Origin of the sequence: Sphingomonas sp. Leaf67 (assembly GCF_001421965.1) — a bacterium.
GTDB lineage: Bacteria > Pseudomonadota > Alphaproteobacteria > Sphingomonadales > Sphingomonadaceae > Sphingomonas.
Genome location: NZ_LMLP01000003.1, coordinates 1 through 57,671, shown reverse-complemented (window position 1 = coordinate 57,671; position 57,671 = coordinate 1). Strand labels below are relative to the sequence as shown.

The following is a 57,671-nucleotide window of genomic DNA, read 5'->3' as shown; positions in this document are numbered from 1 at the left end:
GCCGGACCGCTGAACAAGGGGCCGCACGGCTTTTCGGAGATCCTCTACGCCTTTACCTCCGCCGTCGCGAACAACGGTTCGGCCTTTGCCGGACTGACCGCCAATACGCCCTGGTACAACGGGCTGCTGGGGGTCGCGATGTGGGTCGGCCGCTTCTTCGTCATCGTGCCGATGCTGGCGATCGCCGGCAGCCTCGCGGCGAAGAAATACACGCCGGAAAGCGCGGGATCGTTCCCGACGACGGGCGGCCTGTGGGTCGGCCTGCTGGTGGGCATCATCCTCGTTCTGGGTGGCCTCACCTTCCTGCCGAGCCTCGCGCTCGGTCCGATCGCCGATCATCTCGCGATGATCCGCGGCCAGTTGTTCTGACACGGGGGCCATCATGGCGAAGACCCAATCCAAGAGCCTGTTCACAGCCGACCTTGTCGGGCCCGCGATCAAGGCGTCGTTCCTGAAGCTCAACCCTAGGGAGCTTGTCCGTAACCCGGTCATGTTCGTCACCGCCGTCGTCGCGGCGCTGATGACCGTCCTGCTCGTCGTCGTGCAGGACGGCCTGACGATCGGATTCAAGCTCCAGCTGGTCGTCTGGCTGTGGCTGACGGTGTTGTTCGGCACCTTTGCCGAGGCGCTGGCCGAGGGGCGCGGCAAGGCGCAGGCGGCGAGCCTGCGCGCCACCAAGGCCGAACTGACGGCCAAGCGGCTGAAGGGCGACGGGCGCGCATATGACGCGGTGCCCGCCAGCCAGCTGAGGGTCGGCGACGTCGTGCTGGTCGAGACGAACGACCTGATCCCGTCGGACGGCGACGTCGTATCGGGCGTCGCGTCGGTCAACGAAGCGGCGATCACCGGTGAAAGCGCACCGGTGATCCGCGAGGCGGGCGGCGATCGCTCGGCCGTGACCGCGGGCACGCGCGTCATTTCCGACGAGATCCGCGTCAAGGTGACGGTCGAGCCGGGCAAGGGCTTTCTCGACCGCATGATCGCGCTGGTCGAGGGGGCCGAACGGCAGAAGACGCCCAACGAGATCGCGCTGACGCTGTTGCTCGTCGGTCTGACCATCATCTTCCTGATCGCGGTCGCCACCATTCCGGGCTTCGCCGCCTATGCGGGCGGCAGCATCCCCGTCGCCATCCTCGCCGCATTGCTCATCACGCTGATCCCGACGACGATCGCGGCGCTGCTGTCGGCGATCGGCATTGCGGGCATGGACCGGCTCGTCCGCTTCAACGTGCTTGCGAAGTCGGGCCGTGCGGTCGAGGCGGCGGGGGATATCGACGTCCTGCTGCTCGACAAGACCGGCACGATCACGATCGGCGACCGGCAGGCAAGCGAGTTCCGGGCGGTCGGCGGCACCAGCGATGCCGAACTGGCCGAAGCCGCCCTGTTCGCCAGCCTTGCGGACGAAACGCCCGAAGGCCGTTCGATCGTGGTGCTGGCGCGCGAAGCGTTCAATCTGCAACGGCTGATGCCCGCCGGGGCGGAGGTCATCCCGTTCACCGCCCAGACCCGCGTATCGGGCGTCCGCTTCGACGGCACGCTGATCCAGAAGGGCGCCGTCGTCTCGATCCTGAAGGCGAACCCCGGTTCGGGCGAGACGGCGGCGGCAACCGAACTGCGCCGCATCACCGACGAGATCGCACGCGCCGGCGGTACCCCGCTGGCGGTGGCCAAGGATGGCCGCCTGCTCGGCGCGATCTTCCTGAAGGACGTGGTGAAGGCGGGTATCCGCGAACGCTTCGGCGAGCTGCGCACGATGGGCATCCGCACGGTGATGATCACCGGCGACAACCCGCTGACCGCCGCTGCCATCGCCGCCGAGGCGGGGGTGGACGACTTCCTCGCGCAGGCGACGCCCGAGGACAAGCTGGCGCTGATCCGCACGGAACAGCAGGGCGGCAAGCTGGTGGCGATGTGCGGCGACGGCACCAACGACGCGCCCGCCCTTGCGCAGGCCGATGTCGGCGTGGCGATGAACACCGGCACGCAGGCCGCGCGCGAGGCGGGCAACATGGTCGACCTCGACAGCGATCCGACCAAGCTGATCGAGGTCGTCGGCCTCGGCAAGCAGTTGCTGATGACGCGCGGTGCGCTGACGACCTTCTCGGTCGCCAACGACGTGGCGAAATATTTCGCGATCATTCCCGCGATGTTCGTCGCGCTCTATCCGGGCCTCGGCGTGCTGAACGTCATGGGCCTCGGCTCGCCGCAGTCGGCGATCCTGAGCGCGATCATCTTCAATGCGGTCATCATCCCGCTGCTGGTGCCGCTGGCGCTGAAGGGCGTGGCATACAAGCCGATGGCGGCGGGACCATTATTGGCACGCAACCTCGCCATCTACGGTTTGGGGGGGCTTCTCGCCCCGTTCGTCGGCATCAAGATCATCGACCTTGTGGTCGGTGGCCTCGGCCTCGCGTAAGGATCGATATCATGGGCAAAGATTTTTCTACCGCGCTGCGTCCGGCGATCGTCATGACGATCCTGTTCGCGCTGCTGCTCGGGCTGGCATACCCTCTCGCGATGACCGGTATCGGCCAGGCGATCTTCCCGAGCCAGGCCAATGGCAGTCTCGTTCGCGACACGACCGGCCGGGTCATCGGATCGACCGTCGTCGGACAGGCCTTCACCGCCGACCGCTATTTCCAGACGCGGCCGTCGGCGGCCGGCAAGGGCTATGACGGGCTCGCCTCGTCCGGTTCGAACCTCGGCCCGACGAGCCGGGCGCTGGTCGACCGGGTAACGCCGGATGTCGCGAAACGCCGGGGTGAGGGGCTGACCGGCGCGGTGCCCGCCGATCTGGTCACCGCCAGCGGATCGGGGCTGGACCCCGATCTGTCGCCGGCGGCGGCGATGGTACAGGTGCCGCGCATCGCGCGCGTGCGCGGCATCTCGCCCGATCGCGTTCGGAATATCGTGACCGGAAACACCGAAACCGCGCTGCTGGGGGATCCCCGCGTCAACGTCCTCGCGCTCAATCAGGCGCTCGATGCGGCCCCCGGCGCGCCGGTCCGGTCGCCCGCGCGCTGATGCCGGTGGTGGGATCAGGACCGGACATGGCGCGTCCCGATCCCGACGCCCTCCTGCGCGCGGCCGAGCAGGAGGGCAGGGGGCGGCTGAAGATCTTTCTCGGCGCGGCCCCCGGCGTCGGCAAGACCTATGAAATGCTGTCCGAAGGGGCAGCGCGGCAGCGCGACGGGGTCGATGTCGTCATCGGCGTCGTCGAAACCCATGGCCGCGCCGAAACCGGGGCGCTGCTGCGGGGCCATGAGATCGTCGCCCGGCGCGACGTGGCCTATGAAGGGCGTACGCTGCGCGAGATGGATATCGACGCCATCCTGCACCGTGCGCCGCGTCTGGCGCTGGTCGATGAACTGGCGCACACCAATGCGCCGGGCAGCCGTCATCCCAAACGCTATCAGGATGTCGAGGAGCTGCTGGCGGCGGGCATCGACGTCTATTCGACCGTCAACATCCAGCACGTCGAAAGCCTGAACGATATCGTCGCCAGCTTCACCCGGGTGCGGGTGCGCGAGACGGTGCCCGACCGCATCCTCGAAATCGCCGAGATCGAGGTGGTCGACATTCCGCCCGACGAGCTGATCGAGCGGTTGAAAGCAGGGAAAGTCTATCTCCCCGCCGAAGCGAGCCGCGCGCTCGGGCACTTCTTTTCCAAATCGAACCTGTCCGCGTTGCGCGAACTGGCGCTTCGCCGGGCGGCGCAGGCCGTCGATGCCCGGATGCTGGACGATGTCCGTTCCCTCGGGCTCGGCGGTACTTGGGCCGGGGGCGACCGTATCGTCGTCGCGATCAGCGAGCTGCCGGGGTGCGACGCGCTGGTGCGTGCCGCCAAGCGGGTCGCCGATGGGTTGCGTGGACCATGGACCGCGGTGTTCATCGAAACGCCGCGCGCCGCGCACTTCACCGACGAACAGCACGCCCGGATCGCGGCGACGATGACGCTGGCGACGCAACTCGGCGGCGCGGTCGCGACCGTGCCCGCCGAGAATGTCGTGGCCGGCATCCAGTCCGTGCTGCTCGACCTGCGCGCCACCCAGCTGGTGCTGGGCAAGGCGGACCGCTCGCGCTGGTTCGAGCTTCGCCATGGGTCGGTCGTCGACCGGCTGGTGCGCGATACCCCCGGCGTCACCGTTCACGTGCTGCCGATGCCGACCGCGCCGTCGGGCCGGCAGCGCATCCAGCGACGTCCGGGACAATGGGGTACGCCCGCCGGCTATGCGATCACCAGCGTGATGGTCGCGGCGATCACCGGCCTTGCCAGCGCGCTGTTCCAGATCCTCGACCTCGGCAACGTGGCGCTGCTTTATTTGCTGCCTGTGATGGCGGCGGCGAGCCTCTATGGCCTGCGGACCGGGCTGTACGCGGGCATCGCCTCCAGCCTCGCCTATAACTTCTTCTTCCTGCCGCCGACCGGGACGCTGACGGTCAGCAATCCCGAAAACCTGATTTCGATAATCGTGCTGCTCGGCATCGCCATCGCGACCAGCCAGCTGACCGCGCGGGTGCGCGCGCAGGCCGATCTGGCCACCGCCAGCGCGCGGACCAACGCGACGCTGGCCGGCTTCCTGCGCCAGATCGCCGGGGTCAACGACCGCGATGTCGCCGCCCAGATGATCTGTGACGATGTCCGCCGGCTGCTCGACGTACAGGTGGTGCTGCTCGGCCGTGGGCATGGCGCGGCGCTCGACATCATCGCGGCCAGCGACCCGGCCTATCGCCTCGACACGATGGACAATGCCGCGGCCAGCTGGGCCTTCGACACCGGCAGCCCGGCGGGCAAGGGATCGGGGACGCTTGCCGCCTCGGAATGGCTGTTCCAGCCGATGAAGGCGGGCGACCGGGTCCTCGGTGTGCTGGGCGTCGCCAGCGACAAGGCCGGCAGCCCGGTGCGCGCCGATCAGTTGCCGCTGCTCGGCAGCCTGATCGACCAGTCCGCGCTGGTGCTCGAACGGCTGCGGCTTCAGGCCGAGATGCGCGACGTCGATGTGGTCCGCACCCGTGACCGGCTTCGCGCCGCGCTGCTATCCTCGGTCAGCCACGATCTGCGCACGCCGCTGACCGCGGTGATCGCCGCCGCGGCCGAACTGCATCACGGGGTCACGCCCGAACTGATCGGTACGATCGAGAGCGAGGCGCAGCGGCTCAACCGCTTCGTCGCCAACCTGCTCGACATGGCCCGGGTCGAGGCGGGGGCGCTGAAACTGAATATCGAGGCGACCGACCTGAGCGATGCGGTCACCGGGGCTGCGCACGATGCGCGACGCGCGCTGGAGGGACATGCGGTGCGTCTGGACGTTCCGCCCGACCTGCCGCTGGTGCGTGCCGATCCGCAGCTGCTCCATCACTGCCTGCTGAACCTGCTCGACAATGCCGGCCGATATGGCGAACCGGGGACGGACATCGTGATCGAGGGTCGAAACCGGTATGGCGAGCTGCGGCTCGCGGTTCTTGATCACGGGCCGGGATTGCCGCCGGGTCGTGAGCGCGAGGTGTTCGAAATGTTCAAACGTCTGGAGGGGTCCGATCGCGCGATCGGCGGGACCGGCCTCGGGCTCGCCATCGTCAAGGCGTTCGCGGAGGCGATGGGCATGACCGTCGAAGCCTCAAACCGCCCCGACGGCACCGGTGCCGCCTTCGCACTGGTGTTTCCGCCCGCCCTGATCGTCCAACCGCACGCGACCGAAGGCGCCCCTCGCCATGCCGGCTAAGATTCTCGTCGTGGACGACGACGCGGCGATCCGCCGGTTGCTCCGCAACACGCTGTTGCGGGCCGAATATGCGGTGGTCGAGGCGGAAGATGCCAGGGGTGCGCTGCGGCAGGCGGCGGTCGAGCATCCCAGCGCCGTCCTGCTCGATCTCGGCCTTCCCGATCGCGACGGGCTGAGCATCATCCCGCAGCTGCGCGCGCAGGGCGATATCGTGATCCTCGTCGTGTCGGCGCGCGACGCGACCGACGAGAAGGTGACCGCGCTCGATCTCGGCGCGGACGATTTCGTGACGAAGCCGTTCGATACCGACGAACTGCTCGCCCGGCTGCGGGTCGCACTGCGTCATCAGGGGGTGTCGCCCGCCACGCAGAAGATCGTCCGCCGCGGCGACCTCAGCATCGATCTCGATCGGCGGATCGTTCGTCGGGGCGAGGAGGAGCTGCACCTCACCCGGAAGGAGCATGACGTGCTCGGCATGCTGGCGCGGCATATCGGCCGCGTCGTGACGCATGAGCGGGTGCTGGCGGCATGCTGGGGCGCGGAGGAGGAACCGCGCGTCGAATATTTGCGCATCGTCATCCGCAACCTGCGCCAAAAACTCGAAGCCCCGGGACCGGTGGGCAGTGTCATCGCCAACGAGCTCGGCGTCGGATATCGGCTACGCGCCGACCATTGACGCCGGCCTGTCGGTGAATCTTCTCAAGTTGCGGCGGTAGACGCGCGCGGGCGTAACAGCAGCAATGTCAGGACACATCCGGCCACCGGAAACAGCAGCGCTCCGAAGGTAAAGGTCGACCAGCTGTCCGACGATTGCGGAGGCGCCATGGCGACCAGCGCGCCGGACGCCAGATTCCCGAGCGCGGCAGCCGATTTCAGGGCGGTCAGGAACAGGCCGACCGGGGTCGCCTCGTTGGTCTCCGACCGTTGCGCCGCAAGCGCGAGCATCGCCCATATCGCCAGATTCATCGCGGCAAGCGCGCTGCCGAGCAACAGGAGCATGGCGGTGCCGATCGGCCCACGCGACCCGATCGCCAGCCCTGCCATCGCAACGATGGTCGTGCCATGCCCGATCCGCGAGATCGCGATCGGCGACACGCGGCGGGACAGCGCCATCCAGCCCGGCAGCGACAGCGCCTGACCCAGCGTGATCGTCGCCAGCGCGGGTCCGGCCCAGCCCGCATCGTGATGCACAGCCTGTCCGAAAAAGGGCAGCGTCCGCAGGAACAGCGGCACGATCCCCGCCTGGATCGCCGCGACCAGCAGCGTTCGGCGGAACGCTTCGTGCCGCCACAATCCGCGCAACCGGTCGCGCGGCGACAGTGGCTGGCGCTGCCCGGTTGGTCCTCCCAGATGCCGGGTCGCAATGACGGCGATGGCGAGTGTCGCCGCGTACAACAGCCCGCCCATCAGCGCGCTGGTGGCGAACGCATCCTGCCGCGCCGCCGCGTCGGACGGGGCAAGGCTCCAGGTCGACGCAAGCGCCACCAGCCCGGCACCGCATGCACTGAAGATCAGTCGATAGCCCGATACCGACGACGCATCGCCCGGTGTCCGGGCGACGCGCACCAGCAGCGTGTTATGGCCGACATCGCATAGTGAATAGCCGACCCGGCACAGAAAGATTGCCGCCGCGATCGCCCCCGGCCGGTCGAGCGTGAACAACAGGTAGAAACCGGTCGCGCACATCGGCACGCCGATCACGATTAGCCGCCCCAGCCGGTCGCCGCTACCATGGGCATCGGCCCACAAGGCGATACCGAGATCGAACAGCCCGTCCCACAGCATCGCCGCCGCCAGCAATCCGCCCGCCAGCATCGGCGGCAATCCGGCGATCGTCACCAGATAGAACAACATGAAGTTTTCGAAACTGGTCCAGACGACGCTCTTGCCCAGATTGCCGATGCTGTAGCCGATCCGGGTCGGCAGTGAAGTCGGGACGGGATCGGCAGGGGAGGGCATGGTGGCTGCGCATAGGCGGCGGCGATTTCATTTATTTGACACGTCGCAACTATATCATCCGCATCATGTCGCGTCCGCACCGCCCGCCCATCCCGCTCAGCGAACCGCAACGCCGGGTCCTGATCCAGCTGCGGATCGAGGGGAACGCCCCGCGGACGCGACTGGCGGAGGTGCTGGGGATGAACGGCGCGACGGTGACCCGGCTGACCCAATCGCTGCTGGCGCTCGGCTTGATCGAGGAACGCGAATCCCCCGAAGCGGTGGCGCGGGGGCGGCCGTTGGTGCCGCTGACCGTATCGGGAGGCGGCGGCTGGGCGATCGGTGCGACACCGCATCCCGGTTGGCTGGAGCTGGTGCTGGTCGATTTTCGCGGCTGGCCGCTGGTACACGATACGACGCCATTCGACAGTCCCGACCCCCGCGTGTTCGCCCGCGCCGTCGAGGCGCGGTTGCAGGCGCTGGCGGCGGCGCACGGTTTCATGCGCGGCCAGTTTCTGGGCATGGGGGTCGCCGTTCCGGGCTATGCCCTGTCGGGCGACCGCAATCGTCGCGCCGTCGTCGACCGCGTCGCGGGATGGGACGACGTGCCGCTGGCCGAGATCATCGGCGACGTGCTGGGCATGCCGGTGTGGATCGAGAACGACGCCAGCGTCGCCGGGCTGGCCGAATATTATCAGGACGGTATCATCGGTCGCTATCGATCGGTCCTGACCCTGTTTCTGGGGCATGGCGTCGGCGGCGGATTGATCGCCGAGCGCGACCTGTTCCTCGGCGAACATGGCAATGCCGGTGAGGTCGGGCGGCTGTTTCCCGGTCATGGCGACCGGCCATCGGGCATCGACCTGCTGCGGACCCTGCGCGCCGAGGGGGTCGAGGTCGATTCGCTGGCCGACATCGACGGATTGATGGCGACGCATCGTGCGATCATCGACCGCTGGACCGACCGGGTGATCGAGCAGCTGGACCTGGCCGTGCTGAGCGGCATCGTCTGGCTCGATCCCGGCGCGATCATCGTGTCGGGCGCATTGCCGCTGCCGCTACTGCGGCGCATCGCCGACGGGCTGGACGCGATCGGCCGCCGTCGCGGCGACAAGTATCGGGCGACCTTGCCGCCCGTGCTCGCGTCCACCATCGGCAGCAAGGCGGTGGTCATCGGCGCGGCGATGATTCCGATCCACTCGATCACGTCCCACCAGGCTGTGATTTAATTGCGTGTAAGCAAATAAAACTGTCACGCAGTGCCGCCAAGGGCTCCTCAACGAAACCACAGGGGGCTTCCATCCATGCACACCAAATTCCTGGGCGGCGTCGCGTACGTCGCGCTGCTTGCCATCGCCAGTCCGGCCATCGCCCAAACCACGCAGACCGCGCGCGATACGACGCCGACTGCCGAAACCGTGGAATCCACGGACGCACCGGCATCGGACATCATCGTTACCGGATCGGCGCGGCAGCAGCGCCGCTTCGACGTATCCTATGCGGTCAATTCGCTAAGCCAGACCGATATCCAGAAGATCGCGCCCAAGAGCACGACCGACCTGATCGGGACGTTGCCGGGCATCCATGCCGAGGCGACCGGCGGCGAGGTGCAGAACATCACCCGCGTGCGCGGCATCCCGACCGATCGCGGTTTCCTCTATTATCAGCAGGACGGGTTGCCGCTGTTCCAGGAACTGGACGGCTTTTTCTTCAATCAGGGTGACGGCATGAACCGGCTCGACCTGATGACCGACCGGATCGAGGTCGTTCGTGGCGGTCCGGCACCGATTTATGCCAGCACCGCCGCCGCGATCGCCAACGTCATCACCGTGACAGGCAGCGCGACGACGCGCGGCAAGGCGCAGCTGACGCTGGGCGATACCGGGTTGTACCGGCTCGATGCCTATCAGGCGGGACCGATCTCGAAGGACATCTATTACGCCATCGGCGGCTTCCTGCGCCATCATGACGGCTATCGCGACTCCGGCTTTCCGTCCGATCGCGGCGGGCAGATCCGCGCCAATATCCGCCATGATCTGGCCAACGGGTTCGTGAAGCTGTCGGGGCAGTACACCAACGACCACAACCTGTTTTATCTGTCGATCCCGACCGCCGATCCGCGCGATCCGTCGGTCAGCCTCAACAAGTATATCGACTATTTCACCGGCACGCTGAACAGCCCGTCGCTGCGGCAGGTGAACATCAAATATCGCGATGGCGCCGGCGTGTTGCAGAACCAGCGCGGCGATCTGGCCAATGGGCGGCATCTGCAATTCGGGAACGTCGCGCTGAATTACGAAGGCGATTTCGGCGACTGGCACGTGTCGGCCAAGGGTGGCGTCACGCAGGGCAAGTTGCATTTCGACGCCTTCTATTCGACGTCGAACCCGGTCGATGCGACGACGTTCGCCAATAATTTCCGCGCAGCGGCGACCACCGCATTCGGTGCGAACGTCAGCCGCCTCGGCTACAGCGTCGCCGGTACGGGCGGGCAGACCGCCTATAACCCCGCCGCGGATTCCGGGCTGGTAATGCAGGCGCAATATCGTTCGGTCGAAACGGATTTCCATTCGACGCAGGGCGACCTGTCGGTCACGCGCAAGCTGGAAACCGCGATCGGCGCGCATGATCTGCGCGCCGGAGTCTATACCTCTTTCTGGGGTCAGAAGACGTTCAACGCGTACCAGAATCTGCTGGTCGAGGTGAAGTCGCGGCCGCGCACGCTGGACCTTGCCGCCTATAGCGCGACGGGCGCGGTGCTGGGCTATGTCACCGACAATGGCGCGCTGGCCAATGCCGCGACGCTGGGCGGCGGTGCGACCGACGGACAGCTGGTCGCGCTGTACGGCACCGACACGTGGGACGTGACCGACCGGCTGCGGATCGATGCCGGCCTGCGCCACGAATGGTATAGCTATGACGGGTTCGGCCGGCTGACGTCGAGCTATAATCTGGGCGACACCACCACGCTGGCCGACAATGCCACGCGCGGGTTCACCGGCGCGATCGGTACGTTGCGGCTGAAGCAGCAGGCGACCAACTGGACAGTCGGGGCCAATTACGACGCGACCGGCAATATCGGCGCGTATCTCCGCGCATCGCAGCTGGAGGTGCCGCCCAACACCACCATCGCGCTGAACTATCCGGTGGCGGCGATCGTCGCGACCAAGGCCAAGCTGTACGAGGCGGGCGTGAAGTTCGCCGCCGGGCGCTCCTACCTCTACGTCACCGGCTTCTACACCCGGTTCGATCCGCTGAACGCCAGCTTCGCCGCGTTCAACCCGGCGACGGGCCGCGCGGACCAAGTGACGAACTTCATCGGCACCGCCGAGACCAAGGGGCTGGAGGCCGATGGGCAGCTGCGCCTGACCGGCTCCTTCTCGCTCGCCGGGTCGGTGACGTTCCAGGACCCGCGCTATCTGAACTTCAGCAGCAATACCGGCGCCGATGGCAGCCGGGCGAGCGGCAAGCAGATCATCCGCGAACCGAAGTTGTTCCTGAACGTACGGCCGACCGTCGATCTCGACCTCGGCGGCGCGGCGGTCAGCGTCTATGGACGCTATGACTATGTCGGCCGGCGCTATACCGACTTCTTCAACAGCACCGCGCTGCCCGCTTATGGCGCGTTCGGGTTGGGCGGGACGGTCAGCAACGGCGACTGGCAGGTCCAGATCGTGGGCGACAACATCACCAACGCGCATGGCTTTACCGAAGGCAATACCGCAGGCGACCGGTTCGGGCAGGGCGTACCGACCGCGATCTTCGGTCGGCCGCTGTTCGGGCGCAACTTCCGCCTGATCGTGAGCCGCAAATGGTGATCCGTCCGCTGCTCGCCACCGTCCTTGCCTGTGTCGTCGCTTCGGCGGCACAGGCGGGGCCGGTCGATACGATGCGTCGGATCGCCGATCCCAAGGGTGGCATCATCGCCATCGCCCATCGTGGCTGTCATGCCGCCGCGCCGACGCGCGGGATGGACGGGACCCTTCCCGAAAATTCGCGCGCCGGGCTGCTACGCTGTGCGGCGCTGGGCGTCGAGGTGATGGAAACCGACGTGCGCCGCACCCGCGATGGCTATCTGGTCATGGTCCATGACGACAGCGTCGACCGGACGACCGATGGCACGGGAAAGGTCGCCGACCTGACCCTTGCGCAGATCCGCGCGTTGCGCCTGCGCGACGACGAAGGCGGGGCGGGAACGGCGCTCACCGACGAACGGGTGCCGACCCTCGACGAACTGCTGGCGTTGGCCAAGGGGCGGATCGTCCTGAACCTCGACGTGAAGGACGCGATCTATGGCGAGGTTGTCGACGCGGTCGTGCGTGCGGGTGCGGCCGACCGGGTGATCGTCAAGACCTTTGCCGGGATCGGTTCGCCGCCACTGGCCGCCATGCCGCCCTATGACCGGGTGCCGTTCGCGCCGATCCCGATCACCGGCGATCCGGCCGCCGCCGATGTGCCGGCGATCATCCGGCAGCAGGTGGGGGCGCGGCGCCGTCCGATCGCGGTCGAACTGCCGCGGATGCCGCTCGCGACCTTGCCGGCCAGCGTCGCCGCTGCCCGGCAAGCGGGCATGGCCGTCTGGGTCAACACCCTGTTCGAAGGGTTCGTGACCGGGCTGGGCGGCGATGCGGTCGCGGCGCGCGATCCCGAAGCGGTCTGGGGACGACTGGCGGATAGCGGCGTCCGCCTGATCCAGACCGATGCGGTCGACGCGCTGCTGGTCTGGCGGCAGTCGCGCGCCCGACGGTAAGGAACCGGGGGATCGGCGGCGCGTGCTTCCGATACCCGGCGATGCGTCAGGCGGTCAGGTCGAGGGTGCCGACCCCGGCGGCGGACCCGACCAGGCTATAGACATACTGGTCGATGCCGGTCGCTTCGTCGCGCCAGATGCCGTCGAACTCGAGCGCGAGGATGCGCTTGCCGTTGTCGCCGATGATGTTGACCTGGCCGCCGCCGGTCAGGTCGAGCACCTTGTTGCGGCCGAAGGTGACGATGCCGTTGTCGTCGCTATCGAACAGCGCGACGTCGGTGACCAGCACGTCCTGCGCCGAGAAGTCGAGGATGCGGTCGAGCGTCTGTGCCCGGGCCCGCGTCAGACTGTTGTCGCCGATCGCGAAGAAGAACGCATCGGCCCCCGCGCCGCCGCGCATCGTGTCCGATCCGGCCCCGCCGATCAGACGGTCGTTGCCGGCAATGCCCGACAGCGTGTCGTTGCCCCCGCCGCCCATCATCCGGTCGGCAAGGACGGTGCCGTTCAGCACGTCGTTACCGGCCCCGCCGACGATCTGCGATGGCGCGATGTAACCCGGCGATCCGGTTTCGCTGTTTCCGGTGCTGCCGGGAACGGTGAACGCGCCGTCGATGCCGGCGGTGGCGATCGTCGTCAGTCGTGCGTTGTTCAGTCCCGCCGCATTGTCGAACGTCGCCAGCGCGGGCACACCGGTCGACGCGCCGAAGGTGACGTTGGCCGCGACCCGCCCGGCGGCGTCGAACAGGACGACCGCATCGCCCCCTCCGCTCAATCCGATACCCGATCCGGTATAGCTGCCAAAGGTCAGCCCGGCCGGTGCCTGTCCGCCGAACCACGTATCGACGAAGGTCTTTACCGTCGCGGCAAGGTCGGTGGTCTGGAGGAAGATCACCGACTGGCCGGCGGCGATGCCGGTCACGCCGCCCAGTGCGACCGACGCGGCGAAGCTGTTCGAATCATCGTCGACGCGCCACCCGGCGATATCGACCGCGGCATCCGAAAAGTTCGTAAGTTCGAACCAGTCGGCGCGTACCGGGCTGTCGCCGCTGGCCCATGGGGCGACTTCGGTGATGCGGATCGCCGGGCCGGTGCCTTCGTTGGCGATGTCGCGGACGTTCAGGACATACTCGGTGGTGGCGTCGGGCGTCGCACCGACGGTCGGATCGTCGACGGTGACGGTTACCACGTAGCTGGTCTTGGCTTCGTAATCGAGACTGGTGCCAGCCTTCAGGTACAGGCCATTGGCGTCGACTTCGAAAAAGGCCGCGTCGCTGCCGGTCAGCCCCAGCGCATTGGTGCCGCGTCCATCGTCGGTGATGGCGATGTCGGCGACCTTGATCCGGGTCAGCGTGCCGGTGTTTTCGTCGATGCCGCCCAGCGCGTTGGCGAGCGCGATGGCGGTCGGCGCGGCGTTGCCGTCGTCGATCACCGTGCGGATCGATCCGGGCGATCCGGTTTCGGTGCCGTTGACGGTCGTCACCTGATAGGCACCGTTGGTGCCGATGGTGCTGGTCTGCGCGATCGGGCCGGTCAGGCCGGCGGCGTTGTCGAACGTCGCGAGCGACGGACGGCCGGTCGACTGGCCGAAGCTGACGCTGGCGCGCAGCATATTGCCGGCGTCGTAGAGATTGACCTGATCGCCGCCGGTGCTCAGCCCGATGCCCGATCCGGTAAAGGTCCCGATCCGGACGCCGCCGGGCAGCGTGCCGCCGAACCACGTCGTGACGAACGCCTGAACCTCGATCGCGCCGCCATTAACGAAGAGGACCGATTCCCCGGCCGCGATCTGATCGATGCCGGTCAGGGCGACGGCGGCGATCGGCGATTGCGAATTGTCGTCGACCTTCCACCCGGTCAGGTCGATGGCGAGACCGGTCGAATTGGTGACTTCGAACCAGTCGGCCCCGACCGGGCTGTCGCCGCTGGCCCATGGCGCGACTTCCGATACGAACAGCTTGCCGACCGTGCCGGGCGAACCGATCGCGGCGGTGGTCCCGCTGCCGACCGCGACCGCGCCATTTTGGCCGGTCTCGCTCAGCCTGGTGACGTCGCCATTGTTGATCGCGGCGGCGTTGTTGAAGGTCGCGAACGGGCTGGCGGCGGGCGATGCGCCGAAGCTGACGCTGGCGCGCACTTCGCCGCTCGTGTCGTAGAGATTGACCTGATCGCCGTTGCTGCTCAGGCCGACGCCCGACCCGGTATAGGCACCGAATTGCAGTCCTGCCGGGGCCTTGCCCCCGAACCATGCATCGACGAACGCCGCCTGCGTCGCGGCCAGATCGGCGGTTTCGAAGAAGATGACCGATTCGCCGGCGCCGATTCGGGCGATGCCGGTCAGTGCGCGGGCGTTGCTGAACTGCGCCGAATTATCGTCGACCTTCCACCCGGTGAGGTCGATCGCGACGTCGCCGTTATTGGTGACCTCGAACCAGTCGGCGGTGACCGGGCTGTTGCTGCTCGACCATGGCGCGATTTCGGAGATGAACAGCGTCGGTTTGACGACTTCGTTGGCGATGTCGGTGACGTTCAGCACATGATCGACGCTGGCATCGACCGCGCCGCCGACATTGGGATCATCGACGGTGACGGTGACCGCGTAGCTGGTTTTGGTCTCGTAATCGAGTTTCGTGCCGGTCTTCAGATACAGGCCGGTCGAATCGACTTCGAAGAAGGCGGCGTCGGCCCCGGTGACGGCGAGCTGGTTCACGCCGATGCCGTCGTCGGTGACCAGCACGTCGGCGACTTTCACCCGGCGGGCGGTGCCGCTGTTTTCCTCGATCGCGGGCAGGGCGTTGCCGAGGGTGATCGCGCTCGGCGCGGCATTGGGGAAGTCGGCCGGGGCATAGACCCAGAGTTGCGGATGATCGGCATCGCCGCCGCCATTTTCGTTGACGACGTAGAGGAAGCCGTTGCGGTCGACGGTGATCCCCTCATGCTGCTGATCGGCGACGCCCAGCGGATTGCCGGCATCGGTCTGGATGACCAGTTCGCTCAGGATGTTGCCGGCGCGATCGACCTTCACGATCTTGCCCTCTTCCTGGCTGATGATGAGGAGGTTGTCCGCTTCGGCGGTGCCGGCCAGCGATGGAATGTTCGACAGCGCGAACACATCGGCGACGTCGGACAGGCCGAGCAGCGCCGGATCGAACAGGTTCGTCGAATTTTCGGTCTTTGCCGACCCGTTGCTGGCGGTATTGTCGGCGAAGTCGAGCGTCGTCTGGAACACGCCGATCGGTCCGGCTTCCTTGACGAAGATGAAGCCCTTGGTCAGCGGGTCGTAGCTTAGACCCTCCAGACCGATATTGTTGACGAAGGTGCCGAGGTTGACGACCTGCGCATCGGCGCGCGCCTTGGTCGCGCCCGCTTCATAGGTGATGAGCACGGCGTTGCGATCGCGTTCCTCGGTGAACACGAACTGGCCGTTGCCGATATAGGTGATGCCTTCGGGATCGTAGAAGGCAGTCCCCTGCGGACTGTTGCCGGCACCCAGCGTCATCGTGCTGACCAGCTTGCCCGACTTGCTCACCTCGGTGATCGAACGCCCGCCGTCGCCGATGATGAACAACGTATCGGTGTCCCAGTTATAGGCGACGCCCGAGGCTTCCTGTCCCAGCACGTTGCCGGCGGGGGCGGTGGTGCGGGTGGGTTCGGGCAGGTCATAGCGTCCGATCCGGACATATTTTGACAGATCCATACCCGATAGTCCCCGCATGCGATGGTGCGACCCCGGCCGCCTTCGCGCAGCAGGTTGCCCGGTGCGCATGGCAGATGGATTACGGCTTCGTTGCGGCTGCGTGACAGATGGTTAATAATCGCTTGCACCGGTCGAGTTCTCGCAAGTCGGCGGGTTTGGAGCCCGAACGTACCCTGCCGCCATTGGCGGCACATTGTCATCGATCGGTCGCCGAACCGTCGCACGTACTTCACGATACCGCCGCAAGCGCCCCCCGACAGGACGGCAGTTCAGAACGTCGCAGGGGGTTATCATGACGGTACGCATCTGGTTGGTTGGCGCAGCGCCGCTCGCACTCATGACTGGCGCGGCGTACGGCCAGGAACGCGTGGTCGTAGCACCCGTCGCCGCCCCGGAGGTTGACGAAGCGGCGCCGGCGGAAGGCGAGGAAATCGTCGTGCTCGGCTTTGGCCAGACGCGGCAGGTGCAGACGATTTCGGCGATCGACATGGAACGGCTGACGCCGGGGACGTCGCCGCTGAAGGCGGCCGCCAAGCTGCCGGGCGTCAATTTCCAGTCGGCCGACGCGTTCGGTGCCTATGAATGGTCGACGCGCATCTCGCTGCGCGGGTTCAATCAGAACCAGCTGGGGTTCACGCTGGACGGCGTGCCGCTGGGCGACATGAGCTATGGCAACGTCAACGGCCTGCACATCAGCCGGGCGATCCTGTCCGAAAACATCGCGACGACCACGGTCGCACAGGGGGCGGGTGCGCTGGGCACCGCATCGACCAGCAATCTGGGTGGTACGCTGGAATTCGTCAGCCGCAAACCGTCCGACACCGCCGATATCGTCGCGTCGGGGACCTATGGCAGCAACGATACGATCCGCGCCTTTGCCCGGATCGACACCGGCGACCTCGGCGGCGGGCTGACGGGCTATCTGTCCTATGGCTATCTGACCAGCGACAAGTGGAAGGGCGTCGGCGTCCAGCGTCAGCATCAGGCCAATGCCAAGCTGGTGAAGGAGATCGACACCCGCGGCAGCATCACCGCGTTCCTCAACTTCTCCGACCGGCGCGAAAACGACTATCAGGATCTGAGCTACGACATCATCGCCCGGCGCGGCCTGCGCGCCGACAATATCTCGGACGACTATCCGCTCGCGCTGCAGATCGGCCGAGTGTACCAGAATCAGGCGGCGCGCAGTGCCTATTCCGCCGCCAACAACGGATCGACGACAGGCTTCACCGCGCCTTGGACCGGGGCCGGCTTCGCCTTTCCGACCGGGTTCGGCACCGTCGACGACGCCTATTACGACGCCGCGGGGTTGCGGCGCGACTGGCTGGGCGGATTGACCTTCGATGCGCGATTGACGCCCGAATTGTCGCTGGTGTCGACCAGCTATTATCATCACAACAAGGGGCAGGGATCGTGGATCACGCCCTATTCGCCGACCCCGGCGGGGGCTGCGGGGCCGGATGGGTCGGCATTGCCGGCATCGTCAACCTCGACCGCCGGCCTTGCCTCGCCGCTCGGTTTCCGCACCACCGAATATGGCATCGATCGCGCCGGCAATCAGACCCGCATGGCGCTGACCACCGGTGCGAACCGGATCGAAGTCGGACTGTGGTATGAAACGAATACGTTCGAGCAGGCGCGTCGCTTCTACGGCATGAACGACGCCGCCACGCCGAACCGCACGGCGCGCCAGTTCCAGAGCAACCCGTACCGCACGCAGTGGGACGGCAAATACGATACCAAAACGCTGCAATATCATGTCGCCGATACGCTCGACCTTGGCGCATTGACGCTCAACGGCGGATGGAAGGGGTTGCGCGTGCGCAATTCGGCGAACCTGCGCACCGGGTCGCTGGTCGTCGGCGACATCCAGGCGCGGGACTGGTTCCTGCCGCAGGTCTCGGCCCTGTTCCGCGTGGGCGGCGGGGCGGAACTGTTCGCGAGCTACACCGAAAATCTGCGGGCGTTCGTGTCGTCGGCGACGACCGGTCCGTTCGCGACGACCCAGAACGGGTTCAACGCGATCCGTTCGACCCTGAAGCCCGAAACGTCGAAGACGGTCGAGGGCGGGGCGCGGCTGCGTTCGGGCGGGTTGCAGCTGTCGGCGGTCGGCTATTATGTCGATTTTTCGAACCGGCTGCTGACCTTCGCGAACGGGGCTGGGATCATCGGCAACCCGCCGACGCTGAACAACGCCGGCAGCGTCGAAAGCTATGGTGCCGAGCTTGCCGCGACCTATCGCATCGCACCGCCGCTGACGCTGTTCGCCAGCTATTCCTACAACAAGGCGACGTATCAGAACGATGTCCGCAACGCGGCGGGTACGGTGGTACAGCCGATCGCGGGCCGGACCGTGGTCGACACGCCCGAACATATGGCCAAGGGCGAGATCGCCTATGACGACGACCGCTTCTTCGCGCGGGTCGGCGGCGATTACATGTCGAAGCGCTACTTCACCTATCTGAACGACCAGTCGGTCGGCGCGTGGGTGTTGCTCGATGCCAGTATCGGATACCGGCTGACCGGGCTGGGCGGCGTGTTGGAAGGCGTCGCGATCGAAGGAAGCGTCACCAACCTGACCGATCGCGCCTATATCTCGACGGTCGGTACCAACGGCTACACCGCCTCGGGAGACAACCAGACGCTGCTGGCCGGTGCGCCGCGCCAGTGGTTCGTGACGCTGCGCCGGGGTTTCTGATCGCTTGCCATCGGCCGTCGCTCGGCGAGCGGCGGCCGATGGCGGATCCTCGCGAACCGCACCGGCGGGCAGGGGTCGCCCCCGACAGCGATGCCGCCGCGGTGGTCGGCATCAGACTGCGAGGGCCAGTAACCCGGAAATTATCGTTTCACTGCGGCACCTTCGTTTCCGCGACGTTCCACCCGCGCAAGGTCACGACCGGCTGCGCGGCCAGTGCCGCGGGGTAGCGGATGGTGATGGTGCGGGTTTCTTTGGGAAGAAGGGAAACGTAGTTGTCGTCGTAGAAGGCGGGTAAGATACGCTGCCCGTTGCGGTCGAGGAGCGTCAATTTGGCGTTCAGCGCGGCGACCGGGCCGTCGTTCGACAGCGTCACCGCGACCACCCGGTCGCCGCCGTCGACCACCGGGGCCGCCATCCGTGCCGTCAGCGTCGCCGGGGCGAGCGCGTTCAGCGCCTGATAGGAAGCGGTATCGCGCCCGCGCCAGTAGAAATTGTCCGAAACGGCCTTGCCGGCCGCATCGGACAGGGTCAGCCGCACCAGCACCACCGGATGCGCCGCATAGAGCGTGTCGAGCGGCACGGCGGCCAGCGACGTCGCGCGATTGGCCAGTGCATCGACCCGTTCGGACCGCGCGAACAGTTCGGCGTTGTCCAGTCCGACGACCCGTACGCTGGCGGTCAGTCCCTTCGCATCGGCCTGGGTCGTGTTGAGTACGACCAGTTCGTTACCCGGCAGGTTCAGCTGGACGTGCAGCGGTTCGACGGCTTTCTTCGCGCCGTAATAGGCGGCGTGGGTGTCATAATCCCACGAATAGATCTGCCACGCGTTCGACGGCCATGCCGGATGCGTCATCCACAGCAACCGGCCGCTGTTCTTCGTCCACAGGTGGCCGAGGAACCCTTCGTACATCGCCTTGTGCGTTTCGAGGTTCATCATCTGCGCCTTGCGTTCGAAATCGGCAAAATCCTTGCCGGGGCCGAACATCGTGGCCAGCGTCTGCATGAACGTCTTGGTGTCGCCATTCCCGCCGAAATGCCAGTCGTGATAGGCGAGCACGTCGCCCAGCGGCCAGCGATCGGCGGCGGGGACATAGGACGCGACCGATTCCGCCGTCGACAGCGACGGGGTGCCGGTCTCCACCGAGAAACCGGTGGCGAGGTCGGTGAAATAGCCGTCCGGCGCACGGTAATTATACGGCCCCGAGCCTTGCAGGTTCACGACGTTCGACGACCCGGTGAACCAGCGGGTGCCGTCGAGCTGGAACACGGCATCGTCCAGCCCCTCGTTCAGCGTCGGAGTGGGCACGCCTTCGTTGCGGCCGAACCACAGGATGATGCTGGGATGGTTGCGATAGCGGGCGATGGTGTCGCGGGCGTTGGCGAGGAACAGCGCCGCATCGTCCGGCTCGATCTGGAAATTCTGGGTCGATTGCCAGAAATCGTTCAGGACCATCATGCCGTTCTCGTCGGCCAGATCGTAGAACTCGTCCTCGGTATTATTGCCCATCCAGTTGCGGATGACGTTCATGTGCGCCTCGCGCTGGAGGCGGAAGAACGGGCTGAGCCATTCGTAGCTGACGCGCTTCATCGCGTCGTCCATGCCCCAGTTGCCGCCGCGCGCGGCGATCCGCACCCCGTTCACGCGGATCGTCAGATGCGGTTCGGGCAGCGTGTCGGCGATCGTCGTCACCGCCTTCGACACCTCACCCGCCGGGGTCAGCGATTCCGCCCAGCCGGTCGGCGACTGCTTGATCGCAGCGTGGCGGACGTCGATCAGCTTGTGCCCGGCAAGCCCGCCATCGGTGGTCTGGACATTGACCCGGCGCAGCGCGCCCGCTGCATCGAACAGCGACAGGTCGTAGCTGACCTCGCGGATGCCGAAGCGCTGCGCCTTGCTGTCCGACACGCCGTTCGCGTCACTGACCTGATAGGTCGCGTGGTAGAGATGCGGTTCACCATAGCCGTTGGGCCACCACAATTTGGGGTTGGCGACGGTGAGCGCCGGGAAGTCGGCGGGGGTGAAGCGCACTTCGCTGCGCCCGGTCGGCGCGGTCACGGTCCGTTCGACCGACACCCCCTCGAACGCAACCTTGACCATGACCTGTCCGGCGGGGCCGCTATTGTCGATCGGTACGGTCACATCCACGTCGGCGCGGTCGGTGCGCGGCAGCGGCAGGTCGGTGACGACCTGCGGGTCGAGGATGCGGACCGCGCCATGGGCGACCAGCTCGACCGGCCGCCACAGCCCGGTATTGCGATCGCGGACGCCGGGAATCCAGTCCCATCCCTCGGTCGCGACGAAGGTCGGGCCGTCGATCGCCAGCTGCCCGCCATTTTCGCCGACGCCGGCGCTGACCGATTGTTCGTGCGGAATGCCGGGGTGCGGTGGCGGCGAGACCTTTACCGCGAGGACGTTCTCACCCGCCTGAGGCACGAAATCGAACTGGCCGCGAATGAACGCGCCGCGCGTGGCGCCGAGCTTCACGCCATTGGCCCAGATGTCGGCGGCATAGTTGATGCCGCCGAACACGATCGTCAGCTTCTTGCCGGCAGCCTCGGCCGGTACGGTGAAGCGGGTGCGGTACCAATAGTCCTGCCGTGCCAGTTTTTCAGGGATTTTGAGGTTGTTGAGGCCGTAATAGGGGTCGGGATAGACGCCGCGATCGACCAGCGTCTGGAGTACGGTGCCCGGCACCGTCGCCGCGCGCCACGCGCCCCTGGGATTGCCCGGCCGCGACAGCGCCGCGCCGTCGCCGGTGACATCGGGGGCGGCGGCGAGTTGCCAGCCATTGATCTGCCACCGCCCCGGTGCCGTCACCTGCATGGCGGGCGCGCTCGGCACCGGTTTGGCGACGGCCACGCTGTACGCATCGCCCTTCGACTGCGGCAGGGTCCATGCGTCCTGCTGCTGGGTCTGGCCGATATTGGCCGTCTTCTGGAACGGCCATGTGACGCCGACCTCCCATAGCTGGACATTGGCGAAGTCGGGGCGCGGCATCGCGGCGATGGCGGCGGGCGACAGCGCACGGTCAGCCAGCGTAACGCCGACCAGCGTACCGCCGAAATGCGGACGGCCGGGCACCGCGCGTGCGACGTGGAGCACGCCGTCGGTCGCGGCGGACCGGGCCGCGCCGGTCGCGACCCGGCGACCGTCGACATACAGGGTCGCGCGCGTGCCATCGGATACGGCCGCGACTTGCGTCCAGCGGCCGGGCGCGATCGCCGGGCCGGTCAGCGTCGTCCCCCCGTCGTTCAGCGTCAGCCGCCCGTCGGTCAGCGCCACGACCCGCGCATCGCCCAGCGCGACCAGCGGCACCACGCCAACCTGTCGCGCGTCGGAGTTGACCCACAACGTCACGCTGTACGGTGCACCGGCCTGTGTCACCGGTCCGGTGACCAGGCGTTCGATCCCGATCCCGCCGGTCAGGAAGCTGGCATTATACGGCCCCCCGTTGACCGGAACCTGTGCGCCCGCGACCCCCGCCATGGCGACGCCGCCCAGCAGCGCGGCGATCATGCCCAGTTTCATGCGGAAGTCCTTTTCGTCAGGTCGGCGCTGATCGCTTCGAGATCGCGGCCACGGGTTTCGGGAAAGAAGCGCCAGACCAGCAGCGCCTGCACCAGCATCGCGGCGGCAAAGCCCCAGAAGGGCAGCGCCCGATCCCAATGCGCCACCAGCGGGAAGGCGAAGGACAGCACGGCATTGGCGACCCAGTGGGTCGCGCTGCCGATCGCCTGCCCACGGGCGCGGACGTCGGTCGGGAAGATTTCGCTGAGATAGACCCAGATCACCGCGCCCTGCGACATGGCGAAGGCGGCGATGAACAGGATCAGCAGCGGCAGCAGCAGGGCGGGCGATGCCTGTCCCATATAGACCAGTGCGACGCCGCCCAGCGCGACGGCGGTGACGATGCCGCCACCGATCAGCAACGGCTTGCGTCCGACCCGGTCGATCACGCCCATGCCGATGACGGTCGCGATCAGATTGGCGGCACCGATGGCGATCGCCTGCATATCGCCGGATACGCCGGTGAAGCCCGCGGCGGCAAAGATGTCGTTGAGATAATAGAGGATCGCGTTGATGCCCGACAACTGGTTGAACAGCCCGATGGCGATGGCGAGCAGGATCGGCATCCGGTGCACGCGCCAGTCGAGCCGCCCCGTGCCGCCGCTTGTCGCAGGCGGAATCGCGTCGAGGCCGAGCCGTGCCGCCGCGCGGGCCGCTTCGTCGCCGCGTCCGCGGGCGGTCAGCCAGCGCGGGCTTTGCGGCAATCCGGTCAGCAGGATCAGGAACAGCGCGGCCGGCACCGCCGCCACGCCCAGCTTCCACCGCCACGCCAGATCGGGGGCGACCGCCTGCGCGACCAGATAATTGCTGAGATAGGCGATCAGGATGCCCGCCACGATGTTGAACTGGAACAGCCCGACGAGCAGCCCGCGCCGCTTCGCCGAACTGATCTCGGCAATGTAGACGGGTACCAGCACCGACGATGCGCCGATGGCGAGGCCGCCGAGCACGCGGAACGCGATGAAGCCGGTCAGCGTCGTGGCGATGGCGCAGCCGACCGCCGACACGACATAGAGCAGCCCGACGACGCGCAGGACGGCAAGGCTGCCCCAGCGGTCGCCCGGCGCGCCGCTGAACAACGCACCGACCAGCGTGCCCCACAAGGCGGCGGAGACGGCGAGGCCGAGGCCCGCTTCGGACAGGACATAGTTGCTGCGCAGCGCGTCGGTCACGCCCGAGATGACGGCGGTGTCGAACCCGAACAACAGGCCGCCGAGACTCATCGCGACCACGGCGCGGGTGTGGGTCGCGCCGCTCATGCGCCCGTCACCCGCGCAAGGAAGCAGCCATGCGGTTCGGCATGGGCCAGCGTCTTGCCGATCGCGTCGCGCATCCGCGCGAAACTGTCGGCCAGCGCGTCGTCACCGATTGCGTCGGCCAGCGGCGAATGGCGGGCGGGCAGGTCGCCGAACCCGGCATACAGGCTCAACCAGCTCGGGTCCTGGAACGTATCCCACTCGTTTCGCACGAATTCTCCTCCCGAACGCCAGGCGTCCAGCTTGATCTGCAAGGGTTCTGGCGGTTCGACCGCGCGGATGGCCTGCCAGAACGGCTCGGTACGGCCATTGGCAAGGTAATGAAGGAACAGGAAGTCGCGCAGCCGTTCGAATTCGAGCACCGATTGCCGGTTATAGGTGGCGGCAAGGCGCGGGTCGCAGTCGCGATCGGGGAACAGCGCGATGAGGCGTTCGAGCCCCGACTGGATCAGCGAGATGCTGGTCGATTCGAGCGGTTCGAGGAAGCCCGAGGCGAGGCCGAGGCCGACGACGTTGCCGCTCCAGAACCGCGCGCGGTGACCGGTCGTGAAGCGCAGCCGGTTGGGATCGGCCAGCGGTGCCCCTTCGAGCGTGGCGAGCAGCGCATCCTCGGCATCGCCGTCCGACTGGAACGCGCTGCAATAGACCGATCCGTTGCCGATGCGGTGGCGAAGCGGAATGCGCCATTGCCAGCCTGCCTTGCGGGCGGTGGCGACGGTATAGGGGGTCGGATCGCCCGGTGCCGCCGTGCAGGGAATGGCGACGGCGCGGTCGCAGGGTAGCCAGTGTCGCCAGTCGACATAGGGCACGCCCAGCGCGTCGCCCAGCAACAGGCTGCGAAACCCCGATGCGTCGATCCACAGGTCGCCCTCGATCGTGCGGCCGTCGTCGAGCGTGACGCCGGTGACGTGACCGCGCGCCGGATCGGTCGCGACCGCCCCGATCCGCCCGTCGATATGCGCGACCCGGTTGGCGAGCGCGAGGCGACGCAGCATCGCGGCAAAGGCGGCGGCATCGAAATGGAGCGCGAAGTTGAACACGCCGAGGTCGTTGGCGGGCTGGTCGGCGGGCGGCAGGAACAGCCCGTTGCGGGCCAGTTGCGTCGCGAGGCAATAGTCCGCCAGCGGCCCGGCGCGGCCCACGGCGTTCAGTTTCAGCCAATATTGATGGAAGGCGACGCCCTGCGCGCCGACGCCGTACAGGCCGAACGGGTGGAAAAACCGGTGGCCCTCACCACCCCATCCGTCGAAGCGGATGCCGTATTTGATCGTGCCGCCGGTTTCGCGCAGCACGTCGGGCTCCCCCAGTTCGATCGCCGACAGGAAGTCGCGGATCGCGGGCACCGTCGCCTCGCCCACGCCGACCGTGCCGATCGCCGCGCTGTCGACGACGGTGATCGACAGGTTCAGATGGGTCAGCCGCCGCGCCAGATAGGTCGCGGCCATCCATCCGGCGGTGCCCCCGCCGGCGATGACGATCGATCGAACCGGTTCGTTCGGCATCCGTCCCCCTCGTCCCCGTTCCGCGATGCCATGCTATCGCCCGTCGCCGCGGACGTCACCCCGGCATGGCCGGGGCAGGCGGGGAGGGGCCAGACCCTCCCCGACGCGTTCAGAACTTGGCGCGGACGCCGGCGATGAAGCGACGCTCGTAGATATTCTCGTTGAACACCTGATCCTGCCACGTGAGGTAATAGCGTTCGGTCTCACCGGTCAGGTTCGATGCCTGGCCATAGATGCTGAAGTGCGGGGTCAGGTCATAGGCGATCGACGCGTCGAGATAGCTGGTCGGTTCCTGATACTGGGCCAGCCCCCGGATGCCGCCATAGTTGGACGAGGCGAGCCGCTTCGACCGGAAGTTGTAGGCGACGCGCGCCTGCAACCCGTATTTCTCGAACCACAGGGCAGCGTTGACCTGATGCTTGCTGTTGTCCTGGAACGGCATCTTGTTGCCGGCCAGATCGACCTGCCCGGCATCGCCCAGCGACAGCGTATAGTTGGCATCGACGCCGAACCCGCCGAACAGCCCGCCCACGCCATAATCGGCCAGCGACTGGCGCGCCGACGCCTCGATCCCCTTGAGCGTACCGCCTTCGCCCTGTGCCAACGTGTTGGTGATGACCGGACGACGGATCACGCCGTCATTGTCGGGAATGTCGCTGCGGGTTTCGGTGGTGGTGGTGATGAAGCTGTCGACCGAGATGTAGAACGCACCGACCGCCAGCAGGCTGGAGCGGCCGGTATAATATTCGAGGCTCGCCTCGGCATTGGTCGCGCGCCACGGGTTCAGGTTCGGATTGCCGCGCGAATCGGCGGTGCGCGCCTCGAACCGGGCCGGGTTCACCTGCGTATTGATCGCGTAGTTGACGTTCAGACCGCCGCCCCATTGCAGGAAGTCGAGCACCGTCATCGTCTTCGAGAAGGCGGCACGCGCGCGCAGCTTGTCGGTCACGTCGAACGCCACGTTGAACGCGGGCAGGAAGTCGGTGAACTCCCGTTCGGTCACGACGTCGCCGGCATCGACGCCCGATACGCCGTACGGCTGCGGCGCGCCGACGATGTTCTGTCGCACGTTCAGGCGGGTATTGACCACCTGCAGGCCGCCATTGGCGCGGAACGGCATGCCGAACAACTCGCCCTCACCCGACACCTGACCATAGCCCGAGATCTGGCGGACGTTGACCGTGAAGCTGTCGGCCGGATTGACCAGATTCTGGCTGCCCGGATAGAATTTGTTCTGCCACGCTTCGCTGTCGTCCATCGCGTGCGGGTCGAGCGCATAGAGCGCGGGCGTGCCGCCGGCGGGCAGGGCATATTGCTTGACGAGGCCGGCGAAGACCGGGTCGTTCGCCTGCCGGGTATAGCCGGCGGTATAGGCATTGCCCTGCGCATCGCGCACCGCGCACTTGTTGTCGTTCAGGTTGACGTCGAACGCCTTCCACTTGACCAGGCAGCCGCCGGCCGGATTGGCGGCATTGTCGGTGTTGCCGGCATAGAAGGGCGAGACGCGGTCGAAGGTGAACTGGTCGACGCTGCGTTCGCCATAGCGGCCACCGAATGACAGCTTCACGCCGTTGTCGGCGGTATATTCGCCATCGGCGCGCACCGCCCACAGGTCGCCATTCTGATACTGGTTCCCCTCCGACGAGATCGTCTTCAGGCCATAGCGCGACGGATCGGATGCCTGTGCGAGGAATGCGGGCGAGAAGCCGAACACCGGCGCACCGCTCGAATAATCGACGGTCGCGGTCTGGCTGTAGATCTGGTAGCCGGTCGGATTGAACTGACGGTCGCCACCGACCGATGCCGGATAGTTGCCGACGCCGTTATAGGCCCATTGCGTGCCGTTGGTCAGGCTGAACTGGGTATAGGCCTGATCGCGCTTGCGCGATGCCTTGCCATAGATACCGCGAACGGTGCCCTTGAACTGTTCGCTCGGCTGCCAGTCGAGCTGGACATTGTAATTCTGCGATTCGCTTTTGGTACGGAAGGTTTCCGAATAGCTGTCGAAGCTCGGCAAGCTGTAGCTGTATTCCTGCACCGTATTGACGTTGTAGCCGTTGACCACCGCGCCGGTATCGCGCGACTTGGTCGGCAGGAACGGCGACGACAGCCAGTCGACATTCTGGAACTGGAAACCGGCGGTGCGGTCATATTGCGTCTGGCGGGTGTAGAAGCCATCGGCGGTCAGCTTCAGCGCATCGTTGATCTCGAACTGCAGCGACGCGTTGGCGCCGAAGCGCTCGCGGTTGGTGATGCGGTTCCACGCGGTGTGCGACTGCGGCGTGATGAACGCGTCGTTGACGTCGCCATCGCCGTTGACGTCATAGCCCAGCAGGCTGCCGGCGGCATTGCGGATCGGCCGGCCCCGGCTGACGCCGTTGTTGCCGACCGCGAAATTGCCGGGGTTCGCGGGCGTGACCGAACCGTCGCGGTTCAGCACCGCATCGTTGCCGGCTTCGGTGTTGAGCGCGACGCCGTAATCCTGAATGCCGCGGAAGCTGTTACCGAGCGTCAGGTCGCTATACGCCGCCGACACCAGCACGCCGAACCGCTCGCCGTGATAGGCGACCAGGCCGTTGGCCGACGGGCTCCACTTCTCGGTCTTGTCGCCATATTGCCCCTCGGCGGCGGCCGACAGGGTCAGGCCACGCTTCAGGTCCATCGGCCGGCGGGTCAGCAGGTCGACGGTGCCCGACAGGCCCGCCTGTTGCAGCGACGCCGTCGGCGATTTGAACACGGTCGCGCCGGAGAACAGCTGCGACGGGATGTCGGTGAAGTTCGGTTGCACCGTCGTCACCGAATTGGCGCCGAGGAACTGTTCGCCGTTCATCAGCGTGGTGACCTGCGGCAGGCCGCGGATGTTGATCGCGCCGCCTTCGCCCGCCTCGCGCCGGATCTGGACGCCGGGGATGCGTTGCAGCGAATCGGAGATGGTGACGTCGGGCAGCTTGCCGATGTCCTGCGCGCTGATCGCCTCGACCACGCTGGCGGCGTTGCGCTTGATCTCGACCGAGCGGGCCTGCGATGCGCGGATGCCAGTGACGACGATCTCTTCGCCCGGACCTTCGACCTGTTGGGGAGCGGCCGCCCCGTCGGCGGGCACGGCGGATGCATCCGGGGTATTGCCGGTCGCGGTCTGTGCCCAACCCGCCGATGGCAAGGCGAAGGCGGATACCGCCGCGAGCAACATCGGACGAACGATCGAGAGCGAAGTACGGCGCATAGAGCCTCCCCATGGATCGGACCGCTGTGGTGCGGTCCCTATTAATTAACAAATTTGCTATTGTTTAAGGGGGGCGTTGTCAATGCAGGAACGCCGCCGTTACGCCAGTCCGCAACGGCGCGATACAATACGTTATCCCAGCAGGATCCGCGTACCCAGCGCGGCGAACAATGCCAGCGGCATCGCCACCGCACCGATTTTCAGAAAGCGCCAGAACCCGACATCCTCGCCTTCGCGCCGGATCGCCTGCAACCACAGGATCGTCGCCAGACTGCCGGTGATCGACAAATTGGGGCCGAGGTCGACCCCGATCAGCAGCGCATCGACCACCAGTCGCGGCGGCTGTGCCTGTGCGACGGCGGTGCTGGCGACCAGCCCGGCGGGCAGGTTGTTCATCAGGTTCGATGCGAAGGCGAGGATCGTACCCGACGCCGCAGCCGCCGGCGCCGGATCGGCCGAAGCGCTACGCAGCGCGGCGGCGACCTGTCCGATCACCCCGGTCAGGTCCAGCGCCTCGACCAGCACGAACAGCCCGGCGACCAGCGGCAGGACGCTCCACGACACGTCGCGCAGCAGCGTGACCGGCGAACTGCGCGCGATGGCGCACACCACCAAAGTCGTGACGATCCCGGCGATCGCGGTCGGCAATCCCAGTTCGATGTCGAGCGCCGACACCACCAGCAGCACCGCCGCCGTGGCGACGATCCCGACGAACGCCGCCTTGCCGCCGACTGTCAGCGGCGCGCGCTCGACCATGCTGGTGCACGTTCCCGCCAGCCGGTCGCGCTCCAGCCAGCGCAGGACGAGGAACGTCACCCCGATCGCCGCCAGCGAGGGCAGGGCGAACGACGCGAACCACTGCCCCAGCGGCGGCATCCGGCCCCCGTACAGCACGAGGTTGGCGGGATTCGAGATCGGCAGGACGAAGCTGGCGGCATTGGCGATCAACGCGCAGGCGAACAACAGGGGCAGGGGGTCGGCCTTCGCCTTCTTCGCGGCGGCATAGACCGCCGGGGTCAGCACGACGGCGGTCGCATCGTTCGACAGGAAGGTGGTCGTGACGATGCCGGTGACATAGACCAGCGTGAACAGCCGCGTGGTCGATCCACGCGCATGGATCGCGGCGGTTGCCGCCACCCAGTCGAACAGCCCTTCGGCCCGCGCGACTTCGCTGAGCATCATCATCCCGATCAGGAACAGATAGACGTCGCCACCCTTCGCCACCGCCGTCAGCGCCGCCGATAGCGGGATCAGGCCAAGCAGCAGCAGCAGCGCCGCCCCGGCCAGTGCCCAGATCGCCTCGGGCCAGCGGAACGGCCGCGTGATCACCGCCGCGGTCGCGGCAGCGCAGATTCCCCATATCGCCCCGGTAGCAAGTATCACCGATGGCGTCCGTTCTCGTCGGGGCCGCGTGGCGGGCGTGTCATTTGTGCGTCTCGGGCATCGCGATCAGATACAGGACGAAGCCGATCGCGGCGATCGCCGCCAGCGTCAGGAAGCCGGCGCTGTAACCGGCCCAGACGATGATCGACCCGGCCAGCGTCGCCGACAGCGCGGCACCGAGGCCGAAGACGCTCGACACCACGCCCTGACTGACGTTGAAGCGGCCCGACCCCCTGGTCAGATCGGCGACGATCACCGGGAACAACGCGCCGAAAATGCCCGCGCCGATCCCGTCGAGCGCCTGTACCCCGACCAGCCACCACGGATCGTTCGACACGGTGTAGAGCGCGCCCCGGATCGCGAGGAAGCCGAACGCGATCAGGAACATCGGCTTGGTCCCCCAGCGTTCGGTGTTGCGCCCGACGACGATCGCGACCGGCACCATCACCAGCTGTGCCGCGACGATGCACGCGGCGGTCAGCGAGGTCGCCTTGTCGGTTCCGACGGTGCGGCCGAGCAGCTGGCTGACCGATGTCAGCATCGCCGCGTTGGACAAATGGAAGGTGAAGGCCGCGAGCGCAAAGATCATGAGCGGGCGGTTTTCGACCAGCGTCTTCCATCCGCTCGGCTCGTCGCAACCCTCGTCGGGTTCGCAGTCGAGACCGCGGGCGACGGCGTTGTCGATATCGTCATTGTTCAGCCGGGCGGCCACCACGACGCTGGCGACGGTCAGCGCCGCCATCAGCCAGAAGACGACGACCGGCCCGAACGACCATGCCAGCACCCCCGCCAGTCCGGCCGACACCGCGTTGCCGGCATGGTTGAACGCTTCGTTGCGACCGACGCGTTTGGCGAACAGCTTCGGTCCGACCAGCCCCAGCGTGATCGCCGAAATCGCGGGGGCGAACACCGCGCCCGCCGCGGCGGCGATCGACTGGGTGATCGTTACCATCGTGAAGCCCGATACGATCGGTAACGACAGGCTGCTGGCGGTCACCAGCAGCGCGGCGACGATGACGATGCGCGGCTTGTTCTTCGCCCGGTCGATCAGCCCGCCTGCCGGCGTCTGCGACAACAGGCCGACGATGCCGGCGATGGTCAGAACCAGCCCGACCGTCGCCTCGTTCCAGCCATGCGACGGCCCGCGCACCACCAGCAGATAGATGGCGAGATACGGCCCCAGCCCGTCGCGCACGTCCGCCAGAAAGAAGTTGAGCGCGTCGAGCGTGCCGGTGGGCGTCTTGGCGGGCGGGGTGCGCGCCGCGCCGGAGGGGGAAATCGCGGTTGCCATGGCCTCTATTTCCCGTCGTTCCTACGCGCAAACAGGCGACCGACGCGCCACGCAGCGCGCCGGTCGTGCTACCCCAACCGGGTCTACGCATCGCGAGACTTCCTGCGTCTGGTTCGGAAGGAACCGTTGGCGGCAGGCGAGTAGAGCGATGGTCAACAACCATTTGGTTCGCGCCTAATCGAGCAGCATGGCGCATCAGTTCCGATGCAATATAGAAATAATGTTAAATGAACCGGTCGATGTACGTCGGGGGATGGTTGTCGTCAGCAACTTCAAATTGTTTAGGCAGTAAAGTTACGTGGGATGCTAGATACGGCTTCCATTGGAAGGCTTATTTTATTCAGTTGTCGCATTCGATCAGCGATCCAGTGCGCCAGATAATAGACAGCTAGCTGATATCACGCCGCTGCGTCTTGATTCACGGATCGTCAAATCGCGGCGACCTCGTCGGTATGGACTTCGAAACGGGTCAGCGTTGTCTGCCCGAAGACCGTGGTCAGCGCGGTATCGGTGGCGTCCCGGCCACGCGCCATCAGAATGCGGCCGATGCGCGGGTGTTTGTGGCGGGCGTCGAACGTGTGCCATTCGCCGCCGAGATACACGTCGAACCATGCCGAAAAATCCATCGCGGCATCGACCGGCGGTATCCCGATATCCCCCAGATATCCGGTGCAGTAGCGCGCCGGGATGTTCATGCAGCGGCAAAGTGTGATCGCCAGATGCGCGAAATCGCGACAGACGCCCTGCTGTTCCTGATGGGCGTCCCATGCGGTCTTGGTGGGGCGGGCATGATGATAGCCAAATTCGACATGGTCGTGCGTGAACGCCACGATCGCTTCCACGCGCCCCCATCCCGGCGGGACATGCCCGAACAACGACCATGCCGTTTCCGACATGCGGTCGGTTTCGCAGTAGCGACTTCCGAGCAGATAGACGAGGACGTCGTGGGGCAGGTCCGCTATGTCGTGCTGGATCGCGTCGGACGACTGGATATCGGGCTCGCCGCTGTCCTCGATGACGAAGTCGCAGCTGAGCGTCAGGCCGCCGGGGGGCACGCTCACCCGGGTGCAGATGTTGCCAAAGGCGTCGATATAGTCGTGGAGCGCAACATCCGGCACGGTGGTGATACGATGCGGGGTCCGCAGATCCTGATGGCGCGAGGGATGCACGCTCAGCATCGCCATCATCGGCGTCGCTGTGTCGGCGGAGAAACTGATGTCGTAACCGGCGCGGATCAGCATCGAACGGCCTCCATATTGTCGGCGGGGATGGGAACGTCGCGCGAGGGAGACGGGTCCACCGTGATATCGACCGAAACCTGCATGTCGAGGAAACTGCCGGGAAAACCATCGAAGGTGCCGGAGATCGGTACCGCCTGGTAGATGTCGCGCGCGATCGCGACGCGGATCAGTCCGGCGCTGCCGACGATGCCGTTGGTCGGATCGAACTCCACCCACCCCGATCCGGGCAGGTAGACGCGCACCCACGCATGGGTGTTGCCGCCGCCGATCCGGGTGTCACGCGTTCCCGACGGGCTGTAGACATAGCCAGAGACGAAGCGCGCCGCGAAGCCAAGCGCGCGGACTGCCTCGATCATCAGGATGGCATAATCGCGGCACGTGCCCTTGCGGCGGCGCAGCGTCTCGATCGGGGTCTGCGTGCCCTTTTCCGCGCGGGACTGATAGGTGAATTCGCGGCGGATCGCGGTCGTCATCGCCGTCAGCAGCGCCAGCGTGTCGGTGACGCCCCCCGGGTTCAGGAACCGCCGCGCCCAGCTGTCGACCTCGCGCTGCGGGTCGAGATGCTGTCGCTCGATCGAACGGAGCAGGTCGGGCATATCCTCCGACGAATAGGTAAAGGGATAGCTGCGCGCATATTCCTCGATATCGACGTGCTGGACGTCGCCCGGTTCGTGACGGACGCGCACGTTGCTGGTGAAGCACAGCCGGCTCGCGCGCCCTTCGAACGTCGCGATCGCGACGGCATTGCCGAAGACGTCCTGCAACCAGCGAACCTCGGCAGGCGCGGGATCGATCGTCAGCGTCGCTTCGAGCAGATGCTGATCGAAACTCTCCCGCGGACGGACCATGATTCGGTGCTCGCCGAACGCCACCGGCTGCTTGTAGAGATAGGTCGTCACGTGCGAGAGATTCACGAATGGCATCAAACAGTAATCCCCGCGTCGAGGCTTCGTTGCTGATCGATTCCGACCCTTCGCCGGTGGTGACCGTCAATCCCGGGGGCCGATCGCCGTTTCTTGTCATCGGCGATCACGCCGGCAATGTCATCCCCTTGTCATTGGGAATGATGGAAATCGATTCTCGCGACCTGTGCCGCCACATCGCGTGGGACATCGGCGTTGCCGGTCTCGGCCTTGCGCTGGCCGAACGGCTCGACGCCGTCTTTATCCGCCAGACCTATTCGCGGCTCGTAATCGATTGCAATCGCGCGCCCGGTTCCGTCGATGCGATGCCGGCGGTGAGCGACGGAACGATCGTGCCGGCGAACGCCGCGCTCACCCCCGAGGACCGCACCGCCCGGATCGATGCGATCCATGTGCCCTATCATCGCGCAATCGCGGACGAGCTGGCGCGGCGCGATCGGGAAGGGCAGGCAAGCATCTTGGTCGCGCTGCACAGCTTTACCCCCGCCATGTCCGGCGGGCCGGCACGGCCGTGGCATGCCGGCATCCTCCACGATGGCGGCGATCCGTCGTTCGCCCTCGCCCTGCTCACGGCGCTGCGGCGCGAAGCCGACCTCGTCGTCGGGGATAACGAGCCGTATCGAATGGATCAGGTCGACTATACGCTCCCGCTGCACGCCTATCCGCTGCGCCGCCTGTATGCCGAGATCGAGATCCGGCAGGATCTTCTGGCCGACGAGCAGGGCCAGCGGCGGTGGGCTTCGATATTGGAACGATGTCTGCTGGCAGCATCGGCGACGGAGGAAGGGTGATGCGTTGCCGGCGGCTCGCTCCCGATTGATCCGGGAGGCGATCCGGGGGCCGGTTACTGAAAGAACGCAGCGCGGGTCGGGAGCATCGCGGCACCGATCGCCGCAGCATCGCTACCGATGGAGGAAGGCACCAGACGCGGCATGGGGCGGTGATGGCCCCGCCGGGTCGGGTTGGTGATGTCGATCTTCGCGATCATGCGTTCGGCGAGGCTTGCGGGTAGCCGGCCGCCCAGAACGATCATTTCCGGATCGAGCGCGGCGAAGATCGCCGATACGACGAGGTCCAGGGACGGCATGCAGCGATCGACCCACGCGTCCACTGCCGGCGCGGCAAGGTCGAGATCGCGCAGCATCGTCCGCAATCCGTCGAAGGCCATGCCGTGATCGGCGAGGTGACCGCGCAGATTTTCCAGATTTGGCTGATACCATCCCGCCGGCAGGACCGATCCGAACTCGCCGGCATTACCGTGCGCCCCGCGCAACGGCGCACCGCGCGCCACGACGCCGCCGCCGAATCCCGCCGCGAAGTACAGATACGCAAAGTCCGGACAGGTCCGGCCTGCGCCCAGCATCGCTTCGCCGACCGCCGCGACATTGCCGTCATTGTCGACCCAGACCGGACCGCCCAACGCGTCGGCCAGCAGCGTGTCGAGCGGCCGCAGCGCCCATGAATCGAGCGAGGCGGGCGGATTGACCCTCGCGCCGTCCCCGATGAAATATCCGGTGACACCGACGCCGATTCCCAGCCGGCGCGCCGGATCGAGGCCGGCTTCGGCGACGGCCCCGTCGATCAGGGTGGCGATCTGTCGGGTGCCGGCATCGAAATCGTCGCGTTCCAGCGGCACCGATGCCCGCGCGCGGACCGTGCCGGTAAAATCCACCACGACCAGCGTTACCGCGTCGGTCATCACCGACACGCCGATTGAAAAGGCGGCGTCGGGGTTCAGGCGCAGCGGCGCACCGGGCTTGCCCCGGCCCGCGACTTCCGGTGCGCCCGCCAGTACCAGCCCACGTTCGATCAGCGGTTCGATCAGCCGTCCCACCGAATGGGGCGCGAGGGCGGTGACGCGGGCAAGCTCGGCACGGGAAGCCGCGCCACGCCGCGACAGCAGCGCAAGGACGACCCGTTCGTTGGCGGTCGCGGTACGCTGACCATCGGCGCGCAGGAAGCGGGGGTGAAAGGCACCGGCATAACCGTCGTTCATCAGGTTGTTGCGCCGTGTGGGGGCCGGCTTGTCAAGCCTGTCCGCAGACCTATCGTATCCAGCGGACCTTGTAGAGATGGATGCCGTCGAGCGCGATGCGGCGGCGGTCGCGACCGTCCGGCGTCATCACCGTGAAGCCGTTCGCCCACCACTTCTCCTCGGCTTGCACCCATGCGACGCGGTCGGCCGTCGCGCTTATCGACTTCACCCGCAGCGCGGGGTTGAGCGGCGCATAGGGGACGAAACTGCCGTCCCCGGGATCGAACCGCCACGCGCCATCGTCCGTCGTGACATAATAGCGCCCGTCTTCGCCCGGCGACAGGTCGTGGCCGTCGCGCCGCCCCGGCAGCGTCCAGCGCGCGGTTTCGACCAGTTGCGACGTGCGCCCCTGACCGGTCAGCCGGAACGACTGGATTAGATCGTGCGACAAGGCGAACAGCCGATGCCGCTTCGCATCCCACACCGTGCCATGCCCCGATGGCAGCGGCAGATCCTGCACCACCTGCTCGCTATGCCGTCGGTCATATAGCTGCAACCGGTCGCCCTCGGTCGAAATCGACAGCGCGATGGCGATCCGCCCGCCCGGCAGCAGGTCCGCCGAATGCGCCATCGGCACCCGCGCCCGGAACAGAACCCGTCCGCTGGCACGATCGATCAGCACCGCGCCGCCGGTCGATGCGGTGACGAGGATCGCGCGGTTGCGGTCTACCGGCTTGCATTCGTCGATATGGGCCATCAGCCGCGTCCGATATTCCGCCGGCAGGTCGCGGGCATCGCGGGCAGTCCATCGCCAGACCTCGACCGGGCCATCGGGGGTGATTCGCACCTCGCGCACCTGATCGTCCCCGCACGCATAGGCGGTCGGACCGGACGACATCGCCAAGGAAAGTGCCAGCAGTGTCAACATCCTATCGCTCCCTGCACGGTTCGATGCCCGACCGGTGTCGTCACGTCACCTATATGTCACGTATAGTCATTAAATGGCATTCGTGTTTCAGAAAACAGGGGGGTTTCGACGATGGTACGCTTTGGGAAGACGTGGCGGGTAATGTTGCTGGCCGGTGCGGTGATGCCGGTTTCGGCGCTGGCGCAGGAGGTGCCGTCCGACACCGCCAGCGAGGATATCGTCGTCACCGGCTATGCCCGCCAGAATATGCAGGCCATCGCCGCCAAGCGGGACAACGACCGGATCGGCGAATTCCTCGCCAGCGACGAGATCGGTCAGCAGCCCGATTACAACATTTCCGACAGCTTCCGCCGCCTGCCCGGCGTCACCACCGTGTTCGACGAGGATGAAGGCCGCTATGTCGGCATCCGGGGCATGAACCCGAACTTCACCGTCGGCACGCTCGACGGCGCGGTGCTGGCGACTGCCGAGCGGCAGAACCGGCAGCTCAACATGGAGGCGATCCCTACGACCGCCGTCTCCGCGCTGGAGGTCATCAAGTCGCGCACGCCTGACGTCGAGGGCAATGCGATCGGCGGCATCGTCAATCTGCGCAGCCGATCGGCGTTCGATCGCGGTATCCGTACGTTCGTCGGCAATGCGTTCATCGGCCTGTCGGACAGCCGCGCCGTCCCCGGCAAGGGCTTCAACCGGCCGACCGACGACGGCGTGAACTATCGCGCCAATGCGACGCTCGCGACCCGGTTCGGGGTCGACGACACCTGGGGGTTCGTGCTGACCGGTGCCTATAGCCGCAAGCGGCGCGATCAGGAGCGATTGAACCCCACCGGCTATACGCAGGTGAACGGCGTCACCGTCGCCAGCGGGATCATCTCGGCGGGCTATCCCAACACCGTCGACCGCTATGGCGGAACCGCCAAGCTCGAATGGCGTCCCGATCCGCGCGTGCAGGCCGAGGTGTCGGGCACGTTCTTCCAGCAGTCCGACAACGAATTGCGCCATCAGCAGCAGCTGACGCGCGCGACCGTCGATACCGTCCGCACCACCGGCGGCACCGCGCGCGTCAACACCGCTGGCGGCTTCCTGCGCTTCAACGACTTCCCGCTCGAAAAGCCGCTCTATGTCGCGCAGGGCCGGGTGAAGTGGACCGGCGACGACGGCCACCATGCCGCACTGCGCGGCAGCTGGTCGCGCGCCATTTTCCTCGAAGCGTCGAACCAGATGCAGTTCAATCTGCCGACCAGCGCCGGAAACGCCTATACCCAGACGATGGCCGATGGCGTGCCGATCGCGGTGCTCGACAATCCGGCGACCTTCACCAATCCGGCCAATTACACCTTCGCCTCCTACACCCCCTATCGCGATCGTTCGCTCGATCTGGTGCGCGAGGGGCAGTTCGACTGGGGGTATCGCGATACCGCGCAGGATCGCGGCTTCGGCATCGGTGCGGGGCTGAAATACCGCGCCGCGACGCGCGATTTCGACACGCAACAGGCGGTCTGGAGCGGGGCGACCGGGACCAGCCTGACCGCCGCCAATTTCGTGCTGCCCGACCGCTGGTCGCCGCCGTACACCGGTGGGCAGAGCCGGCCGCAGCCATTGCTCGATTTCACCGCGTTCCAGCGGTACTTCAGCCAGAATCCGACCGCCTTCACGCTGAATACCGCGCAGACGACGCTCAACGCGCGGCGGTCGGACTATATCGTCGGTGAAAAGGTGATGGCGAGCTATGTCCTGCTGCGTCACACCGGCGATCGCCATACCCTGATCACCGGCGTCCGCTATGAGGATACCGAGACAACGATCGACGGCTTCCGCGTCGCCGGCAACACGCTGACCCCGCTGACGCGCGGCGCGAATTATGGCAGCTGGCTGCCGTCCGCCACCTTCAACTATGAACTGTCCGATCCGCTCAAGCTGCGGCTCGGCTATTACAAGGCGATCGGGCGGCCCAGCCCCAGCGACCTCGGCACCAACGAAACGCTGAACCAGACAACGCTGGTCTTGACACGCGGTAACCCCGACCTGCGGCCGCGGGTAGCGCAGAATTTCGATGCCAGCCTCGAATATTACATGCCGCGCGACGCCGGCCTCGTGTCGCTGGCGACCTTCTACAAGGATATTCGCGACGACATCTATTCGCGGGCGGCCGGGACGACGGTGATCGACGGCACCACCTATCAGGTCACGCAGCCACAGAACCTTGCCGGATCACGCGTGTTCGGGGTCGAGGGTGCGCTGGTCGTCAACAAGCTGCGCTTCCTGCCCGGACCGCTGGCCGATTTCGGCGTGTCGCTCAACGCCACCTATCTGAACGGCAAGTCGCGTTTCCCGGCCGGAGGCAGCTTCGATCGGCTGACCCAGCAGCCGGAGTTCCAAGGCAATGCCGCGCTGTTCTACCAGCGCGACTGGTTGCAGGCGCGGGCGAGCTACGCGCATATCGGCCGGCAATATACCTCGATCAGCCCGACCGCGCCGCTCACCAACCGCTATGACCAGCCGTTCGACCAGCTCGACCTCCAGACGCGGATGACGTTCGGCGCGATCCAGATCATCGGCGAGGTCCGCAACGCCACCGATGCCCATCGCGAGAATTTCGACGGGTTCGGCACGCGCGACCAGAATTTCTTCGGCCGCCAGTTCTGGCTGGGCGCGGCGGTGAAGCTGTGAGCGTCTGGCACGGCCTCCTCGCGGCGGCGGCAGCGTGGCAGGCCGCTGCCGCCCCGGCGGCGGACAGGCCGTTGTTCGACGGTGTTACCTATCGTCAGGAACGACGCGTCGATGCCGACGAACCGGTGGTGGTACATATCGTCACGCTCGACCTGACGCGTCCCGGCGTCCGGTTGGGGGTAACGCCGCCCGACCGGTCACGCGGCATGGAATATGTCGCGCACACCGTCCGCGACGACCTGATCGTCAACCGCGCACAGGTCGCGGTCAACGCCAGCTATTTCCTGCCCTTCTTTGGCGGATCGCCCAAAGGGGATGATTATTACCCCCATGACGGCGAGCCGGTGTCGGTATCGGGGGCGGCGATCGGCGGCGGGCGGGTCGCCTCGCCGGTCGAAATCGATCAGGACCTGCGGGTATCGGCGATCCTGTGCCTCGGCCGCCGCACCGACATCCGGGCCGGGCAGCGGTGTCCGGCGGGCACGCGCGACGCCATCGCCGCCGGTCCGCATCTGTTACAGAGCGGGCAGGCCGTCCCGCTCCACCGCGCGCTGACGGCGGAGGGCGGGAAAGGTCCGCGCACGGCCATCGGCCTGTCGGCGGATCGGCGGCGGGCGTGGATCGTCGTCGTGGACGGTCGGCAAAAGGGGTACAGCATGGGCGCGGACAATGCGGCGCTGGTCGCACTGTTTCGCGACCTGGGCGCAAGCGATGCGATGAGCTTCGACGGTGGCGGCTCCTCGACGCTTGCTGTCGCCGAGGGGAAGGGCGCGGTCGTTCTCAACCGCCCGATCCATACCGGCATCGCCGGCCGCGAACGGCCGGTGGCGAACGCGCTGCTGGTCTTCGCCCCGCCAATATCCGTTCGCCAACAGGAAGGGATATCCGCGAACGGCCGCGCCCCCCGGTGACGGCACGCGCGCCGTCACCGGAGGGCGCGTCGGATCATTCCTCGCCCGTCGCGCTGGCGGGGCGTGCCTTGTCGGGGGTGGTGCCGGTGCCGGCAAACGGCGTCAGGCGGAACGTGACCCGGGTGGGACCGGTGCCGGTGCGGTACTGGGGCAGCGGCTTGCCGAACTCGCTCCACTGCGTATCGCCACCGACGCCCCATTGCGCGGCATCCACGAGCAACGTGACCTGTCCGTGCGGCACGACGTCGGTCGACTTCCACGTCCCCGGTGCGTGGCGATCGAGGTCGGCATAGGGGAAGGCGAGCGCGTTCATCATCAGCGGTCGGTCACCCTGTACGCGCAGCCCGCGTCCCGCGCCCGACAACTCCATCCAGCGCACGTCGACCTTGTTGCCGGTTTCCTGCGGACGGATGAAGTCGTGATTCTGTTCGGCGATGCGCCCGCGCCACAGCCCGATCGGGGCCGATCCCTTGCGGTCGACATAGCTTTCGTGCGGACCGCGGCCATACCATTCGACGTCGGTGAGGTCGGTCGGCAGGGCAAGGGCCAGCCCGACGCGGAACGGTGGCGGCAAGTCGGCCCTGATCGGGGTCAGCGTTCCGTCGACCGCGACCGATCCGTCGGCGGCCATCGTGTAGCGCGTGTCGAACCGCGCCGCGCCGTCGCCGAGGCTATAGCCGACCGTCACGGTTCCGGCGGCACGATCGGCGCGGATCGCGGTGACAGTGCGCGCGTCGCTCATCGCCTTCCACATCGCCAGCTGCTTTTCGGTGCCGATGCCGATGTCGTTGTCGGTTACCGCGCGCCAGAAATGCGGGACGCCGCCTGTCGCAAGGACCCGGCCGTCCTTGGCGTAGCGGCGGATCAGGCCGGTCTTGCGGTCGATCTCAAGCGTGGTCGCGCCGGCGGCGAGGACGAAGGCGTCGCCGCTCTGGCGCAGCGTCACGGCCCCGCTGCCCGCGGCAGGGGCGACGGTTGGCGTTCCGGCCAGTGCGAACTGTTCGAATCCAACCAGCGTACCGCCGGGCACCAGCGGTACGGCGTCCGCCTTCGTCCGGACGTGGACCGTCACGAAATATTCAGCGTCCGCCCGGCGCTGGACGGTGGCCAGCGGCACGGTGACGGTCTCCGCCCGACGCGCGCCGGTCGTCAGCGGGGGCAGGCCACCGGCGGCGACCGGCACGCCGTTTTCCAGCACTTCCCAGTCGAACGCGAAGCCCGACAGGTCGCGGAAATCATGCCGGTTGCGCACCGTCAGCCGTCCGGTTGCCGGATCGAAGCCGTCGAACTGGACGGGCGAATAGACCTTGCGCAGCTCGTAGAGTTGCGGATTGGGCGTCCGGTCGGATTGCAGCAATCCGTCGCCGAATTCGATCTCGCCGCCCGGATTGGGACCATATTCGCCGCCATCGCCCCAGTAACGGCGGCCATCCCTGGTATAGCGGTACATCGACTGGTCGACCCAGTCCCAGGCAAACCCGCCCTGCAGCTTGTTGGGATAGGCGTAGATCGTGTCCCAATATTCCTGCAGGTTGCCGCCCGACTGGCCCATCATGTGCGCATATTCGCACTGGATCAGCGGCTGCCGGAAATTCCAGTTCTTCGCATAATCCGCCATCTTGATCGCCGGGTCGTACATCGGGGCATAGATGTCGGCATACCAGTTGGGTCGGTGGTCATGGATGCCGTCCCACGTACCCCAGCCGAGGTAGCTGACGAGACGGCCGGGATCGCGCGCCTTCGCGGCCGCTGCCGCCGCCTCGAAATTGGGGCCGATGCCTGCCTCGTTCCCCAGCGACCAGAAAATGATCGATGGATGGTTCTTGTCGCGTTCGACCATGTTGGCGACGCGATCGACATGCGCGGCGCGCCACGCGGGATCGAAGCCGATCTGCAACCGGGCGCGCTCATCGGGGTGCTTGTTCGCGTAATCCATGTACGCGTGGCTTTCGACATTCGCCTCGTCCATCACATACAGGCCGTAGCGATCGGCCAGTTCGTAGAGATACGGATCGTTGGGATAGTGCGACGTCCGAACCGCATTAATATTGTTGCGCTTCATCAGCTGGATGTCGTGTTCCATCGATGCGCGGCTGACGACGTGGAAGGTTTCGGGATCGTGTTCGTGACGGTTGACGCCGCGGATCGTGATCGGTTTTCCGTTCACCGAAACGAGACCGTTCCTGAGCTCGACGGTACGAAAGCCGATGCGGCTGGCGGTCGATTGCAGCACGGTGCCCCGCGCGTCGGCCAGTTCGACGATCAGGGTGTAGAGATCGGGCGTCTCGGCGGTCCATGGCCGTACGCCCGGCACCGATCCGGTCAGCGTCGCCACCCGCTCCGCCGTGCCGGCGGGCACGCCAACGCGTCCCTCGGCGATCGTGCGGTCGCCGTCACGCAGCATGTAGCGCGCCGTCGTCGCTGCGCCGGGCGTCACCGCCAGGTCGACCGCGAGCGTGCCGTCGCGATAGGCGGCGTCGAGACCGGCATGGACGAAGACGTCGCGCACACGGGTTTTCGGCGCGGCCATCAGATAGACTTCGCGCTCGATCCCCGACACGCGCCAGAAATCCTGATCCTCCAGATAGCTGCCGTCCGCCCAGCGGATGACCTGGATCGCGACGGTGTTGCGCCCCGGCGTGACGAAGCGGGTGACGTCGAACTCGCTCGGGAGCTTCGAGTCCTCGGCATAGCCGACCTTTTGCCCGTTGACCCAGACATAATAGGCCGCGCCCGCCGCCCCGATGTGCAGCACCACGTCGTCGCCGCTCCACCCTGCCGGCAGCGCCACGTCGCGGCGATAGGAACCGACCGGGTTGGTCGCGTGCGGGATCAGCGGGCGATTGGCGGGAAAGGGATAGGTGATGTTGTTGTAGCGCGCCTGATCATAGCCTTCGGTCTGCCACATCGCCGGCACCTTGATGCTCTTCCACCCCGACACGTCGTAATCGGGGCGTTCGAACCCCGTCGGCACGTCGGTGGTGTTGGGCGAGAAGGCGAATTTCCATTCGCCGTTCAGCGACAGGAAGCGTGCGGACTTCGTGCGGTCCCCCGCCAGCGCCTTTGCGCGGCTTTCGAACGGAAAACCGGTCGCGCGCGCCGGCATCCGCCCGACATAATTCACGGAAGGATTCTCCCAGTCGGGACGGGCAGGATCGACCTGCACCGGATCGACGCGGGGGGCGTCGCTCTGCGCCGATGCGATCCCCGCGACGGTCATCGCCACGACGGCAACGCCGATCCTCAACATGGTACGCATCCGCTTCTCCCTATTTACCGATTCTTGTCGAATATCGAGTGTCACCCGCGCCGGCCACCGGCGGCGCAATGGCGGGCGATGAAGGCGTCGTGCGCCGGCATCTGTGCAGCCGCAGCGGCGACGACCGCGCCGATCCGCTGCAACCGCGCGGCGGCGGCGTCCAGCGGCATGGCATCGGCCAACGGATCATGCGTCCATGCGCCCAGGCCCTGACCGTCCATCACCGCCAGCCAGCTCGTCTTCGTGAACAGCTCGTCGCCCTCGCGGTAGACGCGGCCGGTGCGGGCATAGATGGCAAGCCGTTCGGCCAGCGTCTCCGGGATCGGGCGTTCGGCCTGGTCACGCCAATAGCCGGTGTCGCGCCGGTCGCTGGCGTGGAAATGCAAGATCACGAAATCGCGGACCTGATCGAACTCGGCGGCCATCAACCGGTTGTACCGCGCGGTATCGGCCGGATCGCAGGCGCGCGTCGGCAGCATTTCCAGCAACCGCGCGATGCCCGCCTGAACGAGGTGGATCGAGGTGGATTCGAGCGGTTCGAGGAACCCGCCGGACAGGCCGAGCGCCACGCAATTGCCGACCCAGAACCGGTCGCGTCGCCCGGTACGGAACCGCAGGGGGCGGGGATCGGCCAGTGCCGGTCCGTCGAGATTGGCGAGCAGGGTGGCCGCCGCCTCGTCATCGGACACATGCTGGCTGGAATAGACATAGCCGTTGCCGGTGCGATGCTGCAGCGGGATGCGCCACTGCCACCCGGCGGCACGCGCGGTGGAGCGGGTGAAGGGGCAGGGTGGGCCGGCATTGGCAGAGGGGACGGCGACCGCGCGATCGTTGGGCAGCCAGTGGCTCCAATTCTCGAACCCGGCATTCATCGCCCCTTCGATCAGCAGGGCGCGAAAGCCCGAACAGTCGATGAAGAAATCCGCATCGATCCGCCGGCCATCGGCCAGCACGACGGCGTCGATAAACCCGCTGGCATCGTCCCGGGCAACATCGACGATCCGCCCTTCGATCCGCACGACGCCGGCCGCTTCGGCGCGGGTACGCAGGAACCGGGCATAGAGGCCGGCGTCGAAGTGAAACGCATATCCGATCTGGGCGAGCGGGGTGTTGCCGGGCTGTGGCCGCTGGAACCGCCCGGCGTGTGCGGCAGCGGCACAGATCGAATAGTCGGCGAGCGGCCCGGCCTGTCCGGCAGCGCGCAGCCGTCGCCATGTCGACTCGAACGGGACCGCGCCGGCATCGATGCCATACACGCCGAACGGATGGAAATAGCGATGGCCGACCCGGCCCCAGTCGTGGAAATCGATACCGAGCTTGAACGTGCCCTGCGTCGCGCGGACGAAGTCGTCCTCGTCGATGCCGAGCATCGCGTTGAACGCCTGGATCGGCGGGATCGTCGCTTCCCCGACGCCGATCGTGCCGATCTCCTCGGATTCGATCAGGGTGATGGTCGGGCCGTGCGGTCCCAGCAGACGCGACAGCGCGGCAGCGGCCATCCAGCCGGCGGTGCCGCCGCCGACGATCGCGATCCGGCGCAGCGGGCCATCGGCACGGACGCTCACGCCGCGATCCGGCATTGCAGGAACAGATTGCCGGTCAGCCGGCCGCGCCGCGGATCGGCGGCATCGGCGGGCAGCGCTGTGATCGCCCCCGAATGAAGCAGCGCCGCGCGGTAGAGGATCAGGCGGTCGGGCACCGCATCGACCGTGTCGATCACCTCGAACGGGCCATCGCTGCCATCGGCATAGGCGGCGGGTACATCGGCGATCTGCGCGTCGAGCGCGGCGCGAAAGGTCGCCAAGCGCTCCGCGTCGATCGTCTCGAACCCGGTGGTGCGGTGGCGAAAGAAACGGGTGCCGTCGCCATTGGCCGACGACAGGAAATGGACGGTCGCGAATTGCAGCCGGTCGGCGGAATCGACATGCGGCACGCGCTGGTCGGGGCTGAGCGCGTCGGGGGCGAGCGTGACGAGCGAGAAATTGCCGCGGGCGCGGGCCGGCCGGACCGGGACACCGGTGAAATGCGCCGCGATCAGCGGCAGGACGAGGCGGACCATGGCGTCGACATAGGCCGTCGGCGCTGGTCCGAGCAGACCGGGATAGAAGCTGCCGACCTCCGTCGCCGGCGCGAAGCGCGATCGTGTCGCCGCGAAATCGACCAATGCGTCGCGCTGTCCGGTCGCACGGTCGATGACGACCACCGGTTCGCGTTCGCGACCGACATGGCGGACGGTGATGGCGGGCGGGGCGACGGCGATCGGGGCGGACGACATGACATATCCGATAGCGCAAAAAGGGTCGGCGTGGCGAACCACGCCGACAGGGGAGGGAACGTCCGGGCGACGGGACGAGCGGTTCGTCCCGCCGCCTTGTCCTTAGTATGTCGCGCGGAGCGACAGGCCGAAGCGACGATCGTTGAGCTGATATTGCAGCGGCTGCGCCTCGGTCTGGATGTAGGTGACGTTCATCCGGTTGTTCAGGTTCACGACGTCGGCCGACACCGCGAGGTGTTCGTTCAGGTTGACGCTGATCGACGCATCGAGCGAGGCATAGGGCTTGGCATATTGCGCATAGCCGTTGGCGCCGCTGCCCGTCGTGGTGTCGAGATAGTTCGACCGCCAGCTCCACGCGACGCGCGCCGTGACCGGACCCTTTTCGTACAGGCCGATCAGATTGTAGCTATGCTTCGACAGCTTTTCGAGCGGCAGTTCCGGCGGCAGGTTCGAGTTGGCCACGCCGGTGGGGTTCGAGACGCTGGAGTCCACATAGGTGTAGTTCGCCTGGACACCTAATCCGCTCAACATCCCCGGCAGGAAGTCGAAGAACTGCTGATACGCGATTTCCGCGCCCTTCACCGTGCCGTTGCCCGCATTCACCTGCGTGCTGACGAGGTAACGCCGACCCTGATACGTCTGTTCATAGAAGCCGGGTGCAAGGAAGCCGTCGACCTTCTTGTAGAACAGGCCACCGGTCAGCGACCCCGCCCGCGCGAAGTACCATTCCGCCGTCACGTCGAAATTGTTCGAGGTGATCGGGCTAAGGCGCGGGTTGCCCGCACTGGCGCTCGCCCGGCCCTGCGTATCGAGCTGGTTCGGGTTGTTCAGCGTGAGGTTCGTCGAGAGCTGATCGAAATTGGCGCGTGCCAACCCCTTCGAGTAGGCGAAGCGCATCTGGAACTGATCGGTTATCCGCGCGCGCAGGTTCACGCTGGGCAACGCCTTGGTATAGCTGTTGCCCGCCGAGAACGGCGTGGTGACGACGCTGGTCACGCCATTGTTGACGACGGTCGCGAACGCAGCGCCTTCGGACGTCGTGTCGGTCTTGATCAGGCGGATGCCTACGCCGCCATCGATGCGGATACCGCCTGCGTCGAACGCATAATCGGCCACTGCCCAGGCGGTGTAGGTTTTCTCGGTCTGCTGGTTGAGATCGCCGGGCGTGAAGGCATCCTTGGTCCTCGCGCCGAGCAGGGCGTACAGCGCCTTGGTCTGTGCCCAGACGCCGTCGCCCGCGGGGAAAGCAGGGTAAAGCAGGCCGCCCGTCACCGACTTACCGTCGAACCAGTTCTTGGACGGGCCGGGCATCGAAAGCTGCGGGTTGCGGGAAAGCGGGATCAGCGGCGTACCGGCCGGAGCCGAGCACGACGCATCCGGTCCCAGCGCGGTGACGCAGAGGCCGTTCCACGTCCCGCGCAAATCGATGCTGTTGTCCGCATACCGCCCGCCAGCGCGCAGCTTCTGCAGGAAACCGCCTTCGACGTCATATTCGATGTCGTAGGCGAGCGCGAGCGTGTCGGCATCATTGCGCTGCAACGAGTCGGCGATGAACGGCGTGGTATAGTTTGCCGGTGTGTTGAGCAGCGCGGGGTTGGTCACATTCCAGCGCGGGTATTTGCCGCGCAGATCGAAGATGACGCCCGTTGCATTCGGCGTGGTCAGCGACGTCTGCCCGCTCCGGGTATAGAGCGAAATGACGTGGCCGTTCCGGTCGGCATTGTAATAGGACTTCAGATACTGGACGTCGAAATTGACCTTTGCCCGCTCCGTCGCCTGCCAGCCGACGTTGAAGGTATAGTTCTGGCTGGCGCTCCACAGTTCCTGATCGAAACGGCCGGTTTCAAACGTCTGCGGGGCGATTGTGCCGCTGGTCGCATAGCCTTCGTCGTTGAACGTGAAGGGGGCACCGGGCAGGGCGCGTGCAGCGTAGAAGGTTTGGACGCCGTTGACGAACGTGTCCGAGATATTGTTCGCGTCGTAGTAGTAAGCGCCCGTGCGGTTGAACCAGTATTTGGTCCCCTGATATTGGGCGGTGACCAGCACGTCGTCATTGGCCTGCCACTGCACGGCGGCCGCAACGCCCAGACGCTTGCGGTCGCCGCTGTCGTCATAGACTTCGAAGCCATAGGGAATCTTCGCATTGGCCGGCGCACCGGTGATCGTGCCCGGCTGGGCATTGCCGAACGGACCGGCCAGCAGGCCGTCCTGCCGATACTGGCTCTTTGAATATACCGCGTTCAGCAGCAACCCGATCTCGCCGATGCCGGTGTCGTAGCGATTGCTGTACAACCCCGAGATCGAGCCGCCGAATTTGTCGACGCGATCGTAATAGTTGCCGCGCGCGGTCATCGAGATGACCTGACCCGCCGTGTCGAACGGCTTGCGGGTGCGCAGGTTGACCGCGCCGCCGACGCCGCCCTCGATGATCTCGGCAGGCGCGTTCTTGTAGACGTCGACGCCCGAAAGCAGTTCGGGTGGAATCCCTTCGAGATCGAACGCACGGCCGCCCGAAGCGGAGTAGACCGCACGGCCGTCGAGCAGGTTCTGCGTCTGCGTCAGGCCACGCACTGCGATGGCGGGCGAGGTGCGGTGATCGAAATCGGTGGCACCTTCGCCGTAGCGGCGCTGGATCTGGACGCCGGTGATGCGTTGCAGGGCTTCCGTCGTGTTCACGTCGGGAAGCTTGCCGATGTCCTGCGCGCTGATCGAGTCCACGATCTGGTTGGAATTCTGCTTGATCGCCTGCGCCGTGCCGAGGCTGGCGCGCACGCCGGTGACGACGATATCCTGCCCATCACCCGCGGTCGTATCGGCGGTAGTCTCGGCTGCCGACTGCGCCGACGCCGCGGCAGCGAACCCGCCGGCGGTCATCAACGAAACGCTCGCCAAAAGGGCGTGCCTGAAGGTCTTCATATACCTCTCCCCATATCTGACCCTGAATCGAGCCTTGTCTGACATATTAACGTATAAGATTTTTATGACAATACGGAATCGCACGGCTCGACGCAGCTTTGCCTTCGCGGCTATGCTGAAAAAAATCGGGAGAGGGGGCAATGGCTCTGCGCAACGGCGGACAGCCGGCGAACGTTGTATTGGCACGCCGTATGGGCGTGGCGATCGTCACCGGCCGCCACGAGCCGGGCAGTTATCTGCCTGGTGAAATCGACCTCGCCGAGGGTTTCAGCGTATCGCGCAGTGTCATCCGCGAGTCGCTGCGAATGCTGGCTGCCAAGGGCCTGGTCGAAAGCCGGCCCAAGGCGGGGACCCGCGTTCGTGAACGACAGGAATGGAACCTGCTCGATCCAGAACTACTTGGCTGGATGTTTGAGGGTGAGCCTCCGTCGTTGGCGTTCGTGCGCAGTCTGTTCCAGCTTCGTATGATCGTAGAGCCGGCGGCGGCGGAATTGGCGGCGGTTTCCCGTACGGCGCGCCAGTTGACACGGATGGGCCATGCACTTGAGGAGATGGCGCGGCTTGGCCTTGACAGCGAGGCAGGGCAGGCGGCCGATCAGAGTTTTCATGCCATCATCCTCGAGGCCACCGGCAACGAATTGCTGGTCAGCCTGTCAGGGAGCATTGCGGCGGCGGTGCGGTGGACCACGCTTTTCAAATACCGTGCCGGCACGCCGCGCGACCCTGTAATGGAGCATCAGGCATTGTTCGAAATGATCGCGCGCAGCGACGGCGCGGGAGCGCGTGCAGCAACCGAATTGCTTGTCGATCTTGCTCGACAGGATACCGAACGTGCCATGGCAATATGTCTGTCAAATTAAGAGTAAGGGAATCTTTGCCTAGGTATTCATTACGGTTTCGCACCGAAATAACTACTTTGTCAGACAAGAAATCAACAAGATATTGGGACGTTCGCTTCCCCTGTCGTCAAACGGCAACCAAAACTGCCCAGTATTGCCAACCATGAGCGCGGGTAAGACAACGGGCCGGATCAAGCCCGTCCGTTGCCGTTTGAGGCCGGCAACGATGCGGTCAAGGTAACGTACGCAGGCGACGAACGTGGCCTTTCGGTCCCTACGCGGCAGGAATCGAGCGAGCCTGACCGATGGCGAAGAACAGCGTCTCGTTGAGCAGTTCGTCGCACATGCGACCGTCGAAGCTCTCGACGAACCCGTTCGACGCCGGCTCGCCCGGCATGATATCATGCCACTGGACATCCGCATCGTCCAACCGGGCCAGTACTGGATTCGAGGGGATAGGGGTGCCTGAGCTGCTGCCGATCCCATGGACACCAAGTTAGGCTACATGAGCCTGCTTCTCGAAGTCCATGGGGCTGAGATAGCCTAAGGTCGAGTGCCTGCGTGTGGGATTGTAGAAGCGCTCGATATAATACGAAGCGCATCATGCGGCATCGGCNATGAGCTGCTGCCGATCCCATGGACACCAAGTTAGGCTACATGAGCCTGCTTCTCGAAGTCCATGGGGCTGAGATAGCCTAAGGTCGAGTGCCTGCGTGTGGGATTGTAGAAGCGCTCGATATAATCGAACACGTCCTGCCTTGCGTCGTTGCGCGTGCGGTAGGTTTCGCGCGCGATGCGTTCGGTCTTCAGTGACGAGAAGAAGCTCTCCATCGCAGCGTTGTCCCAGACGTTGCCCGACCGGCTCATCGAGCAGGTGACGCCGTTGTCGGCCATTAGCCGCTGGAACTGCTCGCTGGTATATTGGCTGCCCTGGTCCGAGTGGTGCAGCAGCGCATCGGGTTTGCCACGCCGCCAGATCGCCATGACCAACGCGTCGGTGACGAGTTGCGCCGTCATCGTTTCGCTCATCGACCAGCCGACCACCCGCCGTGAGAACAGGTCGATCACCGCAGCGGCGTACAGCCATCCTTCGGCGGTCCAGATGTAGGTGAAGTCGGCCACCCACTTCTGGTTGGGCGCATCGGCGCTGAACTGCCGATCGAGCACATTGCCGGCGATGACCGAACGCACACCATCGTCCTTGGGGAGACCCCGACGACGCGGGCGTGCCATCAACCCGTGCAGACGCATCAGCCGCTCGACACGATGCAGGCCACAGGAAAGGCCTTCGGCCAAGAGATCATGCCAGACGCGACGCGCACCGTAGGTTCGGTAGCTGGAGATGAAGCTGGCGCGGATCTTCCCTGCATACACTTCGTCGCTGCGCGACCGGACACTTGGCGCCCGCACGAGCCAGGCGTGGAAGCCACTGCGCGAGACATCGAGCGCCCCGCAAAGCCACGACACCGGCCAGATCCCTCGATGCTTTGCGATGAACCCGAACCTCATATCGAGTCCCTGGCAAAGTAGGCCGCGGCTTTTTTTAGGATGTCACGTTCGGCCTTCATCCGGGCCAACTCGCGGCGCAGCCGCTCAATCTCCTGCTGCTCCGGCTTCATTTGGCCGTTGCCGGGAAACGCCGACTGAGGATCAGCTTCCGCTTCGCGGACCCATTTGCGCAGCACGTTCTCGTGCAGCTCCAGATCGCGCGCGGCCTGCGCCACCGCCACACCCCTTTCGCGGACCAACTTCACCGCCTCCAGCTTGAACTCTCGGCTGAACTTCCGTCGTTGCATTTACACCCTCCGGTTCCGAAAACACCTTATCTTGGTGTCCACGAAACCGGCAGCAGCTCAATGCAACCCTATGCCGTCCTGACCCGTACAGCGCATCGATGCCGGGAAGCACTACCTGAGCGACGGTGTTGGCCGGTACGGTGAGGTCAAGCAACGCTTGTCGGCCGTCGTGCCGCCACGCCACCACGATCCTGCCGGACGCGCTGTCGAGCGAGGTGGTGGCGGACCTGAAACGCGGGTCGAGGACGGGGGCGACGCGGAACCGCTGGAAACCGGGCTCGATCGGCTCGATCCCGCCGATCCTGCGGTAAAGGAACGAGCAGACCGCCCCGAACGCATAGTGATTGAACGAATTCATTGATACGTCGCCAACGTCGCTGTTCCAGCGTTCCCATGTCGTCGTCGCGCCGCGCGTCACCATATAGCCCCATGACGGATAGCCGGTGCGCAGCAGCAGATCGAACGCCAGCGGCGCGTGCCCCGCATCGACCAGCGCATCGAGCGCCAGCGGCGTGCCAAGGAAGCCGGTCGTCAGGAGCCGACCGCGCCGGATCACTTCGGCGGCAAGGCGTTCCCCCGCGCGAGCGCGTAACGCATCCGGCACGAGTCCAAGCCGCAGCGCGAGGATGTAGCCGGTGTGGCTGCCGTTGCCGACCGTGCTATCTGCGCCAACGAACGCGGCCATGAATGCCGCGCGCGTCCGTGCTGCCTTTTGGTGCCATTGTCGGGCATCGGCGCGTCCGGTCCACATTGCCATCTGCGCCATTTGGTCGAGCGACCGGGCCAGCATCGCGGTCGAGATCAGCGGCTTGGGTGTCGTCTCGTCGCCGGGCCACTTGGCGTCCAGCGCCAGCCAATCCCCCAGATCGGCACCACGCCCCTTGTTCCAGATGCCGTCGGGATTCGTCGCGAGGATACCGTCGCAATAGGCGGCCATCGCCGCCCAATTGTCGTCTACCACCGACCGGTCGCCGGTGTGCAGATAATCGACAAAGGGCAGCATGACGCCGGCATCGGCCCAGCCCGGCGTCGGCGTGTCGGTTCCCCAGCCCAGCCCCTTGGGAGACGGCGACCACATCGGGAACGCACCGTTCGCCGCCTGGTCGTCACGGAGCATCCGGGTGAACGACCGCGTGAAACCCGATACATCCATGTTGAATGCCGCCGTGTCCCAAAAGACCTGCGCATCCCCCGTCCAGCCGAGCCGTTCGTCGCGCTGCGGGCAGTCGGTAGGGTTGCCGCGGAAGTTCGACCGCTGGCTCCATAGCGTATTGAGCCACAGCTTCTGCACCACCGGCTGATCGGTGGCGAAGGTGCCGATCTCGGGCAGATCGCTGGAAACGACCAGCGCGGTGACCATGGCGGCGGTCAGGTCGTCGAGGCCGTCAATCCGGGCGTAGCGAAAGCCCTGGAAGGTGAAAGCGGGCTCCAGCACCTCCCCCGCTTCGCCCGCAAGGACGTAGCGATCCTGGGCACGGGCGACGCGCAGGTTGCGGCGGTCGAGAACACCCTCCTTCGTCAGGATTTCGGCATGGGTGACGACCACCTCGCGACCGGCCTGCCCCGTCACGGACAGGCGCACGCGGCCAGCGAAATTCTGTCCGAAGTCGACGATGTGCAAGTCCGGACCGATCCGACGAATCGTCGCAGCCGGAACGGTGCGGGTGATGCGGATCGGCGGTCCGAGCGGGGCAGCCAGTGCGGCATCGGGGGTGGGCGCATCCCATACCGGGAGCCATGCGTCGTCATCGAAGCCGGGCGACGCCCAGCCCGCCGGCCAGCGCCGCCGGTCGTGGTCCTCGCCGGCGTAGATCTCCGACATCGTGATCGGCGCTTCGTGGTGCCGCCATTCGCCATCGGTGACGACATGCGCGCCCTCGCGGCTGCCCGCGGTCTCGATCATCAGCCGCAGCCGGCGGGGGGCCGGACCATAGGCGTAGCGGCCATCGGGTGCCTGATAGCTGGCATAGAAGCCGTCGCCGACCATCACGCCGACCACATTCTCGCCGGCCCGCAACAGGCGCGACACGTCATAGGTGCGATAGGGGATGTGCCGACGATACTCCGCCGGCTCGGACTGGAGCTCATCGTCGCCGACCCGGATGCCGTTGATCCAGATGCGGTAGCTGCCCAGCGCCGCGACGTGGAGACGCACGGCACGCGGCACGGTGGCCAGATCGAACTGCCGGCGCATCAGCCGCGCCGGTGTGGGCGGCCAAGCGAAATGCGGCTGTTGCGGGTCGATCGGCGCAGCCTGCCATCCTCCGGCAGCGTCCGCCACTTCCCAGCCATCGACGATGCGACGGACCTCACCGGCCGTCGCGGGCAGCCGCAACTGCGCCGCGATCGATGCGGTCGCTCCGCCATCGCCCTTCCCCGCCGCCACCTCGGCGATCAGTTCATGCCGGCCGGCCGCCAGCGGCAGGACGAAGCGCGCCGCCGGCGGACCGCCATAGGCCTCGGGATGCCAGCCGGGAACGGCGATGGGCACCCCGTCGAGCCGCAGGCCGGTCAGCCGGCTGCGCGTATCGACCACCAGCACGGCATCGCCCGCCGTGCTGGCGAAGCCGAGACGGAACCGCGCCGGCCGCTTCTCGTCGGGCAGGCGCGCGCTCGTCCAGCGCGGCGGCGCGAGGCGGTCGTCCCGCTCCTCCGCCCCCTCGGCGGCCAGCCAGCGTCCCTGCCAGTCCGCCTCGGCCAGCAGCCCGGTCTCCCAGGCGGCCGGCGCGCTCCAGGGAGAGGCGGCGCCGGCCTCGTTCCAGATCCGGACCTGCCAGAAGCAGCGCCTGCGGGCGGCGGGCGGCACGCCGGCGTAGCGGATGCCCGTCGAGGTCGCATCGGCCACCCGACCGCTGTCCCACAGATCGCCCCGGCCCGAGGCCAATATCGCGGGATCGCCGGCCACCCGGACGTGGAACGCCGTCTGGCGTGTGCCAGCGGGGCCCTCGACACGCCATGACAGCATGGGCTGCACGTCGCCCACGGCCAGCGGGTCTTGCAGACTCGCGGTCCGCAGTCCAACCGCCCGCAGGCGTCCGTTGCCCGCGCCGCCTGCCGGACCCGCCAGCATCGCAGCGCCAGCACCGGCACCCGTCGTCATCAGCATCCTACGACGGTTCATCGACGCCATTGCGCTATCCTCCCTATGTTCGACCCTATTCTCGTTTGACCGGATCTTCGATGCTACAGGCCGTTCTCGCGCTATAGCAGGTCGGGAGTGGCATCGGCATTCTCAGAATGCCTTGCGCAGGCCGAGCAGGAACAGCCGTCCGTCGAGGATGCCGTTGGCCCTTGACGCTGCGGCGGTGGGTACGTTCGCGGCGAAGGTTGCCGGACGTTCCGCCGAACTCGGCAGCACCCGACAAATGCTCTACCATCCCGCCAGGCCCAAGGCCGGATCAGGTCGAACGCTGAAAAAATATCGGCAAGACGCAATCGATGAGAGGAATATCCATGATGAAGGCCATCGGACGATCATTGTCGATTGCTGTTGCCATGGCGGCCGCCGGCCCGGCGCGGGCGCAGATGCCAGACACGATCCTGTACGGCGTCGCCTATTACGATGAATATACGCCGGTCGACCGTGTCGACGACGATGCGCGGATGATGAAGGCGGCCGGGATCAGCGTCGTCCGCATTGCGGAATCGACGTGGGGCACGCTGGAACCGCAGCCCGGGGTGTTCGACTTCCGTCATGTCGACCGGATGCTGGCCGCGATGCACCGGCAGAGCATCAAGGTAATCGTGGGAACGCCGACCTATGCCGTGCCGACCTGGCTCGCGCGCCAGCACCCGAACGTGCTGGTCGTTCGCCCCGATGGCATCCGTGCGCAGTACGGCCCGCGGCAGAACATGGACATCACCGATCCCGATTATCGTGCGGCGGCCGAGCGGGTGATCGTCGCGCTGGTCAATCACGTGAAAGACCATCCGGCGGTAATCGGCTACCAGCTCGACAACGAGACCAAGGCCTACAACACCAGCGGCCTTGCGGTGCAGGCCGCCTTTGCGCGCGCGATCCGGCTGAAGTGGCCGGACCTCAATGCTTTGAACAAGGCATGGGGCCTTGATTACTGGTCGAACCGGATCAACCGGTGGGAGGATTTCCCGTCGACCAACGGGTCGATCAACGCCAGCATGTCGGGTGCCTTCGCCGCCTATCAGCGCAGCCTCGTCACCGATTTCCTGACGTGGCAGGCCCAATTGGTGCGCGCCCATGCCCGCCCCGGGCAGTTCCTGACGCAGAATTTCGACTTGGGCTGGCGCGGTCATTCTTACGGAATCCAGCCAGAGGTCGATCACTGGAAGGCCGCACGACCGCTCGATATTGCAGGCATCGACATCTATCATCCGAGCCAGGACAAGCTGACCGGCGTCGAGATCGCCTTCGGCGGCGACGTGACCCGCTCGATGCGGAACGGGCAGAATTATCTGGTGCTGGAGACGCAGGCGCAGGGGTTTCCGCACTGGACACCGTATCCCGGCCAGCTGCGGTTGCAGGCGTTCAGCCATCTCGCCTCCGGCGCGCAGATGGTCGAATACTGGCATTGGGCGACTACTGCGAACGCGATCGAGACCTATTGGCGTGGGCTGCTGTCGCAGGACTACAAGCCCAACGCGGCATACGCCGAAGCGAAGGGAATCGGTGCCGATTTCGCCCGGCTCGGGCCGAAGCTTGCCGGGATGACCAAGCGCAACCGGGTGGCGGTCTATGTCAGCAACGCCGCCCAGACCGCCTTCGACGCGTTCAAACCCGACGGCGCGGACTATAATCAGGTCGTTCGCCCCTTCTACGACGCGCTCTACCGGATGAACGTCGAGGCCGACATCCTGTCGCCCGACAGCACCGCCAGCCTCGACGATTACAAGCTCATCCTCGTGCCCGCGCTCTACGCGGCCAGTGATGCCGAGATTGCCCGGCTCAACGACTACGCCCGGCGCGGCGGTCATCTGCTCTACACCTTCAAGAGCGGTTTTTCGGACGAGAACACCAAGGTCCGCTATGCCACGCAGCCAGGCGCGATCGCGGAGGCGGCCGGCGTCACCTACCAGGAATTCACCATCCCCGTCGGTGTCAAGCTGGCGGACAATCCGTTCGAGGTCGCAGACGCGGACAATGCGCCGCGATGGTGGATGGAAATGCTGAAACCCACGACCGCACAGGTGGTCGCACGGTATAAACATCCGTCATGGCCGGCGGCAGCGGCGATGACCCGCAACAACTGGGGCAAGGGCGAGGTCAGCTATGTCGGCTTCATGCCGAGCGATGCGCTGGCGGAAAAGATCGTGGCAGCCGAGGTCGCGCGGGCAGGTGTCATGCCGTCGGTTCCGGGGGCACGCTTTCCAGTGATCGTTCGTGGTGGTAGGCTTACGAACGGCCATATGGTCCGCTATGTCCTCAACTATTCGTCCAATCCGCAAACCATGACTGCTCCTCGCGCAGGCATTGAACTGCTGCACGGACAAAAGGTAGTGAGCGGCGCAAGCCTAAACTTGGCACCATGGGGTGTGGCCGTTATTGAGGAAGAGTAACGACTGGATTTAGACCGGGTTGCTTTACATAGAAGCCGAGTTGGCGTCGTTGGAGAAACGCTTACCGTTATCCGGTTCTTACGCATGCGAATTCGATAAGCATCGGCTACCGTCGCTTTGAAAGGCTTAATTCGTCCTTCGTGAGATATCGATCGGACGCGTAGTAGCTTCGAAGTTGTTCGACGGTATTCTGATCGGCGCCCTTCAGCCAGCGAGTATGCCAGGTCAGGAACCATAGCCAGTCCGCCGTAGGCCCCAGCAAGGTGGGATCGGGTATCGGACCGTTTTCGTGAAGGCAGATGGGTACGGTGTCGCGCACGATCTGCTTCACCTGCCCGAACATTGGAGCAAGTGCGCCATGGTCGTTGGCGTAGATGTCGGCACCAGCGATGTCGACATATGCTCGGCCAGGATAATAGGCCGCGTCGACGTTCTGCCCTGCCCAACCCAGCACCCAGATCAGATTGTCGAGCGCCATCGACCGCGTGTACGTGTCGTACATGAGCCGCCAAAGCGCCTTGAATGCGTCCGGGCCGTGCTTGCCCCACCAGAACCAGTCACCGCTGAATTCGTGGAACGGACGCCACAGCACGGGAATGCGCTGGTCCCGCAGCTTAGCCAGCAGCGCTCCGGTCTCCTTCATTTGAGCCATCATCTCCCGGTTCTGCGGCGTACCCGGGATCAGCGCACGAGCGACGTCAAAGTCCTTCTTGCTGTTCTCATACCCCGTGCCGACCTCTGGTGATCCCCAATGCCAGCAGATCGAGGCGATACCGCCGGAGCGATGCCACTCGGCTGCGCGTGCGTTGACACCGGCATTGTCCTGCGGGTGAATATAATCGAGCCCCAGCACGGCAGGCAGCTTGCCCGTCTGCTGCTCGATGTACGGTAACTCGTCACGCTCGCTACCGGGAGACTCCTGCTGCCCGGTGAGCGTCTTGCGACCGTAGATCGACCACAAATACCGGTAGAGCGCTTTTGCTTCGGCCGAGGCGGAGGGGTTGCTCAAGGTGCGTTTCGGCACGGCCGCGCCGGCATGTCCGGCAAGCCCGAGCGCCGCCACGCCGCCGGCCATCAACGCGCGCCGGCTCAAGATCATCCCATTCTCTCCATCGTGATCGGGTATCATCGGCAGGCATCTTCCACAGTTCGCTTCCCGGTAGGTACGGAGCCGCTGGCTGAACCTCAAGAAACGGATGTCAAAATCGGAAAGCGGGCAGGCGTCTTCAGATGACTGGAAATTGGCCATCATCACACCGCTAGGTGTTTGATCCCACGGTTTGATGGTGCGATCCTTTCGTTGGAATGGAAGGAAGCCGTATGGGACAGGTTCGTCACGGGAGCGCCACGACCACGCACGCCGTCCGAGCAGCAATACAG

35 protein-coding genes and 1 pseudogene (1 of these 36 running past the window's edge) are annotated in these 57,671 nt (G+C 66.1%); 14 read left to right on the top strand and 22 right to left on the bottom strand.

Features of this window, described 5'->3' with window-relative positions; translation table 11 throughout:
• The 5 genes in view from kdpA to ASE90_RS06290 are tightly spaced (at most 26 nt apart) and all read left to right on the top strand, a layout consistent with a single transcriptional unit that may run on beyond the window.
• Positions 1–369, top strand: partial view of a potassium-transporting ATPase subunit KdpA gene (gene kdpA, locus ASE90_RS06310; RefSeq protein ID WP_055997866.1) — the 3' end only. It extends 1,335 nt beyond the left edge of the window; only the last 369 of its 1,704 coding nucleotides appear in the window; its start codon lies off the left edge, out of view; the stop codon is at positions 367–369.
• A gap of 13 nt (positions 370–382) precedes the next feature.
• Positions 383–2,416 carry a potassium-transporting ATPase subunit KdpB gene (kdpB, locus tag ASE90_RS06305; protein WP_055997865.1) on the top strand — a complete coding sequence of 678 codons (2,034 nt, stop codon included), beginning with the start codon at positions 383–385 and terminating at the stop codon, positions 2,414–2,416.
• Between the two features lie 11 nt (positions 2,417–2,427).
• Entirely contained in the window at positions 2,428–3,024 is a 597-nt protein-coding gene (kdpC, locus tag ASE90_RS06300) for a potassium-transporting ATPase subunit KdpC (protein ID WP_055997862.1), read from the top strand.
• A 26-nt stretch (positions 3,025–3,050) separates the two neighbouring features.
• Positions 3,051–5,723 (top strand): sensor histidine kinase, encoded by a 2,673-nt coding sequence (locus ASE90_RS06295; RefSeq protein ID WP_055997859.1) that lies wholly within the window; start codon positions 3,051–3,053, stop codon positions 5,721–5,723.
• Positions 5,713–6,399, top strand: a complete 687-nt coding sequence (locus ASE90_RS06290; protein WP_055997856.1) for a response regulator transcription factor — start codon at positions 5,713–5,715, stop codon at positions 6,397–6,399. The genes ASE90_RS06295 and ASE90_RS06290 overlap by 11 nt, the downstream gene beginning before the upstream one ends.
• 23 nt (positions 6,400–6,422) lie before the next feature.
• On the opposite strand, the gene ASE90_RS06285 is transcribed toward ASE90_RS06290, so the two are convergent.
• Positions 6,423–7,682: an MFS transporter gene (locus ASE90_RS06285; protein ID WP_055997853.1), complete on the bottom strand. Its 1,260-nt coding sequence runs from the start codon at positions 7,680–7,682 to the stop codon at positions 6,423–6,425.
• A gap of 65 nt (positions 7,683–7,747) precedes the next feature.
• Between ASE90_RS06285 and ASE90_RS06280 the strand changes: the two genes are divergently transcribed.
• From ASE90_RS06280 to ASE90_RS06270, 3 genes are all read left to right on the top strand, one after another.
• Positions 7,748–8,890 carry an ROK family transcriptional regulator gene (locus ASE90_RS06280; protein WP_082449628.1) on the top strand — a complete coding sequence of 381 codons (1,143 nt, stop codon included), beginning with the start codon at positions 7,748–7,750 and terminating at the stop codon, positions 8,888–8,890.
• A 75-nt stretch (positions 8,891–8,965) separates the two neighbouring features.
• Complete coding sequence (locus ASE90_RS06275; RefSeq protein ID WP_055997850.1) at positions 8,966–11,479, top strand: TonB-dependent receptor; 2,514 nt, start codon at positions 8,966–8,968, stop codon at positions 11,477–11,479.
• Positions 11,473–12,411, top strand: coding sequence for a glycerophosphodiester phosphodiesterase family protein (locus ASE90_RS06270; RefSeq protein WP_055997847.1), 939 nt, complete (start codon positions 11,473–11,475; stop codon positions 12,409–12,411). The genes ASE90_RS06275 and ASE90_RS06270 overlap by 7 nt, the downstream gene beginning before the upstream one ends.
• A gap of 46 nt (positions 12,412–12,457) precedes the next feature.
• On the opposite strand, the gene ASE90_RS06265 is transcribed toward ASE90_RS06270, so the two are convergent.
• A complete protein-coding gene (locus ASE90_RS06265) occupies positions 12,458–16,105 on the bottom strand; it encodes a lamin tail domain-containing protein (protein ID WP_055997844.1) in 3,648 nt (1,215 codons plus the stop codon).
• Positions 16,106–16,397: 292 nt separating this feature from the next.
• On the opposite strand from ASE90_RS06265, the gene ASE90_RS06260 reads away from it, so the two are divergent.
• Complete coding sequence (locus ASE90_RS06260) at positions 16,398–18,803, top strand: TonB-dependent receptor domain-containing protein (protein ID WP_055997841.1); 2,406 nt, start codon at positions 16,398–16,400, stop codon at positions 18,801–18,803.
• Between the two features lie 148 nt (positions 18,804–18,951).
• Here ASE90_RS06260 and ASE90_RS06255 read toward each other — a convergent pair whose 3' ends face one another.
• The 8 genes from ASE90_RS06255 to ASE90_RS06220 form a co-directional block, all read right to left on the bottom strand.
• Positions 18,952–22,332, bottom strand: coding sequence for a glycoside hydrolase family 2 (locus ASE90_RS06255; protein WP_055997838.1), 3,381 nt, complete (start codon positions 22,330–22,332; stop codon positions 18,952–18,954).
• Positions 22,329–23,630: a sugar porter family MFS transporter gene (locus ASE90_RS06250; RefSeq protein ID WP_055997835.1), complete on the bottom strand. Its 1,302-nt coding sequence runs from the start codon at positions 23,628–23,630 to the stop codon at positions 22,329–22,331. The genes ASE90_RS06255 and ASE90_RS06250 overlap by 4 nt, the downstream gene beginning before the upstream one ends.
• Complete coding sequence (locus ASE90_RS06245) at positions 23,627–25,129, bottom strand: tryptophan halogenase family protein (RefSeq protein ID WP_055997832.1); 1,503 nt, start codon at positions 25,127–25,129, stop codon at positions 23,627–23,629. The genes ASE90_RS06250 and ASE90_RS06245 overlap by 4 nt, the downstream gene beginning before the upstream one ends.
• A 109-nt stretch (positions 25,130–25,238) precedes the next feature.
• Positions 25,239–28,352, bottom strand: coding sequence for a TonB-dependent receptor (locus ASE90_RS06240; protein WP_055997829.1), 3,114 nt, complete (start codon positions 28,350–28,352; stop codon positions 25,239–25,241).
• A 132-nt stretch (positions 28,353–28,484) separates the two neighbouring features.
• Positions 28,485–29,735 carry an arsenic transporter gene (locus ASE90_RS06235; protein WP_055997825.1) on the bottom strand — a complete coding sequence of 417 codons (1,251 nt, stop codon included), beginning with the start codon at positions 29,733–29,735 and terminating at the stop codon, positions 28,485–28,487.
• 40 nt (positions 29,736–29,775) lie between these two features.
• Positions 29,776–31,026: an MFS transporter gene (locus ASE90_RS06230; RefSeq protein WP_055997822.1), complete on the bottom strand. Its 1,251-nt coding sequence runs from the start codon at positions 31,024–31,026 to the stop codon at positions 29,776–29,778.
• Positions 31,027–31,454: 428 nt separating this feature from the next.
• Positions 31,455–32,267, bottom strand: coding sequence for a transglutaminase-like domain-containing protein (locus ASE90_RS06225; protein WP_055997819.1), 813 nt, complete (start codon positions 32,265–32,267; stop codon positions 31,455–31,457).
• Positions 32,261–33,166 carry a transglutaminase family protein gene (locus tag ASE90_RS06220; protein WP_235530399.1) on the bottom strand — a complete coding sequence of 302 codons (906 nt, stop codon included), beginning with the start codon at positions 33,164–33,166 and terminating at the stop codon, positions 32,261–32,263. Before ASE90_RS06220 ends, ASE90_RS06225 begins: the two co-directional genes overlap by 7 nt.
• A gap of 17 nt (positions 33,167–33,183) precedes the next feature.
• Between ASE90_RS06220 and ASE90_RS06215 the strand changes: the two genes are divergently transcribed.
• On the top strand, positions 33,184–33,981 hold the full coding sequence (locus ASE90_RS06215; RefSeq protein WP_055997812.1) for an N-formylglutamate amidohydrolase: 798 nt from the start codon (positions 33,184–33,186) through the stop codon (positions 33,979–33,981).
• 53 nt (positions 33,982–34,034) lie between these two features.
• Here ASE90_RS06215 and ASE90_RS06210 read toward each other — a convergent pair whose 3' ends face one another.
• Positions 34,035–35,186, bottom strand: coding sequence for an ROK family transcriptional regulator (locus ASE90_RS06210; RefSeq protein ID WP_055997809.1), 1,152 nt, complete (start codon positions 35,184–35,186; stop codon positions 34,035–34,037).
• A 49-nt stretch (positions 35,187–35,235) separates the two neighbouring features.
• Positions 35,236–36,093, bottom strand: coding sequence for a DUF6528 family protein (locus tag ASE90_RS06205; protein ID WP_055997806.1), 858 nt, complete (start codon positions 36,091–36,093; stop codon positions 35,236–35,238).
• A 111-nt stretch (positions 36,094–36,204) separates the two neighbouring features.
• Between ASE90_RS06205 and ASE90_RS06200 the strand changes: the two genes are divergently transcribed.
• A complete protein-coding gene (locus ASE90_RS06200; protein WP_082449614.1) occupies positions 36,205–38,763 on the top strand; it encodes a TonB-dependent receptor in 2,559 nt (852 codons plus the stop codon).
• Positions 38,760–39,674 (top strand): phosphodiester glycosidase family protein, encoded by a 915-nt coding sequence (locus tag ASE90_RS06195; protein WP_055997799.1) that lies wholly within the window; start codon positions 38,760–38,762, stop codon positions 39,672–39,674. Before ASE90_RS06200 ends, ASE90_RS06195 begins: the two co-directional genes overlap by 4 nt.
• A 34-nt stretch (positions 39,675–39,708) precedes the next feature.
• Here ASE90_RS06195 and ASE90_RS06190 read toward each other — a convergent pair whose 3' ends face one another.
• From ASE90_RS06190 to ASE90_RS06175, 4 genes are all read right to left on the bottom strand, one after another.
• Positions 39,709–42,933 carry a glycoside hydrolase family 2 TIM barrel-domain containing protein gene (locus ASE90_RS06190; protein WP_156361474.1) on the bottom strand — a complete coding sequence of 1,075 codons (3,225 nt, stop codon included), beginning with the start codon at positions 42,931–42,933 and terminating at the stop codon, positions 39,709–39,711.
• Between the two features lie 41 nt (positions 42,934–42,974).
• Positions 42,975–44,498, bottom strand: coding sequence for a tryptophan halogenase family protein (locus ASE90_RS06185; protein WP_268795005.1), 1,524 nt, complete (start codon positions 44,496–44,498; stop codon positions 42,975–42,977).
• A complete protein-coding gene (locus ASE90_RS06180; RefSeq protein ID WP_055997794.1) occupies positions 44,495–45,208 on the bottom strand; it encodes a DUF6445 family protein in 714 nt (237 codons plus the stop codon). The genes ASE90_RS06185 and ASE90_RS06180 overlap by 4 nt, the downstream gene beginning before the upstream one ends.
• Positions 45,209–45,310: 102 nt before the next feature.
• Positions 45,311–48,124 (bottom strand): TonB-dependent receptor, encoded by a 2,814-nt coding sequence (locus ASE90_RS06175; RefSeq protein WP_235531692.1) that lies wholly within the window; start codon positions 48,122–48,124, stop codon positions 45,311–45,313.
• 140 nt (positions 48,125–48,264) lie between these two features.
• On the opposite strand from ASE90_RS06175, the gene ASE90_RS06170 reads away from it, so the two are divergent.
• Positions 48,265–48,984 (top strand): FadR/GntR family transcriptional regulator, encoded by a 720-nt coding sequence (locus tag ASE90_RS06170; protein ID WP_055997788.1) that lies wholly within the window; start codon positions 48,265–48,267, stop codon positions 48,982–48,984.
• Between the two features lie 253 nt (positions 48,985–49,237).
• Here the strand turns inward: ASE90_RS06170 and ASE90_RS19010 are convergent, their stop codons facing one another.
• The 5 genes and pseudogenes from ASE90_RS19010 to ASE90_RS20845 all read right to left on the bottom strand — a co-directional run bounded on the left by ASE90_RS19010 (position 49,238) and on the right by ASE90_RS20845 (position 54,117).
• Positions 49,238–49,393: an integrase core domain-containing protein gene (locus ASE90_RS19010; RefSeq protein ID WP_082449613.1), complete on the bottom strand. Its 156-nt coding sequence runs from the start codon at positions 49,391–49,393 to the stop codon at positions 49,238–49,240.
• 66 nt (positions 49,394–49,459) lie between these two features.
• Positions 49,460–49,552, bottom strand: a pseudogene (locus ASE90_RS20970) (IS3 family transposase); the annotation flags it as partial.
• 59 nt (positions 49,553–49,611) lie between these two features.
• Positions 49,612–50,717 (bottom strand): IS3 family transposase gene (locus ASE90_RS06165; RefSeq protein WP_235531691.1). Its coding sequence is split into 2 segments (ribosomal slippage): positions 49,612–50,510 and positions 50,510–50,717, totalling 1,107 coding nucleotides; the frame shifts between segments, so codons are not numbered across the junction.
• Complete coding sequence (locus ASE90_RS06155) at positions 50,614–53,859, bottom strand: alpha-L-rhamnosidase (RefSeq protein ID WP_235531690.1); 3,246 nt, start codon at positions 53,857–53,859, stop codon at positions 50,614–50,616. The genes ASE90_RS06165 and ASE90_RS06155 overlap by 104 nt, the downstream gene beginning before the upstream one ends.
• Before the next feature lie 132 nt (positions 53,860–53,991).
• Positions 53,992–54,117, bottom strand: coding sequence for a hypothetical protein (locus ASE90_RS20845; RefSeq protein ID WP_268795004.1), 126 nt, complete (start codon positions 54,115–54,117; stop codon positions 53,992–53,994).
• A gap of 95 nt (positions 54,118–54,212) precedes the next feature.
• Here ASE90_RS20845 and ASE90_RS06150 point away from each other — a divergent pair, with 95 nt between their 5' ends.
• Positions 54,213–56,291: a beta-galactosidase gene (locus ASE90_RS06150; protein WP_200910799.1), complete on the top strand. Its 2,079-nt coding sequence runs from the start codon at positions 54,213–54,215 to the stop codon at positions 56,289–56,291.
• A 106-nt stretch (positions 56,292–56,397) separates the two neighbouring features.
• Here ASE90_RS06150 and ASE90_RS06145 read toward each other — a convergent pair.
• Positions 56,398–57,671 (bottom strand): glycosyl hydrolase (locus ASE90_RS06145; protein ID WP_235531689.1); only part of this gene is annotated, 1,274 nt, incomplete at its 5' end.

Bases quoted from the DNA above. Each gene is read 5' to 3' on its own strand.
- kdpC (WP_055997862.1), top strand. From the start codon at position 2,428: ATGGGCAAAGATTTTTCTACCGCGCTGCGTCCGGCGATCGTCATGACG.
- ASE90_RS06205 (WP_055997806.1), bottom strand. From the start codon at position 36,093: ATGTTGACACTGCTGGCACTTTCCTTGGCGATGTCGTCCGGTCCGACC.
- ASE90_RS06175 (WP_235531692.1), bottom strand. From the start codon at position 48,124: ATGAAGACCTTCAGGCACGCCCTTTTGGCGAGCGTTTCGTTGATGACC.
- ASE90_RS06200 (WP_082449614.1), top strand. From the start codon at position 36,205: ATGGTACGCTTTGGGAAGACGTGGCGGGTAATGTTGCTGGCCGGTGCG.
- ASE90_RS06210 (WP_055997809.1), bottom strand. From the start codon at position 35,186: ATGAACGACGGTTATGCCGGTGCCTTTCACCCCCGCTTCCTGCGCGCC.
- ASE90_RS06265 (WP_055997844.1), bottom strand. From the start codon at position 16,105: ATGGATCTGTCAAAATATGTCCGGATCGGACGCTATGACCTGCCCGAA.
- ASE90_RS06180 (WP_055997794.1), bottom strand. From the start codon at position 45,208: ATGTCGTCCGCCCCGATCGCCGTCGCCCCGCCCGCCATCACCGTCCGC.
- ASE90_RS06215 (WP_055997812.1), top strand. From the start codon at position 33,184: ATGGCATCAAACAGTAATCCCCGCGTCGAGGCTTCGTTGCTGATCGAT.
- ASE90_RS06225 (WP_055997819.1), bottom strand. From the start codon at position 32,267: ATGCTGATCCGCGCCGGTTACGACATCAGTTTCTCCGCCGACACAGCG.
- ASE90_RS06240 (WP_055997829.1), bottom strand. From the start codon at position 28,352: ATGCGCCGTACTTCGCTCTCGATCGTTCGTCCGATGTTGCTCGCGGCG.
- ASE90_RS06250 (WP_055997835.1), bottom strand. From the start codon at position 23,630: ATGAGCGGCGCGACCCACACCCGCGCCGTGGTCGCGATGAGTCTCGGC.
- ASE90_RS06190 (WP_156361474.1), bottom strand. From the start codon at position 42,933: ATGCGTACCATGTTGAGGATCGGCGTTGCCGTCGTGGCGATGACCGTC.
- ASE90_RS06290 (WP_055997856.1), top strand. From the start codon at position 5,713: ATGCCGGCTAAGATTCTCGTCGTGGACGACGACGCGGCGATCCGCCGG.
- ASE90_RS06260 (WP_055997841.1), top strand. From the start codon at position 16,398: ATGACGGTACGCATCTGGTTGGTTGGCGCAGCGCCGCTCGCACTCATG.
- ASE90_RS06245 (WP_055997832.1), bottom strand. From the start codon at position 25,129: ATGCCGAACGAACCGGTTCGATCGATCGTCATCGCCGGCGGGGGCACC.
- ASE90_RS06230 (WP_055997822.1), bottom strand. From the start codon at position 31,026: ATGGCAACCGCGATTTCCCCCTCCGGCGCGGCGCGCACCCCGCCCGCC.
- ASE90_RS06150 (WP_200910799.1), top strand. From the start codon at position 54,213: ATGATGAAGGCCATCGGACGATCATTGTCGATTGCTGTTGCCATGGCG.
- kdpB (WP_055997865.1), top strand. From the start codon at position 383: ATGGCGAAGACCCAATCCAAGAGCCTGTTCACAGCCGACCTTGTCGGG.
- ASE90_RS06255 (WP_055997838.1), bottom strand. From the start codon at position 22,332: ATGAAACTGGGCATGATCGCCGCGCTGCTGGGCGGCGTCGCCATGGCG.
- ASE90_RS06275 (WP_055997850.1), top strand. From the start codon at position 8,966: ATGCACACCAAATTCCTGGGCGGCGTCGCGTACGTCGCGCTGCTTGCC.
- ASE90_RS06280 (WP_082449628.1), top strand. From the start codon at position 7,748: ATGTCGCGTCCGCACCGCCCGCCCATCCCGCTCAGCGAACCGCAACGC.
- ASE90_RS06155 (WP_235531690.1), bottom strand. From the start codon at position 53,859: ATGACGACGGGTGCCGGTGCTGGCGCTGCGATGCTGGCGGGTCCGGCA.
- ASE90_RS06170 (WP_055997788.1), top strand. From the start codon at position 48,265: ATGGCTCTGCGCAACGGCGGACAGCCGGCGAACGTTGTATTGGCACGC.
- ASE90_RS06285 (WP_055997853.1), bottom strand. From the start codon at position 7,682: ATGCCCTCCCCTGCCGATCCCGTCCCGACTTCACTGCCGACCCGGATC.
- ASE90_RS06270 (WP_055997847.1), top strand. From the start codon at position 11,473: ATGGTGATCCGTCCGCTGCTCGCCACCGTCCTTGCCTGTGTCGTCGCT.
- ASE90_RS06295 (WP_055997859.1), top strand. From the start codon at position 3,051: ATGGCGCGTCCCGATCCCGACGCCCTCCTGCGCGCGGCCGAGCAGGAG.